General features: G+C 62.8%; 54 protein-coding genes, 1 pseudogene and 1 riboswitch (1 of these 56 only partly in view). Of the genes and pseudogenes, 23 read left to right on the top strand and 32 right to left on the bottom strand.

The genetic code is table 11. From position 1 onward, the window contains the following. Nucleotides 1-383: the 5' portion of a cysteine dioxygenase gene (locus APH35_RS10700; protein WP_012272154.1), read on the bottom strand. 226 nt of this gene lie to the left of the window's left edge; only the first 383 of its 609 coding nucleotides appear in the window; the start codon lies at nt 381-383; its stop codon lies beyond the left edge, outside the window. Nucleotides 384-578: 195 nt separating this feature from the next. On the opposite strand from APH35_RS10700, the gene APH35_RS10695 reads away from it, so the two are divergent. Next, on the top strand, nt 579-1514 hold the full coding sequence (locus APH35_RS10695; RefSeq protein WP_012272155.1) for an ABC transporter substrate-binding protein: 936 nt from the start codon (nt 579-581) through the stop codon (nt 1512-1514). 27 nt (nt 1515-1541) lie between these two features. Beyond that, nucleotides 1542-2849, top strand: coding sequence for an LLM class flavin-dependent oxidoreductase (locus tag APH35_RS10690; RefSeq protein WP_060494569.1), 1308 nt, complete (start codon nt 1542-1544; stop codon nt 2847-2849). On the opposite strand, the gene APH35_RS10685 is transcribed toward APH35_RS10690, so the two are convergent. Together APH35_RS10685 and gspG are read right to left on the bottom strand one after the other, a co-directional pair. Then, entirely contained in the window at nt 2843-4033 is a 1191-nt protein-coding gene (locus tag APH35_RS10685; protein WP_012272157.1) for a type II secretion system F family protein, read from the bottom strand. The two genes, APH35_RS10690 and APH35_RS10685, sit on opposite strands and share 7 nt — an antisense overlap. Before the next feature lie 11 nt (nt 4034-4044). Then, on the bottom strand, nt 4045-4470 hold the full coding sequence (gene gspG / locus APH35_RS10680; protein WP_012272158.1) for a type II secretion system major pseudopilin GspG: 426 nt from the start codon (nt 4468-4470) through the stop codon (nt 4045-4047). Nucleotides 4471-4655: 185 nt separating this feature from the next. Here gspG and APH35_RS10675 point away from each other — a divergent pair, with 185 nt between their 5' ends. The 4 genes from APH35_RS10675 to APH35_RS10660 all read left to right on the top strand — a co-directional run bounded on the left by APH35_RS10675 (nt 4656) and on the right by APH35_RS10660 (nt 10015). Then, nucleotides 4656-5249 carry a lytic transglycosylase domain-containing protein gene (locus APH35_RS10675; RefSeq protein WP_060494568.1) on the top strand — a complete coding sequence of 198 codons (594 nt, stop codon included), beginning with the start codon at nt 4656-4658 and terminating at the stop codon, nt 5247-5249. 118 nt (nt 5250-5367) lie between these two features. After that, a complete protein-coding gene (locus APH35_RS10670; RefSeq protein WP_012272160.1) occupies nt 5368-6828 on the top strand; it encodes a sensor histidine kinase in 1461 nt (486 codons plus the stop codon). A 297-nt stretch (nt 6829-7125) separates the two neighbouring features. Beyond that, the gene (locus APH35_RS10665; RefSeq protein WP_060514771.1) at nt 7126-8619 is read left to right on the top strand and encodes a sensor histidine kinase; all 1494 of its coding nucleotides are present in this window, start codon (nt 7126-7128) and stop codon (nt 8617-8619) included. Then, nucleotides 8588-10015, top strand: a complete 1428-nt coding sequence (locus tag APH35_RS10660; RefSeq protein ID WP_012272162.1) for a sigma-54-dependent transcriptional regulator — start codon at nt 8588-8590, stop codon at nt 10013-10015. The genes APH35_RS10665 and APH35_RS10660 overlap by 32 nt, the downstream gene beginning before the upstream one ends. Nucleotides 10016-10099: 84 nt before the next feature. On the opposite strand, the gene APH35_RS10655 is transcribed toward APH35_RS10660, so the two are convergent. The 3 genes from APH35_RS10655 to APH35_RS10645 all read right to left on the bottom strand — a co-directional run bounded on the left by APH35_RS10655 (nt 10100) and on the right by APH35_RS10645 (nt 12490). Next, nucleotides 10100-10402, bottom strand: coding sequence for a hypothetical protein (locus tag APH35_RS10655; protein WP_012272163.1), 303 nt, complete (start codon nt 10400-10402; stop codon nt 10100-10102). 84 nt (nt 10403-10486) lie between these two features. Then, on the bottom strand, nt 10487-11839 hold the full coding sequence (locus APH35_RS10650; protein ID WP_003253832.1) for a GntP family permease: 1353 nt from the start codon (nt 11837-11839) through the stop codon (nt 10487-10489). A 111-nt stretch (nt 11840-11950) separates the two neighbouring features. Next, on the bottom strand, nt 11951-12490 hold the full coding sequence (locus tag APH35_RS10645; RefSeq protein WP_012272164.1) for a gluconokinase: 540 nt from the start codon (nt 12488-12490) through the stop codon (nt 11951-11953). 207 nt (nt 12491-12697) lie between these two features. On the opposite strand from APH35_RS10645, the gene APH35_RS10640 reads away from it, so the two are divergent. The 3 genes and pseudogenes from APH35_RS10640 (at nt 12698) to APH35_RS29705 (ending at nt 15195) form a co-directional block, all read left to right on the top strand. Continuing rightward, nucleotides 12698-13717: a LacI family DNA-binding transcriptional regulator gene (locus APH35_RS10640; RefSeq protein ID WP_012272165.1), complete on the top strand. Its 1020-nt coding sequence runs from the start codon at nt 12698-12700 to the stop codon at nt 13715-13717. Between the two features lie 122 nt (nt 13718-13839). After that, nucleotides 13840-14658: pseudogene (locus APH35_RS29710) on the top strand (PAS domain-containing protein); the annotation flags it as partial. 42 nt (nt 14659-14700) lie between these two features. Beyond that, nucleotides 14701-15195 (top strand): methyl-accepting chemotaxis protein, encoded by a 495-nt coding sequence (locus APH35_RS29705; protein WP_370739383.1) that lies wholly within the window; start codon nt 14701-14703, stop codon nt 15193-15195. On the opposite strand, the gene APH35_RS10630 is transcribed toward APH35_RS29705, so the two are convergent. From APH35_RS10630 to APH35_RS10565, 14 genes are all read right to left on the bottom strand, one after another. Continuing rightward, nucleotides 15170-18442, bottom strand: a complete 3273-nt coding sequence (locus APH35_RS10630; protein ID WP_060514769.1) for a transporter substrate-binding domain-containing protein — start codon at nt 18440-18442, stop codon at nt 15170-15172. The genes APH35_RS29705 and APH35_RS10630 overlap by 26 nt on opposite strands. A 13-nt stretch (nt 18443-18455) precedes the next feature. Continuing rightward, nucleotides 18456-19070, bottom strand: coding sequence for a response regulator transcription factor (locus APH35_RS10625; protein ID WP_012272168.1), 615 nt, complete (start codon nt 19068-19070; stop codon nt 18456-18458). Between the two features lie 222 nt (nt 19071-19292). After that, nucleotides 19293-19535, bottom strand: a complete 243-nt coding sequence (locus APH35_RS10620) for a DUF1272 domain-containing protein (protein ID WP_012272169.1) — start codon at nt 19533-19535, stop codon at nt 19293-19295. 66 nt (nt 19536-19601) lie between these two features. Beyond that, nucleotides 19602-20354 carry a precorrin-4 C(11)-methyltransferase gene (gene cobM, locus APH35_RS10615; RefSeq protein WP_012272170.1) on the bottom strand — a complete coding sequence of 251 codons (753 nt, stop codon included), beginning with the start codon at nt 20352-20354 and terminating at the stop codon, nt 19602-19604. A gap of 33 nt (nt 20355-20387) precedes the next feature. Then, on the bottom strand, nt 20388-20774 hold the full coding sequence (locus APH35_RS10610; RefSeq protein WP_060494094.1) for a cobalamin biosynthesis protein: 387 nt from the start codon (nt 20772-20774) through the stop codon (nt 20388-20390). Then, nucleotides 20774-21460, bottom strand: coding sequence for a CbtA family protein (locus tag APH35_RS10605; RefSeq protein ID WP_060514768.1), 687 nt, complete (start codon nt 21458-21460; stop codon nt 20774-20776). The genes APH35_RS10610 and APH35_RS10605 overlap by 1 nt, the downstream gene beginning before the upstream one ends. Nucleotides 21461-21469: 9 nt before the next feature. Then, nucleotides 21470-21658, bottom strand: a complete 189-nt coding sequence (locus APH35_RS10600) for a CbtB domain-containing protein (RefSeq protein WP_012272173.1) — start codon at nt 21656-21658, stop codon at nt 21470-21472. Between the two features lie 94 nt (nt 21659-21752). Next, nucleotides 21753-21976: riboswitch (cobalamin riboswitch) on the bottom strand. Between the two features lie 113 nt (nt 21977-22089). Further along, the gene (locus APH35_RS10595; RefSeq protein WP_060514767.1) at nt 22090-23190 is read right to left on the bottom strand and encodes an LLM class flavin-dependent oxidoreductase; all 1101 of its coding nucleotides are present in this window, start codon (nt 23188-23190) and stop codon (nt 22090-22092) included. 27 nt (nt 23191-23217) lie between these two features. Further along, nucleotides 23218-24552, bottom strand: a complete 1335-nt coding sequence (locus APH35_RS10590; protein WP_060494092.1) for an LLM class flavin-dependent oxidoreductase — start codon at nt 24550-24552, stop codon at nt 23218-23220. A gap of 90 nt (nt 24553-24642) precedes the next feature. Further along, entirely contained in the window at nt 24643-25437 is a 795-nt protein-coding gene (locus APH35_RS10585) for a class II aldolase/adducin family protein (protein ID WP_012272176.1), read from the bottom strand. 23 nt (nt 25438-25460) lie between these two features. Continuing rightward, the gene (locus APH35_RS10580; RefSeq protein WP_060494091.1) at nt 25461-26405 is read right to left on the bottom strand and encodes a D-isomer specific 2-hydroxyacid dehydrogenase family protein; all 945 of its coding nucleotides are present in this window, start codon (nt 26403-26405) and stop codon (nt 25461-25463) included. Further along, nucleotides 26402-27538 carry an acyl-CoA dehydrogenase family protein gene (locus APH35_RS10575; protein WP_012272178.1) on the bottom strand — a complete coding sequence of 379 codons (1137 nt, stop codon included), beginning with the start codon at nt 27536-27538 and terminating at the stop codon, nt 26402-26404. The genes APH35_RS10580 and APH35_RS10575 overlap by 4 nt, the downstream gene beginning before the upstream one ends. 210 nt (nt 27539-27748) lie before the next feature. Continuing rightward, nucleotides 27749-28639 (bottom strand): LysR family transcriptional regulator, encoded by an 891-nt coding sequence (locus tag APH35_RS10570; RefSeq protein ID WP_012272179.1) that lies wholly within the window; start codon nt 28637-28639, stop codon nt 27749-27751. A 95-nt stretch (nt 28640-28734) separates the two neighbouring features. Next, nucleotides 28735-29214, bottom strand: coding sequence for a GNAT family N-acetyltransferase (locus APH35_RS10565; protein ID WP_012272180.1), 480 nt, complete (start codon nt 29212-29214; stop codon nt 28735-28737). Nucleotides 29215-29338: 124 nt separating this feature from the next. On the opposite strand from APH35_RS10565, the gene APH35_RS10560 reads away from it, so the two are divergent. The 6 genes from APH35_RS10560 to APH35_RS10535 all read left to right on the top strand — a co-directional run bounded on the left by APH35_RS10560 (nt 29339) and on the right by APH35_RS10535 (nt 34369). Further along, nucleotides 29339-29968 carry a LysE family translocator gene (locus APH35_RS10560; protein ID WP_176729475.1) on the top strand — a complete coding sequence of 210 codons (630 nt, stop codon included), beginning with the start codon at nt 29339-29341 and terminating at the stop codon, nt 29966-29968. Between the two features lie 21 nt (nt 29969-29989). Continuing rightward, nucleotides 29990-30874, top strand: a complete 885-nt coding sequence (locus APH35_RS10555; RefSeq protein ID WP_060514766.1) for an alpha/beta fold hydrolase — start codon at nt 29990-29992, stop codon at nt 30872-30874. Nucleotides 30875-30936: 62 nt separating this feature from the next. After that, the gene (locus APH35_RS10550; RefSeq protein ID WP_060514765.1) at nt 30937-31911 is read left to right on the top strand and encodes a nucleotidyltransferase domain-containing protein; all 975 of its coding nucleotides are present in this window, start codon (nt 30937-30939) and stop codon (nt 31909-31911) included. 105 nt (nt 31912-32016) lie between these two features. Continuing rightward, nucleotides 32017-32904, top strand: a complete 888-nt coding sequence (locus APH35_RS10545) for a pirin family protein (protein WP_012272184.1) — start codon at nt 32017-32019, stop codon at nt 32902-32904. 88 nt (nt 32905-32992) lie between these two features. Beyond that, complete coding sequence (locus APH35_RS10540) at nt 32993-33922, top strand: DNA-3-methyladenine glycosylase family protein (RefSeq protein ID WP_049773295.1); 930 nt, start codon at nt 32993-32995, stop codon at nt 33920-33922. A 186-nt stretch (nt 33923-34108) separates the two neighbouring features. Then, nucleotides 34109-34369 carry a DUF1652 domain-containing protein gene (locus APH35_RS10535; RefSeq protein ID WP_060494088.1) on the top strand — a complete coding sequence of 87 codons (261 nt, stop codon included), beginning with the start codon at nt 34109-34111 and terminating at the stop codon, nt 34367-34369. A gap of 20 nt (nt 34370-34389) precedes the next feature. Here APH35_RS10535 and APH35_RS10530 read toward each other — a convergent pair whose 3' ends face one another. The 9 genes from APH35_RS10530 to APH35_RS10490 form a co-directional block, all read right to left on the bottom strand. Further along, complete coding sequence (locus tag APH35_RS10530) at nt 34390-35004, bottom strand: Yip1 family protein (protein WP_060514764.1); 615 nt, start codon at nt 35002-35004, stop codon at nt 34390-34392. 86 nt (nt 35005-35090) lie between these two features. Continuing rightward, nucleotides 35091-35378, bottom strand: a complete 288-nt coding sequence (locus tag APH35_RS10525) for a hypothetical protein (protein WP_012272188.1) — start codon at nt 35376-35378, stop codon at nt 35091-35093. A 167-nt stretch (nt 35379-35545) separates the two neighbouring features. Then, on the bottom strand, nt 35546-36193 hold the full coding sequence (gene alkB / locus APH35_RS10520; RefSeq protein ID WP_041166487.1) for a DNA oxidative demethylase AlkB: 648 nt from the start codon (nt 36191-36193) through the stop codon (nt 35546-35548). Between the two features lie 188 nt (nt 36194-36381). Continuing rightward, nucleotides 36382-37827, bottom strand: coding sequence for a curlin (locus tag APH35_RS10515; protein ID WP_012272190.1), 1446 nt, complete (start codon nt 37825-37827; stop codon nt 36382-36384). A 16-nt stretch (nt 37828-37843) separates the two neighbouring features. Next, complete coding sequence (locus tag APH35_RS10510; RefSeq protein WP_060514763.1) at nt 37844-38317, bottom strand: curlin; 474 nt, start codon at nt 38315-38317, stop codon at nt 37844-37846. Nucleotides 38318-38333: 16 nt separating this feature from the next. Then, the gene (locus APH35_RS10505) at nt 38334-40565 is read right to left on the bottom strand and encodes an Ig-like domain-containing protein (protein ID WP_012272192.1); all 2232 of its coding nucleotides are present in this window, start codon (nt 40563-40565) and stop codon (nt 38334-38336) included. A 32-nt stretch (nt 40566-40597) separates the two neighbouring features. Then, nucleotides 40598-41926, bottom strand: coding sequence for a hypothetical protein (locus APH35_RS10500; RefSeq protein WP_060494086.1), 1329 nt, complete (start codon nt 41924-41926; stop codon nt 40598-40600). Nucleotides 41927-42236: 310 nt separating this feature from the next. Further along, the gene (locus APH35_RS10495) at nt 42237-43055 is read right to left on the bottom strand and encodes a phosphatase PAP2 family protein (protein WP_060494085.1); all 819 of its coding nucleotides are present in this window, start codon (nt 43053-43055) and stop codon (nt 42237-42239) included. A 2-nt stretch (nt 43056-43057) separates the two neighbouring features. Beyond that, nucleotides 43058-43747 carry a histidine phosphatase family protein gene (locus APH35_RS10490; RefSeq protein ID WP_060514762.1) on the bottom strand — a complete coding sequence of 230 codons (690 nt, stop codon included), beginning with the start codon at nt 43745-43747 and terminating at the stop codon, nt 43058-43060. 273 nt (nt 43748-44020) lie between these two features. Here APH35_RS10490 and APH35_RS10485 point away from each other — a divergent pair, with 273 nt between their 5' ends. The 8 genes from APH35_RS10485 to APH35_RS10450 all read left to right on the top strand — a co-directional run bounded on the left by APH35_RS10485 (nt 44021) and on the right by APH35_RS10450 (nt 53169). Beyond that, complete coding sequence (locus tag APH35_RS10485) at nt 44021-44767, top strand: gluconate 2-dehydrogenase subunit 3 family protein (RefSeq protein WP_060514761.1); 747 nt, start codon at nt 44021-44023, stop codon at nt 44765-44767. Between the two features lie 3 nt (nt 44768-44770). Beyond that, complete coding sequence (locus tag APH35_RS10480) at nt 44771-46555, top strand: GMC family oxidoreductase (protein ID WP_012272202.1); 1785 nt, start codon at nt 44771-44773, stop codon at nt 46553-46555. Nucleotides 46556-46567: 12 nt separating this feature from the next. Next, entirely contained in the window at nt 46568-47815 is a 1248-nt protein-coding gene (locus APH35_RS10475) for a cytochrome c (RefSeq protein WP_060514760.1), read from the top strand. 220 nt (nt 47816-48035) lie between these two features. Further along, nucleotides 48036-49055, top strand: a complete 1020-nt coding sequence (ptxS, locus tag APH35_RS10470; RefSeq protein WP_060514759.1) for a transcriptional regulator PtxS — start codon at nt 48036-48038, stop codon at nt 49053-49055. Between the two features lie 66 nt (nt 49056-49121). Then, nucleotides 49122-49901, top strand: coding sequence for a sugar phosphate isomerase/epimerase family protein (locus APH35_RS10465; RefSeq protein ID WP_060514758.1), 780 nt, complete (start codon nt 49122-49124; stop codon nt 49899-49901). Continuing rightward, nucleotides 49894-50844 carry a sugar kinase gene (locus tag APH35_RS10460; protein ID WP_060514757.1) on the top strand — a complete coding sequence of 317 codons (951 nt, stop codon included), beginning with the start codon at nt 49894-49896 and terminating at the stop codon, nt 50842-50844. The genes APH35_RS10465 and APH35_RS10460 overlap by 8 nt, the downstream gene beginning before the upstream one ends. 59 nt (nt 50845-50903) lie before the next feature. Further along, on the top strand, nt 50904-52196 hold the full coding sequence (locus APH35_RS10455; protein ID WP_060514756.1) for an MFS transporter: 1293 nt from the start codon (nt 50904-50906) through the stop codon (nt 52194-52196). A 10-nt stretch (nt 52197-52206) separates the two neighbouring features. Continuing rightward, on the top strand, nt 52207-53169 hold the full coding sequence (locus tag APH35_RS10450; RefSeq protein ID WP_012272208.1) for a 2-hydroxyacid dehydrogenase: 963 nt from the start codon (nt 52207-52209) through the stop codon (nt 53167-53169). A gap of 58 nt (nt 53170-53227) precedes the next feature. Here APH35_RS10450 and APH35_RS10445 read toward each other — a convergent pair whose 3' ends face one another. The 3 genes from APH35_RS10445 to bamA all read right to left on the bottom strand — a co-directional run. Continuing rightward, nucleotides 53228-54193, bottom strand: coding sequence for an endonuclease (locus APH35_RS10445; RefSeq protein WP_012272209.1), 966 nt, complete (start codon nt 54191-54193; stop codon nt 53228-53230). A 14-nt stretch (nt 54194-54207) separates the two neighbouring features. Beyond that, the gene (locus tag APH35_RS10440) at nt 54208-54591 is read right to left on the bottom strand and encodes a hypothetical protein (protein WP_060514755.1); all 384 of its coding nucleotides are present in this window, start codon (nt 54589-54591) and stop codon (nt 54208-54210) included. A gap of 147 nt (nt 54592-54738) precedes the next feature. Next, nucleotides 54739-55926: outer membrane protein assembly factor BamA (gene bamA, locus APH35_RS10435; protein WP_082425766.1), on the bottom strand; the 1188-nt coding region annotated here is incomplete at its 5' end.

Here is a 55926-nt window from a genome sequence, read left to right as displayed (position 1 = left end):
GGATCGATACGCACAGGCTCGCCCGCCGGCAGCAAGGCGCCCTGTTCGCTACGGGTGAAGCCTTGCGAGTATTCGGCGCCACGCAGCATGCCGATCAGGCCCCATACCCGGTGGTCGTGAATCGGCGTCTGCTGGCCGGGCCCCCAGACGAAACTGACGATGGAAAAGCGCTGGCGCGAATCGCAGTGCAGCAGATATTGCTGATAGCGGGCTGGATCTGGCTGCGCCAATGCCTCTGGTAGCCAGTCGTCATGCGCGACCAGGCTGCGCAGCAGGCCCTGACCTTGGTCGAGGAGTGTGGCTTCGTCGGTTTCCCGGTCCAGCAGTTGCGAAAGGGCGTCGATGAAGTGTCGCAAGCGCTCGAAGCGTAGGGGTTGGCTCATGGTTCAGGCTCGGCTGGCGGTTTTGCTTAACCCTAGCAAATGCGCTAAATATTCTCAAAAGTAAAAATATGCATAAGCTAATATGCATAAAATGCATTTACAGATTGCCCCGATCTGTTTTCAAATGAACGTACAACCTACGAGACCGCACGCGCGGATCGGCCTTATGTACCCCGACGGTACCTGGAGACGAACGTGCGATACCTCAAGCAATTGGCCGCCGGTGTGCTGGCCAGCTCCCTAAGCCTGGCCGCCGCTGCACAAACCCTGGTGGTCGGCGACCAGAGCTTCAATGCCCGTGCCGTGATGGAAGCAGCCGGTGTGCTCGAAGACCTGCCGTATACCCTCGAATGGAAGCAATTTACCGCCGGTTCGCCGGTGGCCGAGGCGCTGAATGTGGGCAGCCTGGACATCGGCTTGCTGGGCGATGCGCCGCCGTTGTTCCTCGGGGCATTGGGCGCGCCGATCAAGGTGATCGCGGTCAGCCGGCAGAACCTCGATGGCGTGGCCATCCTGGCACGCAAGGACTCGAACATTCACAGCCTCGAAGACTTGCGCGGCAAGCGCGCAGCGATCTGGAAGGGCTCGTGGAGCCAGCAGTTGCTGTTCAGCGCGCTGGACAAGGCTGCCGTGCCGCGTGATGCCCTGGAGCTGCGCTACCTCAGTGCCCTGGACGCCTCGCATGCCCTGGATGGTGGCTCGGTGGACGTAATCGCCACCTGGGAGCCTTATGTCACCCAACAGGAGCGCCAAGGGGCGCGGGTGCTGGCCACGGCCGAAGGGCTGATCCCGGCACAGAGCTTCGTGGTGGCCAACGCCAAGGCGGTAGAGGCCAAGCGGGCGCAGATCAGCGATTTTCTCCAGCGCCTGAAAAAGGCCCGTGACTGGACCTTGAGCGACCCGGCGCATACCGAAGCCTATGCCGATGCCTGGGCCAAGCGCACCCGCGCCGACCGCGATATTGCCCGTGCCTGGTTTGCCCGTGCGCGCACCGATGTGGCACCGCTGAACCCGCAGGTGATCGTGGATGCGCAGAAAACCGTGGACTTCTTTGCCGGGCTGGGGCTGATCAAGGGTTACCCGGCGGCGAGCCTGTTCGATACCTCGTTCGCGCCAGCGTTCGAGCATTGATTTCACCTGCGCTTGCGAGGAATGACCATGACCACCCGCAAAATCAAACTCGGCGCCCTGACCATGGGCTGTGGCGGCCCCGGCCGGCACAACCTGTGGCTGGACCCGGAGCTACCGGCCGATGCCAGCGTCAATATCGACTGGTACATCGATATCGCCCGCCAGGCCGAGGCGGCGTTGTTCGACCTGATGTTCATCGTCGACAGCCAGTACATCACCCCCGGCTCACCGTCCCACTACCTCAACCGCCTGGAGCCGCTGACCCTGCTCTCGGCACTGGCGGTGACCACCCGCAATATCGGCCTGGTCGGCACCCTGACCACTTCCTACAACGAACCCTTCAACGTCGCCCGCCGCCTGGCCTCGCTGGACCTGATCAGCAAAGGCCGCGCCGGCTGGAACGTGGTGACCAGCGGTGACGCCGGCACTGCTGGCAACTATGGCCGAGACGAGCATTACGACTACGACACCCGTTACGCCCGGGCTCAGGAGCATGTAGCGGTGGTGCAGGGCCTGTGGCGGTCCTATGAGGACGGCGCGTTCCCGCGCAACCGCGCAACCGGGCAGTTTCTCGACCCTGGCCGTATGCACGCGCTGAACCACAAGGGCGAGCACTTCTCGGTCGTTGGGCCTTTGAATATCCAGCGTTCACCCCAAGGCCAGCCGGTGATCTTCCAGGCCGGGGACTCGCAGCAAGGCCGCGAGCTGGGGGCCGCCACGGCGGATGTCATCTTCACCCATGCCGCCAGCATCGAGCAGGGGCAGGCGTTTTACCGCGATGTGAAAGGCCGTGCGGCGCGGTTAGGCCGCGACCCGGAGCAATTGCTGGTTTTGCCCGGCGCCGAGGTCTACGTGGGCGACACCGACGAACACGCCCGCGAGATCGAGCGTCATTACCACCAGCAGGATCACAGCTTCGAACTGGCCCTCAAGGAGTTCGGGCGCAATTTTGGTTGGCATGACTTCAGCCAGTACGACCTTGACGCACCCTTCCCACAAGAAAGCCTGGAACAGGCGCGCAGCAGCTTTTTCACCAACGCCAAGCGCATCGCCGACCAGGCACGGGAGCAGGGCTTTAGCCTGCGACAGGCGGTGGAGTACGGGCGTAAGCTGCGCCCAGGCGCTTTCGTCGGCTCGGCTGAAACAGTCGCGGCAAAGATGGCCGAATGGTTCGAGGCGCGGGCGCTGGATGGCTTCAACATCTACATTGGCCACCCAGGGCAGTTCCGCCGGCTTACCCAGGAAGTAGTGCCGTTGCTGCAAGAACGCGGGGTATACCGCACTGCTTATGAAGGCACCACACTGCGCGAAAGCCTAGGCCTGGCGCTTCAGTGAATGCTCGAGGCCAGCTCGAAGATCGGCATGTACATGAGGATCACGATCAGGCCGATCAGCAAGCCGATGAAGGTCATCAGCAGGGGTTCGAACAGTTTGACGAACCATTCCACCCAGCGGCCGATTTCCTGGTCATGGAAGTCGGCGCAGCGTTCCAGCATCTCGCCCAGGTTGCCCGACTGCTCGCCGGCCCGCAGCAGGCGCAGCGATACCGGTGTAACCAGGTGCCCGGCCTCCAGTGCATCGGACAGGGGCAGCCCTTCGCCCACCCGCTGGCTGGCTTGCGCCAGGCCCTGCGCTGCTGCGCTGCCGAGCAGGCCGCGGGCCATGCCCATGGCGGTGAGGATGGGAATGCCGCCTTGCAGCAGAATGCCCAGCGAGCGATAGAAGCGCGCCAGCTCGTACATCATCAGACGCTGGTGCAGTGCTGGCAGGCGCCGTAACTGGCAGGAGGCCCAATGCCGTACACGCGGATGACGCCGCAACAGCCAAAGCGCCGTGACCCCGCCGACGGTGCCCAGCGCCAGGGGCAATTGCTGGGCATGCAGGAACAGGCCGATCTGCATCAGCACCCGTGATAGCCAGGGCAGCTCGGTGCCCATGCCTTCGAATACCTGGCTGAAGCGCGGCACCACGTAGCCGAGCAGGAACAGCACCACGCCGCCTCCCACCAGCAACAGCAACAACGGGTAGACCGAGGCACCGACCAGTTTCTGCCGCACAAGGTCCAGGCGTTGGCGGTAGCTGATGTAGCGGGCGAGGGCGTCACCCAGCGCGCCGGTGCGCTCGCTGGACTGCACCAGCGCTACATACAGCGGCGGGAATACACGGGGTTGCTGGCCCAGGGCCTGGGACAGCGAGCGGCCTTCGTACAACTGGCGTACCAGTTCGGCCAGCACCTTGCGCGTTGCAGGCGAAGGGGCCTTCTCTGCCAGGCTTTCCAGTGCGTCGATCAGCGGCAGGCCGGCATTGAGCAGGGTCGACAATTCCTGGCTGAACAGCACCAGGTCAAACGCCGCTTCGCGGCGCCAGGCCATACCACGCAAGGAGCCGCCGCTGCCGCGCAGGCTGAGCACGCGCAGGCCCTGGTCTTCGGCCTGGCGGCGAGCCTGCTCGGCGTCTTCGGCGTCGATCTGCAACTGCACCACGCCCTGCCTGCCCAGGGCCTTGAGGCTGTAGCGCATGGTTGTTCTCCTCACTGCCAACTGGTGATTTCGGCATTTTCCCCATCGCCACCCGGCTGGCCGTCCTTGCCCATCGACAGCAGGTCGTACTCACCGCCGTTCTCGCCGGGTTGCCGGTAGATGTAGGGGCGGCCCCACGGGTCTTGCGGCACAGCCTTCTGCAGGTAGGGGCCGGTCCAGCGCGTCTCGCCACTGGGGGCAACCACCAGTGCCTGCAAGCCTTGCTCACTGTTGGGGTAGTGGCCGACCTCCAGGCGGTATAGGTCCAGGGCTTTGCTCAGCCCCTCGATCTGCGCTCGCGCCACTTTGGCTTCGGAGCGGCCCAGTTGGCTGAAGTATTTGGGCGCGACAATGCCGGCCAGCAGGCCGAGCACCACCAGTACCACCAGGAGTTCAAGCAGGGTGAAGCCACGTTGCGGGTTGGTTCTGCGCTGCATGGTGAAGCCCTCCACTGCATGGGGACACGTGTTGGCAGGCACCATGCAACAGCCGTGCACGTCTGCCTCGGGGCCTTGCGCCATGCGGCACAGGAAGCGGCACAGTGCTTGCGTCGTGGTCATCGTCCACGGGTTTTCCGGGGCATTTTCCCCACATTGGGGGCCACGACGAAGAGGCGACCGACATGCGTGGACTCATCCTCGGTTTGATCTGGCTGGCGGCAGGTACTGCCCAGGCCGATATGTACATCTCAATCGATGCCAAGGGTGGCTATGTACTGACCAACGTCCATCGACCAGGGCGCCACTATGAGAAGGTAATCGCCGAGCCGTTGGCCCAGGGCGGGCCGGCCAATGCGCAGATGATCACGGGTCGCCCTTACGCCGAGGTGGTGGCGACGGCGGCGCGCATTCACAATGTGCCGCCGGCGCTGCTGCATGCACTGATCAAGGCCGAGTCCGGGTACAACCCCAAGGCCCGATCGCGGGCGGGGGCGGTGGGGTTGATGCAATTGATGCCGGATACCGCCCGAGAAATGGGTGTGGAAGACCGCCTGGACCCGGAAGACAACGTGCAGGGCGGGGCACGCTACATCAAGCAGATGCTCACGCTGTTCGACAACGACATCACTTTGGCCGTGGCGGCCTACAACGCCGGACCGGATGCCGTATTGCGAAGGGGGGCCGTGCCGCCGTTCGCCGAGACACGGCGTTATGTGCCCACAGTACTGCGGGAATATCGCAAGTTGCAGGGGTTGGCAGCTGATTCGCCTTTGTAGTTAGCCTGCACAGTACGCACCTCCCAACTACCCTTCGGCAGATGCTATTAATTTAATACTATAGTTTCCCCAAGTCTGGGCTATAACCTTCTGAAGGTGCCCAGCAGTGGAGTCCACCATGGACCTCGCCCCTCGTTCCGACGCTCTTGACGTGCCCGCCGGTAGCGAACTGGCTGCCCCGCACAAGCCGTTCAATTTGCTGCGCTGGTACGCCTGGGTCAGCCTGGCCATCATCCTGTCGGTGGCCGCTGGGCTGGGGCTGATTTCAAGCCGTTTCATCATCGACGAGAGCGTCGAGCGCGATGCATTGCTAACCGCGCAGTTCATCACCTCCATCGCCGATGCCGAAGTGCGCCATGTGTCTATCCCCAATGTGCGCACCATGGGCGAACTGCTCGACCCGCGCACCGACCGCAGCAACTTGCCCGATGTCGACCCGGATGCCCGGCGCAAAGCGCGCGGTGAATTCCTTGACCATATCGCCCACCTGCCCGATATGCTGCTGGCCAATATCTACGCCCCGGACCGTACGGTGATCTGGTCCAGCAACCCGGCCCTTATCGGCAAGCTGATCGACGCCGACGACGACCTGGAGCGGGCATTCGAGTACAAGATGCGGGTCTCGGCCAGCTATCACAACTTCGAGCAGGCCCGCGCCGAGCAAAAGTTCATTACCCCCCCCGAGCAGCTGTTCATCGAAAACTACATACCGCTGTTCGATGCCGATGGCGAACAGGTCACGGCAATGGTCGAGATATACAAAGAGCCCCATGACCTGATCGTGCGCATCGAGCATGGCTTGATCCTGATCTGGTTGGCGATCACCGTCGGCGCCGCGCTGGTCTATGTTGGCCTGTACGGCATCATGCACCGCGCCGCAAAGTTGCTGGCGGTGCAGCAGAAACGGCTGATCAGCAGCGAAACCTACGTGGCACTGGGCGAAGTGTCTTCGGCGGTGGCCCACAGCCTGCGCAACCCGTTGGCCAGTATCCGCTCAAGTGCCGAACTGGCCCAGGCGTTCGATGAAGGCCCGGCGCAACGCCAGGTCAACGACATCATCAACCAGGTCGATCGTATGTCGCAGTGGATTCGCCAGATGCTGCAGTCACTGCGCCCGTTGAACGACGAGGCGGTGGCGGTGGATTTGCCCCAGGCATTGCAGGAAAGCCTGCAAACCTACGCCGTGCCGCTGGCACGCGATGGGGTCAGCCTGGACGTGCAACCGTTACCGGCAGTGCAGGTGTTGGGGCACCCGGCGCTACTGCGTCAGGTATTCAGCAGCCTGATTGCCAATGCCCTGGAGTCGATGGAGCAGGGCGGGCGGCTGCGTATCGAGGTGGTGCGCCAGAACCGGCGCTGCCTGACCCTGCGCTTGTCCGACAATGGCAAGGGCATGAACGAAGCGCAGCAGCGTATGGCCTTCCGGCCGTTTTTCACCACCAAGCAGGGTGGGCTGGGGGTGGGGCTGGTACTGGTGAAACGCATCATGGAACGTTTCGGCGGAACGGTTCGACTCAGCAGCAGCGAAGGTCATGGCACCCGGGTTTCGTTAAGTTTTCGCTTGGCTAATACGCTCTGAATTACATTAAGAAATTCTGGTAATTCATTGATTTATAAAAGAATACGCTTTTTGGGTGGAAATTACCCAAATGTGGGGAGAGCTTTCTCCATTTTGGTTCATAAAGCTAACGTAAATTATTGAAAGATAAGTAAAAGATTATTTCTTATTTCGCTGGCCAAGTTTTTGCTACGTGATCTGTGGAGCGCAACACGCGACAAATGGCAGCTGCGGCTGCCCAGGTGGATTGCAAATCGGTGACTACGGTCATTGGCCTTGATGCAATTCTGAACGGACGCCCTGCGCGGGAACCACGCGATGCAGATGCTGGAAAACGAAGCGCCCGACAAGGCCAATGCGACCGCCAGCGGTCTGGCAGTTCCTTTGCGTGAATTCAACCTGCTGCGCTGGTTTTCGGTCATCAGCCTGCTCATCATTGCCTCGGTGGCGGGTGGGCTGGGCTACGTTTCGACGCGCTTCGTGGTGCGCGACAGCGTGCAACGCGATGCCATGCTGACCGCGCAGTTCATTCAGGCCATGGCACAAGCCGAGGTGCGCCTTTCGCAACTACCGCCGGGTACTACCATGGGCGAGTTGCTGGACCCGCGCCTGGACTTGCAGCACCTGCAATTCACCCCGGCGCTGGCCGAAGCGACCCGGGTCGAGTTCCTTGACCATGTCGAGCACCTACCGGACACCTTGCTGGCCAATGTCTATGCCCGCGACCGCACCATTGTCTGGTCCACCAATGTCGAGCTGATCGGCAAGCGGATAGAAGCCGATGGCGACCTCGACCGTGCATTCCGCTCACGCAAGGCCGTGTCGGCCAGCTACCACAAGGCCGAGGATGATCGCGAAGAGCAGAAGTTTCAGCGTGAACCGCGCTACCTGTTTATCGAAAACTACATCCCGCTGTTCGACAGCCAGGGCGAGCAGGTGCTGGCCATGGTGGAAATCTACAAGGAGCCGCAGGACCTGATTCGGCGCATCCAGCGCGGCTATGTGCTGATCTGGGCCTCGACCCTGGTGGGCGGGGCGCTGATCTATTTCGGGCTGTTCTGGATCGTGCGCCGAGCGGCGCAGATGCTGCACCTGCAGCAAGACCGGCTGGTGGCCAGCGAAACCTACGTGGCGTTGGGCGAGATGTCCTCGGCGGTGGCCCACAGCTTGCGCAACCCGCTGGCCAATATCCGTTCCAGCGCCGAACTGGCCCAGGAAATCGCCAACCCCGCAGCGCAGAAGAACATCACCGACATCATCAGCCAGGTGGACCGCATGTCGCGCTGGGTGCGTGACCTGCTGGTGTCGTTGCGCCCGGTCAGCGACGAGGCCGAGGCTGTGGACCTCGTAGCGGCCATCGAGGATACCCATCTGGCATTCGTCCAGCAGATCGAGCGCAATGGTGTGCGGTTCCATTTCGAAGGGCCTGACGCGCAGTGGGTGGCCAGCCAGCCGCTACAGCTCACGCAGATTCTCAACAGCCTGTTCTCCAATGCCCTGGAGGCCATGCCAGCGGGTGGCATGCTGACTGCGCAGGTCAATGTGCAGGAGGGCCAGCGTGCCGAGTTCGTGCTCACCGACACTGGCAAGGGCATGAGCCAACAACAGGAACGGATGGTGTTCAAGCCGTTCTTCACCACCAAGCAGGGTGGCCTCGGTGTAGGCCTGGCCCTGGTCAAGCGCATCATGGAACGTTTTGGCGGCTCGGTCAGCCTGAGCAGCCGCGAAGAGGAAGGAACCCGCGTCAGCCTTACATTCAATATCGCAGCGGGAGGGGACCATGGAGCACAGCATCCTGGTAGTCGAGGATGATGAAATCCTCGCCGACAACATTCGCACCTACCTCAGCCTCAAGGGCTACGAGGTTACCGTTTGCCACAGCGCGGAGCTGGCGCTGGAGCAGATCAAGCGGGCCCAGCCCGATGCGGTGCTGACCGACAACTCGCTGCCGGGCATGAGCGGGCATGACCTGCTGCGTACCCTGGTGGCACAGGTGGCGGACTTGAAAGTGATCATGATGACCGGCTACGGCAATGTCGAAGATGCCGTGCAGGCGATGAAGGAGGGCGCGTTCCATTACCTGACCAAGCCTGTGGTACTGGCCGAGCTCAAGCTGACCCTGGACAAGGCCCTGGCCGCCGAGCGCATGGAGCGCACGCTGTCGTTCTACCAGGAACGCGAGGCGCAGAAGTCCGGGCTGCAGGCGCTGATTGGCGAGTCGCCGGTGATGCTCACGCTCAAGCACACCCTGCGCCAGGTGCTCGATGCCGAACGGCGCATGGCCAGCGACGACCTGCCACCAGTGCTGGTCGAAGGCGAGACCGGCACCGGCAAGGAGCTGGTGGCCCGTGCCCTGCATTTTGACGGCTCGCGCAGCAAAGGGCCGTTCATCGAGTTCAATTGCGCCTCGATCCCTGCCAACCTGCTGGAGGCTGAACTGTTCGGCCACGAGAAGGGCGCGTTCACCGATGCCAAGGAGCGCCGGGTGGGCCTGGTAGAGGCTGCCGATGGCGGCACCTTGTTCCTTGACGAGATCGGCGAGATGGACCTGGTGCTGCAGGCCAAGCTGCTCAAGTTGCTGGAAGATCGAAGCATCCGACGGATTGGTGCAGTGAAGGAGCGCAAGGTCGACCTGCGGGTGATCAGCGCTACCAACTGCAACCTGGAGCAGATGGTGCAGCAGGGCAAGTTTCGCCGCGACCTGTTCTTCCGTCTGCGTATCATCGCCCTGAAGGTGCCGCGCCTGTATGCCCGTGGGCAGGACATTCTGTTACTGGCAAGGCATTTTCTGGCCCACCATGGCCGGCGGTATGGCAAGCCGAACCTGCGTTTTTCTGCCGAAGCAGAAAGCTTGATGCTTGGTTACAGCTGGCCGGGTAATGTGCGCGAATTGCGCAACATGCTGGAGCAGACCGTGTTGCTGGCGCCGAACGAGGTGGTGCAGGCGCATCAGCTGAACCTGTGCATGACGTTGATTGACGAGCCATTGGTGCAGCAGCCAGCGCCGGTGATGTTCGAAATGCCGCGACACGAGCCGGAGCCCGGTACCAGCCTGCCGGACATGGAACGTGACTTGGTGTGCAAGACCCTGGACCGCACTGACTGGAATGTGACCAAGTCAGCACGAATGCTTGGGCTGTCGCGGGACATGCTGCGTTACCGGATCGAGAAACTGGGATTGACCCGGCCTGACAAGCGTCAGTGGTAATCATGGCCATGCGAGGCACTGGTGAGAGCGGCCTTGTGCGGCGAAAGGGCCGCGCAAGGCCCAGATTTCAACCGGCCCGCGTCATCAGGGGTTACCTGTGCTCGTGCCGCTATTGCCCTGATGACCGGTCCCCTCCGAACCACTCCCATCCATACCCGGGAGGTCGCGGTTGTCGTTCTGCTTCGCCGGCGGGCTTTGCGGGTCGTTACCCTGAATGCGCGGGTCGGTATCCCGTGGCATGGGTTTCTCGATCGGGTTGAGGGTGCTGTCCACGCCCGGCCGTGGCGCCGGGTTGTGCGGGTCGTCGGGGTAAGTCGGGCCAGTGCCGGCGGCCAGGGCCAATGGCGAGGCGAGCAGGGCAATCAGCAGGATGCTTGAACGGGGCATGGCAGGCTCCTTTGCTTCGGGTGGGTCTCATGTTTTCCTTCGGCCCTACCCAAAGCATCCTAGTGCCATGGCCCCGATCAACGGTTACACCACCAGCGACAGCAACATGATGAAGATGATGCCGACGATGGACAGGATCGTCTCCATCATGCTCCAGGTCTTGAAGGTTTCTGCCACGGTCATGTTGAAGTATTGCTTCACCAGCCAGAAGCCGGCGTCGTTCACATGCGACAAAATCAGCGAGCCAGCACCGGTAGCCAGTACCAACAGCTCACGGTTCACCCCAGGTACCAGGTCGATCACCGGTGCGACGATACCTGCACCGGTGATGGTGGCGACGGTAGCGGAGCCTGTGGCGATGCGGATCACCGCGGCTACCAGCCAAGCCAGCATGATCGGTGAAATTTCTGCCTGCACGGCCATTTGCCCGATTACATTGCCCACGCCGGTGTCCACCAGCATCTGCTTGAACCCACCGCCAGCGCCTACGATCAGTACGATGGCGGCGGTCGGTGCCAGGCTCTGGTCGAGCATTTTCATGATCTGCTGGCGGTTGAAACCGCGGGCTGAGCCGAAGGTATAGAAGGCCAGCAGCAGGGCGGCGAGCAGGGCGGTGATCGGGTGGCCGATCAGGTCCATCCACTGGCGCACGATGTGCTCGGCGGGTAGCACCACGTCGGCAAAGGTTTTCAGCAACATCAGCGCCACCGGCAGCAGTACGGTGATCAGGGTGATGCTGAAGCTTGGCAGGTTGCCCTGGTCGGACTCCTTGGCGATCTGGTCCATCAGCTCCTGCGACGGGTTACCCGGTATGTAGCGGGAAATGAAGTTACCGAAGAGCGGACCGGCGATGATCGCGGTGGGCAACGCAACGATCAGGCCATAGAAGATGGTTTTGCCGATATCGGCGTGGAAAATGCCGATCGCCAGCAATGGGCCTGGGTGCGGCGGCACCAGGCCGTGCACAACCGACAGGCCGGCCAGTAGCGGAATGCCGATTTTCACCAGCGACACCCCGGAGCGCCTGGCGACGATGAACACCAGTGGGATCAGCAGCACGAAGCCGATTTCGAAGAACAGCGGGATGCCCACCAGGAACGCGGCGAACATCATCGCCCAATGCACGTTCTTCTTGCCGAAGGCGCGGATGAGGGTTTGCGCGATCTGGTCGGCGCCCCCGGAGTCGGCCATCAGCTTGCCGAGCATGGTGCCCAGGGCGAGCACGATACCGACAAAGCCGAGCACGCCGCCAAAGCCGTCCTGGAACGATTTCATGACCTTGGCCACGGGCATGCCGGAGGTCAAGCCAAGGAAGCCAGCCGCGAGGGTGAGGGCGACGAAGGGGTGGACCTTGAAGTGGGTGATCAGCAGGATCAGCCCGACGATGGTAACCAGCGCGTCGAGCAGCAGGAAGGTATCAGTAGCCAGTCCGAACATGGTGTGAAGGCCTCGGTCTTATCGTTGTTTTGGGCGTAGCTTTTTGGATCTTTTCCCGCATTCACGGGGCAGGGTAGCGCTGTCTTGGGTGAGACGGAAAAACCGCCAGGGTCAGGCGGTCTGCGCCAGGCCCGGCTCACCGCAGCGCTTTAGCCAGCGGTCCACCGCTTCGGCCAATGCTTCGATGGGTTGGGTGGCGTCCAGTGCCAGCGTCAGTGGCTCGCCGCGTGGCGACTCCAGGGCAGCGAACTGGCTGTCGATGAGGCTGGCCGGCATGAAGTGCCCGGGGCGGGCCAGCACGCGTTTTTCGGCCTCGGCAGGCGTCAGTTCGAGGAACACGAACACCAGCCCAGGCATGGCATCGCGCAGGGTGTCGCGGTAGCGGCGCTTGAGTGCCGAGCACGTCAGGATCGGGCGCTCACCCGCCTGGGTGGTGGTTTGCAGCTCTTCGCCAAGGCGCACCAGCCATCCGGCACGATCGCTGTCGTCCAGCGGGATGCCAGCGCTCATCTTGCGGATGTTTTCGGCAGGGTGGAAAGCGTCGCCTTCTATCAGGCGGCCGCCGCTTCTGGCAGCGATGGCGGCGCCGATGCAGCTCTTGCCGCAACCGGCCACGCCCATCACCACAATGGCGGACAGGGGAGAATTCATCAGTACCTCCTGCGGGGTGAGATAGCGCTGTCTCGCTGTTGACGAGCAGCCACCTCCCCGGTGTTATTGGTTTTGTCCTTACGCAGTATGGACGCCTGGCGGCACACGCGTGGTGGCTGCTACCAAAGATTACATTGCCTGCGTCCTGAGACAGCGCTACCTTAGTGGCCGTTCCCTATCCTTGCAAGTAGTAAAATTACAACATCCATGTCCCGCATCGGCTCCCGCACTACAGGTCGTCCCACCCTGGCTGAAGTTGCCAGGCTTTCCGGGGTTTCCCCGATTACCGCTTCGCGCGCGTTGCGCGGGGTCAGCACGGTTGCGCCAGAACTGGTGGAAAAGGTCGTCGCCGCAGCAGCGAACCTCGGCTATGTGGCCAACCCGGCGGCCCGGGCGCTGGCCTCGGCGCGCAGCCAGTCGGTGGTGGTGTTGATCCCGTCACTGTCCAACCAGCTGTTCATCGACACCCTGGAGGCCATCCACGAGGTCATGCGCCCGCGTGGGCTCGAGGTGCTGATCGGCAACTATCACTACGACCTTGCCGAAGAAGAGAACCTGATCCGCAATTACTTGGCGTACCAGCCCTGCGGCATGCTGCTGACCGGTTTCGAGCGTAGCGATGCCGCACGGCAGATGCTGGCTGCCAGCGGCGTGCCGTGCGTGCACATGATGGAGCTTAACGGTGAGCCAGGCGCATTGTCGGTCGGTTTCTCGCAGCAACAGGCCGGGCGCGCTGCGGCCCGGCACTTGATCGAGCGTGGGTGCAAGCGCCTGGGATTCATTGCTGCGCAGCTCGACCCTCGGGTGATGCAGCGTGCCGAGGGCTTCCGCCAAGCGTTGGCCGAAGCCGGCCTGCAGGCCGCCGAGCTGGAAGTGTTGGCGCCGGAGCCTTCATCGATTGCCTTGGGCAGCGCGCTGTTCAGTCAGCTGATGCAACAGGCGCCGGATGTCGACGGTATCTTCTTCTGTAATGACGACTTGGCCCAGGGCGCGGTGCTACAGGCCTTGCGCCAAGGGGTGGAGGTGCCACGCCAGGTGGCGATGGTGGGGTTCAACGACCTGCCAGCTTCGGCGCACATGGTGCCGCGGCTGACCTCGATTCGCACACCACGGGCTGCCGTTGGTCGGGGCGCGGCGCAGGCGCTGTTGGCGTTGCTCGATGGCAAGCGGGTGACGCATGCACAGCAGGACCTGGGCTTCGAGCTGATGGTGCGGGAAAGCTCCTGATTCAAGAGCTGGCAAGGCGGCTCCGACGGGAACCCGCCAGCCTCTGAATCAACTGCCAAGTCATGAGAATGTAGTAATCACAAAGTGATAGCACTGTGCTTGCACGGCGCTAACGGCGATCTATGCTCAGGACACCGCGCAAAAAGGAGCCCGGCGTCATGTTCGATTTCCATCGCAAATCTGATTTGGTAGAAATCCAGCGCAGCCAACAGGCATTGGCCAATGCACAAGCCAAACTGGCGGCAATCAGCCGGTCGATGGCGATGATCGAGTTCGCCCCCGATGGCACCATCCTTGATGCCAACGAGCGTTTCTGTCAGGCCATGGGCTACAGCGTCGATGAACTGAGGGGCAAGCACCACCGGCTGTTCTGTGAGCCGGACTACGCCAAAAGCGCCGAGTACCAGCAACTGTGGCGCGAACTCGGGCAGGGCAAAGCCATCAGCGGTACTTTTGAGCGCATCGACAAGTCCGGCCGCGAGGTCTGGCTGGAAGCCAGCTACATGCCGGTACTGGATGAGCAGCGCCAAGTCACCAGCGTGATCAAGGTGGCATCCGACATCAGCCAGCGGGTGGTGCTGGAGCACGAAAGCGAAAGCCTGCTCAAGGCCATCAGCCGTTCCATGGCAGTGATCGAGTTCACCCCGCAAGGCCGGGTGATCAAGGCCAACCAGAACTTCCTCGACACCATGGGCTACCGCCTCGATGAAGTGGTTGGCCGCCACCATGGGCTGTTCTGCCTGGCGCATGAACGTGAGTCGGCCGAGTACCGTGGGTTCTGGGCTTCGCTGAACCGTGGCGAGTACCACTCGCACCGCTTCGAGCGCGTCAACAAGCAAGGCCAGACCGTGTACCTCGAAGCGTCCTACAACCCGATCTTCGACAGCAAGGGCCGCCTGTACAAAGTGGTCAAGTTCGCCAGCGACATCACCCACCAGGTCTGCACCCAGCAAAGCGCTGCAGACGCTGCCCATGCCAGTTCGGTGCAGACCGACGCCTGCGCGCGCAAGGGTACCGAAGTGGTGCAGCAGACGGTGCAGGTGATCGAGCAGATTTCCCAGGAACTGAACGACGCCGCGCGCAGCATCGATGCGGTGAGCAAGCAGTCGGATGTGATCGGGCAGATCGTGCTGACCATTCGCGGCATTGCCGATCAGACCAACCTGTTGGCCCTTAATGCAGCGATCGAGGCAGCCCGTGCCGGCGAGCACGGGCGCGGCTTTGCCGTGGTGGCGGACGAGGTGCGAAGCCTGGCCGCGCGAACCAGCAAGGCCACCCTGGAAATTGTCGATGTGGTTCGGCAGAACCACGACCTGTCGCTATTGGCCGTGGCCAGCATGCAGTCGAGCCTGAACCGCACCGGTCACGGCGTGGCATTGGCCAATGAGGCCGGTACGGTAATCATGGAAATTCAGCAAGGCTCGCGGCACGTCGTGGATGCCATCAGCCAGATCAGCTCGACGCTGCAATTGCATTGAGCGCATCGCGCATCTCGTCAAGCAATGCCTGCAGGCTGGTTTGCAGTTGCGCGCGCTGTTCGACAGTCGGTAAGCCCTGTGCGTGGGCGCGTTCGATGGCTTCGCAGTCGTTGACTACGGTGCGCACCCTGATCATCTTGGCGCCGCCCTTGATGCGATGGGCCAGGGTGTGTGCAGCCTCATCAGGTGCGTCGTCAGCCAGTGCGCTCAAGGCGGCCAGGTCTTCTCCCACGCTGATCGACAGTTGTTCGAGCAAATGCCGCGTCAACTGTTCGTCGCCCTGGGTCAGGTGGCGCAATTCGGCCAGGTCGAACCCGGTGTGGCGTGGTGTCGGCGACTGCTGTTGAGGGTGGACTTGTGGGAGATGGTTCTTGAGTGCACGCAGGCCAATCGGTTTGAACAGGCATTCGTCCATGCCGCTGGCCAGGCAGCGGGCACGCTCCTCGGCCTGGGCGTTGGCGGTCACGCCAATAATCCGGCTTGCAGGCAGGTCGCGCTCACCCTCCAGGGCGCGAATGCGCCGGGTGAGTTCGTGGCCGTCCATGACCGGCATGCTGCAATCGGTAATCACCAGGTCGAAGCGCGCGGCCTGCCAGTGTGCCAGGGCGATTTCGCCATTCTCCGCCAAGGTCACGCGATGGCCCAAGGTATTCAGTTGTCGCTCCAGCAACAACAAGTTGGCAGGGTAGTCGTCGACCACCAGAATATTCAGCGGGCCACTGCTGCTCTCTTGTGCCGGCAGGTCTCGTTCGGCCTGTGTCGGTGCAGTGCAGGTGGGCAGTTGCAGGTTGACTTGGACCCGGGTACCGACGCCCTCGACGCTCTGCAGGGTCAAGGCGCCGCCCATCAATTCGACCAGGGTACGGCTGATGACCAACCCCAGGCCTGCACCCTGGCGGGTTCTTGGGCCCTCGGCCTGAACGAAGGCATTGAACAGCCGGGCCTGGTCGGCGGGGCTGATGCCGATGCCTGTGTCGCGCACATTCAGTGTGATGGCCAGCATGCCGTGGTCGGCAACGTTGGGCAACAGCAGGCTCGCCTGCACTTCACCACGGTTGGTGAACTTGATGGCGTTGCTGATAAGGTTGGACAGAATCTGCTTGAGCCGCAGCGGATCAGCCAGCACCCAGACCGGTTCTGCGGGCATTTCGCCGTGCAGATGCAGGCTTTTGGCCCGTGCATTGCCTTCGAACACCCGCAGCGTGGAGCGCACCAGCTCCACGAGGTCGGTGGGCACTGGCTGCAGGCTGATATGCCCGGATTCGATACGGGAAATGTCGAGGATATCGCCAATCAGCTCGAGCAGGCCAATGGCCGAATCGTGTGCGGTTTGCAAGGTCTGGGTGTCACACCGGCCGCCGCGGCTGTCCACCAACGCCATTTCCAGCAGACCGATCACGGCATTCATCGGGGTACGGATTTCATGGCTCATGGTGGCCAGGAAGGTGCTTTTGGTCTGGCTGGCCTGTTCGGCGTCATCCTTGGCCTGGCGCAGCTGTTCAAGCAGCCCGCGGCTCAGTGCCAGCTGTGCCTGCAGCGCGTGCTGAGCATCGGTACGCTGGTTGATCAGCTTGCGCAGGTAGCTGTTCCAGAACACCACCCCGGCCAGCAGCAGGGCCGACAGTACCAGCACCTGCAAGGCCAGGGTGCGGTAGTCGCGCCATGGGCTGTCACTGACCAGGGTGCTGGTGCGCCAGCGGTTGATCAGTTGGTCAAGCTCTTCGGGCGGAATGCTCAGCAGTGCCTTGTCGAGGATGGCTTGAAGCTGGGGCTGGTCGGCGGCGACGGCGAATGCGGCAATGGCCGGTTGGTCGTCGAGCACGCTGGCGATGCGCAAGCGGCCCTTGAACACGTGGCTGATGTAGTAGGCCGCATTGATTTGGTTGCTCAGTGCCGCGTCGGCGTTGCCATTGACCACCGCCTCCATCAGGCCGAGCGGGTTGTCCACTTCGATCAGGCTGGCCTGCGGGTAGCGTTGCTGCAACATGGCCCGCTGCGGTGAGCCGCGCACCAGGGCAATGCGCTGGCCGTTCGAGGCCATGGCCTGTACAGGCGATGCCTGGTCGCTGCGGGTGACCAGCACCCGTGGGCTGACCAGGTAGGGGCGGGTAAAGCGCAGTTGCTTCACGCGCTCCGCGCCATAGCCGAGGGCACCGATCATCAGTGCATCGCCTCGCTTCAGGCGTTCAACCATGGCGAAGGCCGACGTGCTTTCGATGGGGTTGAAGTGCAGCCCTGTGCGCAACCCGATCTGCTTGAGCAGGTCGAGAGTAATGCCGCTGGGGTGATGCTGGGCGTCGTTGAAAGTCAGTGGCGCCAGCGAAGTATTGATCAACACGTTAACGGTGGGGTGCTCGGCGATCCAGGCTTGTTCTTCGGCACTGAGGGCGCTCAGGTGACGCTGCAGTAGCAGGCTGGTGTTGCCGCTGCTCCAGCGGCGCAGAATGTTCAGGCGCTCGCTTTCGCTGATGCGCGCCAGCGCCTTGTCGACCAGTTGCAGCAAGCGCGAGTGGTCGTTGGCCACGGCGAAGGCGAAGACCTCGGGGGGTACATGGGAAAAATGGTCGACTTTCAACGCGCCCTGAAAGCTTTTTCCGATAGTGAAATCGGTGCTGAGGGCATCGCCCAGGTAGGCGTCTGCCTCACCCAGCTCGACCGCCGCAAGCCCGGCCAGCGTGGAACGGTACAGGCTCAACTGTGCCTTGGGGTAGAGGCTGCGTACGCTGCTGGCTGGCAAGTAGTGATCGACCATGGCCAGGCGCATGCCGGCGAGGTCGGGCGTACTTTTCAAGCTGCGCCCTTCTCGGGTGACGATCACCGGCAGGTCGTCAGCGTAGGGGGTACTGAGGCTGAGCTGAGCATCTGCCGCCTCGAAGCCGTTGGAGCTGCCGAGCAGGTCGATGCGGCCATCACGCAAGGCGGTGATTGCCTCGTGGCGGCTGTCGAAGCGACGTACTTCGATGGCTATGCCAAGCTGTTCGCCGATGATGCCGGCGTAGTCGGCGCTCAGGCCCTCATAGTCTTGTTGGCTGACATTGATTTCAAACGGCGGGTAGTCGGGACGCGAAGTGCCCAGTACCAGGCGTTGACGTTGTTGTAGCCAGTGGCGGTCGTCGGCGGACAGCGTTAGCGGGGCGGCGGCGCTGACCGAGCGGGCCAGCAGTTGGCGGGGTTCGCTGCTGGCCAGCAGCGCACTAGCGTTGGCCAGGCCGATGGCCAAAAGGGCGCTCGCCAGCAGCTGCTTCATGGTAGTCGGGTGCTCAAAGGACGCTGTTACGCTTGGCCAGGTCGACCATTTCAACCAGTGATTCAGTCTTGAGCTTTTCCATGATTCGGCCCCGATACGTGCTGATGGTCTTGGCGCTGAGGTTCATGCAGGTGCCGATATTCTTGTTGTTTTCACCGCGCGCCAGGCGCCGCAATACTTCCATTTCGCGGTTGGAGAGGCTGGCCAGGCGTACTGGCTCGCTTTCCAGCGAATTGCTGTTGACCGACATCTGTGGAAAGGTTGAATAGCCCTTGACCAGGGCCTTGAGGGCAAACAGCAGCGCTTCGTGGTCCTCTTCCTTGGTGACGAAGGCGCCGATCCCGGCATCCAGGCAGCGGCGCACATACAGGTCGGTGGCCTGGCCAGTCAGCACCATGATCTTCGGCGCCGGCTCCAGACACTGCAGGCGCTTGATGACTTCCATGCCGTCCAGGCCAGGCAGGCCGATATCGAGAATGACCACGTCCGGGCGCAGCCTGCGAGCCTCCTGCGCCACTTCACTGCCATCGCCAACTTCGCCGACTACATGGAAGCGCTCGCGTTCGAGCAGTAGGCGCAGCGACAGCCGGACGATGGGGTGGTCGTCGACGATCAGCACGGTTGTCATGTGGAAAACTCCTGTAGGGATGTGGTCCGCTTCCTGGATCACTCAGGAATACGTCTGCAAGTGGGGTTGTCGGAAGCGCTGCACGATACGACCATTCCCGAAGTTTGGTAATGCCGAGTATAGAAGTGTTGAGATTTCCCGTGCCTGCTGTTGAAAAACCCTACAAAAAACAAGAAAGACATCACTGCTGACAAGGCAGTGATGTCGGTTATTTGCGGTGGTTCAGGCGCAGGCAGCGTGCGATTTGTTTACGCGCAGGGTGGAAGCGGGGTTGTTGGTCAATGCCTGGCCGACCCGCGTCGGGCGGGCCACCAGCTGACCGGTGCAATTTGGGCAACGGCCTTGGAAGCGGGTTTCGGCACAGCTACGGCAGAATGTGCATTCGAAAGAGCAGATCATAACGTCGGGGTTGTCACCCCTCAGGTCGGTATCGCAGCACTCGCAGTTGGGGCGTAATTCCAGCATGGGCATGGCTCCTGTTCGCAGGCGGGAACCGGCAGTCTGCTATGCCCGAGGCAAGGCTGGCAATGTTCAGTCGCCAGGGCGATACAGGTGGGCGTGCCCGGCACGGTACAAGGCCGATTCGGCGAATGGCGTATCCCCCAGAACGTGGCCTACCAGGATCAGCGCCGTGCGCCGAAAGCCCTTGCTTGCCACGCGTTCGACGATATCGCCGAGGTTGCCGCGTACCCAGTCCTGGTCTGGCCAGGTGGCGCGATGCACCACCGCTACCGGGCAGTGTGCGCCGTAGTGCGGCAGCAGCTCATCGACAATGCGCGAAAGGTGTTTGACCCCCAGGTGAATCGCCAGCGTGCTGCCGTGGCGCGCCAGGTCGCCCAGTTGCTCGCCAGGCGGCATGGGCGAGCTGTCGCCATAGCGGGTGAGGATCACGGTCTGCGCCACTTGAGGCAAAGTCAGTTCGCAGCCGAGCAGGGCAGCGCTGGCCGCCGTGGCAGTCACTCCCGGGATGATCTGGTAATCGATGCCCAGTGCTTGCAGGTGGCGGATCTGCTCGCCGATGGCGCCGTACAAGCTGGGGTCGCCGCTATGTACGCGGGCTACATCCAGCCCCCGTTCGTGTGCGCTTTGCATGGCCGCGATAATCTGCTCCAGATGCAGTTCGGCGCTGTTGATCACGGCCTCGGCCTGATGGCCTTCGAGCACGGCAGCGGGCACCAGTGAGCCGGCATAAATGATCACCGGGCATTGGCGAATCAGCCGTTGGCCCTTGACCGTGATCAGTTCTGGGTCGCCAGGGCCGGCGCCGATGAAGTAGACGGTCATGGAAAGTCCTTGCAAGAAATAGGGTATGAAACGTCAGCCGGCCAGGGCGAGGGTCGCCGGGCCTAGTACCTTGCGTGGCAGCAGCAACCTAGCCGTGCCCAGTTGTTGGCTGGCCAGGGCCAGTGCCGCACTCTCGGCCACGCCCCAACAGCCGCTGTGGGCATAGGCTGTGGCTGAGCGGTGGCTGAGCAACGGCTCATAGGCTTGGAGTTGCGCGCTATGGTACAGCACCAAGGGCAAGGCCAGGCGTGCGGCCAGTTGCTGCAGGCCGGCTTCGTCGGCCTTGAGGTTGATGCTGGCAATGCCGCGCAGGTCGGAAAGCGCCAGGCCCTGGCTAGCCAGGGCTTGGTGCAGCAGGGTTTGCAGGGTATCCGCCGGGCAACCCCGGCGGCAGCCGAAGCCAGCGTAGAAAGCCGGCATCAGGCCTCGCTGGAGCGGCGGAACAGCCACGCACTGAGCAGGCCCAAGGCCACCCAGAAGGCAGCGTTGGTCAGCCAGGAGGCCATCTTGAACTGCGTCTCCAGTGCTTCGGGGGCCAGGCTTTCATGGACTTCAGGCTGTGGCGCACCGATCACATGGGGGATAACCAGCAGCACGGCGCCCAGCGCCTTCAGCAGCCAGTGGCGGGCGAACACCAGCAAGGCCAGGCCAAGGGCGGTGGCGCTGGCCGTGCCAATCCACCAGGCCTGGCGTTGCCCCAGGTCGGCGGCAGCAGTGCCGGGCAGCTCCGGTGGCAACCCCAACGTTGGGGCCAGGCAGAACACGGCGAAACCGGCCAGGCCCCACAAGGCGCCAGTGCTGACGCGCTTCGGCTCGCGCAGGCCATACAGTGCGGCGAGGATCAGGGCAAAGCCCACCGCCACCACCAGGTTGCCACCGGTGGTGGACAGCACGCGCTGCCAGCCGTCTTCTGGTGACCAGGCTTCGGCGCTGTGTTCATGAGCGCCCTCATTGCTGCCATGTTCGTGTTGTGCGGCCGGGGCCGAGGACTCGTAGGTTTCCGCTTCGAGAATCAGCGGGGCGACCCAAAAGCTTTGCAGCAAGGTCAGCAACAGGGCCGCAAGCAACCCGCTGAAACCCGCAGTACGGGCAATGCGCGTGATCATCAGGCGTACTCAGTGGCAGGGGAAGGCGGCGCTGTGGCGGGTGTCGTGGGCGGCGTTGTGCACGGCCTCGATGTGCGAGAAGCCGGCGAAGTACACCAGGCACAGGCCCAACAGGCTGGCGCCGACGGCGATGACTACGCGCTGGCTGAGGGTGACGGGTGTGGCAAGGCTGTGCTGCTTGGCGCTGGTGACGGGCATGACGCGTTCCTCTGCTTTTTAGTGAGCAACGGGCGAGCGCGGCAGCCCCGGGCGGGGTCGCCCAGGGGAATGCAACAGCGCCCGCCCACCGCGGGGTGTTCATGAACGCCAGGCCGGTCTCCGGGCTTGCGAGGAAGAGCAGGGCTCCTGGAACACGTCACCTTCCCATGCCGTACTACGAGGCACAGTGGTACAGACGCTTCACTCGCTTACCGTTGCGGGGGCAGCACCGGCATTGTCCGGCCCTGCTGGAGGGCCTGCGACGCACCGGTTTCCCGTTTCACCCCCTATGGGGGCACCTGAACGTGAGGCATAAGGAGAGCATGGGGCGGGCTTGGCGTCAATCTGTGGGTGCATCTGCCTTCCACCCATTTCAGGCTTGCGCGGGTTCCTGCCGGACGGCGCTATCCCTGCAGCCGTACCGTAGAAATCTACGCAGTTCGAATATCGCGGCCAGACTCACGCTGGGCCACCAGCGCGCGAATGCGCGGGATCAGGTCCTGCCCGTACTCGACCGCATCACGCAATTGGTCAAAACCGCGGAACAGGAAAGTGCTCACCCCAAGCTCGTAGTAAGCCAATGCGGCCTCTGCCACCTGCTCTGCAGTCCCCACCAGCGACGTAGAGTTACCGGCACCGCCACCCAGCGCGGCAATCTCGGTCCACAGCCGGGTGTCATGCACTTTGCGCTGGCTGGCCAGCTGCACCAGACGCTCAGAGCCGGCATTGCTCTTGCCGAAGTTCTTCTCGCGGCGGTTGCCCTGGTGGATGCCGATCCGCGCCTGGGCGTCGGCCAGAATGCGCTCGGCACGGCCCCAGGCCTCGGCCTCGGTAGCGCCCAGAATTGGCCGCAACGACAGGCTGAAGCGAATATGCTTTTCGCGTCCGTAGCGGGCGGCGGCCTTGCGCACTTTGGCGATGCGTTCGCGTACCTGTTCCAGCGGTTCGCCCCACATCATGTACACATCGGCGTGTTTGGCGGCCACTTCGACGGCCGCATCAGAGGCGCCAGAGAAATAGATCGGCAAATGCTGCACTGGCTTGACCAGGGTCAGGTTGTCTTCGACGCGGTAATGTGTGCCCTGGTGGTCGAACGGTTCATGGCGAGTCCAGGTATCACGCAGTACCTGCAGGTATTCGTCGGTGCGCGCATAACGGGCATCCTTGTCCAGGAAGTCGCCATCGCGCTGCAGGTCGCCGCTGTCGCCGCCGGTAATGACGTTGATCGAGGCACGGCCACGGCTCAGCTGGTCAAGGGTGGCGAACTGGCGGGCGGCGAAGGTCGGGGCCTGGAAGCCAGGGCGGTGGGCTACCAGCAGGCCGATGCGCTCGGTGAGGGCGGCCACATAGCTGGCCAGAATCAACGAATCCGGCGCGCTGGTATTGACTGCCAGCAGCGCTTTGTCAAAGCCACCATACTCTTGGGCCTGGGAGAAGGCTTTGATGAACTCCAGGTCGACCAGCGGGCCGCGTGCTGCCAGTGACTCGCTGCTTTCCTGCGGGCCGATGAGGCCGATGAATTCGAGGCTCATGGAACAGAACTCCTTGTCGTGATGGGCTCAGGCAACCGCTGTCTGGGTGCGGCGCAGTGTGTTGCGGTTTTCCGGCACGTCGAGGCCGAAATGGTCTCGCAGGGTTGTACCGGCATACGTCTGGCGTACCAGGCCTCGCGCCTGCAGCAGCGGCACCACCTGCTCGGTGAAATACTGCAGGCCGTCGGGTAGCAGCGAGTTGATGATGAAACCGTCGGCCGCGCCGTTTTCGAACCAGTGCTGCAGGGCATCGCCAACCTGTTCCGGGGTACCGACGAAGTCCCGGCGTGGACGCGAGAAACGCAGCGCCAGCTCGCGCAAGGTCAGGCCTTCATCACGGGCCAGCTGCTTGAGTTGGTCCGAGGTGCCCTTGTGGCTGTCATTGCCCAGCGTGCCGAGGTCGGGGAAGGGCGCGTCCAAGTCATGGTGGCTGAAGTCGTAGTCGTTGAACGGCCGGCCAAGCGCAACCAGGGCATCTTCGATGCTTACCAGGTTCACGGCTTGCTGATAACGCTGTTCGACCTCCTCGGCGTCGCGGCCGACGATCGGGCGTATGCCGGGCAGGATGAACAATGCATCCGGATCACGGCCATGGCGCGCGGCACGCTGCTTGAGGTCCTGATAGTAAGCGTGGGCATCGTCGAACGATTCCGGGTTGACGAAGATGGCGTCGGCGTTTTGCGCGGCGAAGTTGCGACCCTCTTCCGACACGCCTGCCTGGAAGATCAGTGGCTGGCCCTGGGGCGAGCGCTGGATGTTCAGCGGGCCCTTGACCTTGAAGAACTCACCCTGGTGGCCGAGGGTGTGCAGTTTGGCCGGGTCGAAGAACTGTCCGCTTTGCTTGTCGCGGGTAAAGGCGTCGTCTTCCCAGGAGTCCCACAGCCCTTTGACCACCTCTACGTGCTCGCGCGCAATTCGGTAACGCACGGCATGCGGCGGGTGTTCAGCCTTGCCGAAGTTGTCAGCAGTACCGGAAAGCCAGGAAGTCACCACGTTCCAGCCCGCGCGCCCACCGCTGATCAGGTCCAGCGAGGCGAACTGACGTGCTACCTGGAAGGGCTCGGTGTAGCTGACCGTGACCGTGGCCACCAGGCCGATGTGTTCGGTTACCGCAGCCAGCGCCGAGAGGATGGTCAGCGGCTCGAAACGGTTGAGGTAGTGAGGGCTGGAGCGGGCGTGGATGTGCAGGCTGTCGGCAATGAAGGCGAAGTCGAACGTTGCCGCCTCCGCCAGTTTTGCCTGATGTTTGTAGAAACCGAAATTGACACTGGCATCGGCCAATGCATCGGGGTGGCGCCATTCGCCCCAGCCGTGGCCGACGCCATGGATCATGGCGCCCAGGCGGATCTGTCGTTTGCTCATCGGAATACCTGCGGGTTGTGCTGCAAATGGAGTCGATACGGCCTTGAAACTCAGCCGCGGCGGAGGTCGGTACAGGCCACAAGAACGCGGTCAGTTCTGGTAATCCAGTCCCTCCCGATCCAGCTGGCGTATCAGCGCATCCCAATGCCGCTGGATCCCTTCCCCCAGCCCATCGGAAAACCGCTTCGACTGCTCATGCACCTTGGCAATTGCTGCCGGCGCCGCGTACAGCAGTTGGTCGTTGCCCCCTGCCTGCGCCGCCACCTGGATGTTGCAGGCCCGCTCCAGCCCGTGCAGCTCGCGGAAGGCATGCTCGACGCTGATTCCCCCGGTCAGCAGGCCATGGTTGCGCAGGATCAGGATATTGCTGTCGCCCAGGTTGGCCACCAGCCGCTGCTGCTCGTCCAGGTCCAGGGCGACGCCTTCGTAGTCGTGGTACACCACGCGGCTGTAGTAGGCCAGGGCATGCTGCGAGATTGGCAGCAGGCCATCGCGTTGTGCCGACACTGCTGCGCCATCACGCGTGTGGGTGTGCAGCACGGCCTTGAGGTCGGGCCGCGCACGGTGAATGGCGCTGTGAATCACATAGCCGGCCTGGTTGATGCCCAGGCCCAGGGGATCATCGATGATCGTGCCATCTACATCGACCTTCACCAGGTTGGAGGCGGTGATCTCGTCGAACAGCAGGCCGAAGGCGTTGATCAGAAAGTGTTCGTCGGGCCCGGGCACGCGTGCCGAGAAGTGTGTGTAGATATGGTCGGTCCAGCGGAACAGGGCAGCCAGGCGATAGGCCGCAGCCAGCTTTACTCGCACCTCCCATTCTTCGGCGCTGACCCGTTGGCGCACGGTGTTTTCCTGGGGGGCGATGACAGACAATGCAGTCATGGTGTTCTCCAAAAAGTGTCGGTTCAGTAGCCGCGCTGGGTATCGACCAGGTTGTGCAGCGGTGCCTGTTCGCGGTAGCGGGCGAAGTTGTCGAGAAATGCGTCGAGCAAGGCCGGGTAGCCGTCCTCGGAAATCGCCGAGGTATGCGGCGACAGGAATACTCGCGGGTGCTGGTAGAGTGGGTGCCCCGTCGGTAGCGGCTCCGGTTCGGTGACATCCAGGCTGGCGCGGCCGATCAGGCCACTGTCCAGGGCATCGAGCAGGGCTTGCTGGTTCAGCAGCCCGCCACGGGCGATGTTGATCAGGTGCAGGCCGGGCTTGGCCTGGGCCAGTACCTGGTGGTCGATCAGACCACGGGTGGCAGGGGTGAGCGGGGCGGCGATGACCAGGTGATCGCTGCCGGCAAACAGCTGCTGCAGGTTGTCGACGCGCTGTACGCCCGGCACCTCGGCAATGGGTTGGCCTGGGCGATTCAGCGCCAGTACCTGCATGCCCAGGGCATTTGCCTTGCGCGCCAGGCTCTGGCCGATGCTGCCGAAGCCGAATATGCCCAGGGTACGGCCACGTACCGGGGCCAGCGGGGTCAGGCGCCAGTCGGCGTCTTTGACCCACAGGCTCGGTAGCTGCTTGGCGGCAGCGAGCACCAGAGCCAAGGCAAACTCGGCCACCTGCTCGGCATTGGCGCCGCGGCCACTGGTGACCGGCGGGCCCTGGAACACCCAGTCGGGGTAGAAGTCGATGCCCGAGGACACCACCTGCACCCAGCGCAATTGCCACGGCCAGCCGGCGGGCGGGGAATCCACTCGGTTACCGCGTACATTGACCGGGCGCAGGATGAAGACGTCGGCAGGGATGTCCAGCTGCAGCTGGGTGGGTGCGATATCGACCACCTCGTGGTCAGGCAAGTGATCGCGCAGGTACTGGTTAGCCTGGGCGTCCAGCTGGCTGGCGATGATCGAGTGGCTCATGCTGCCACCTCCGCCAAGGCTGCACGGCCGACCTGGCCAAGTACTACGTCATCCTGGGGGGTGTGGATGCGGCTGCACAGCACATCGCGATAGTGCCGCTCCAACGGGTTGCGCCGTGACAGGCCAGGGTTACCGGCAGCCTCGATGGCCAGCTCCACAGCCTGGATGGCATTGCGGCTGACCAGGTGCTTGAGTTGCCCGGCATGGCGCGGCTCGGTCTGCCCGCTGACGGCGGCGTTCAGCAGGCTCTGGTTGGCGAACAGCAGCGTGTCGATGCGTCCGACCACGTCCTGGAAACGCGCCAGGCTGGCCAGCGGTGCCCCCAGGTTGGACGGCGCCCGCTGGTTCAGGAACTGCACCAGCCAGTCACGTGCGGCCTGGGCCACACCGTCGTACAGTGCAGGCAGCAACACTGCCATCCACAGCAGGCCGGTGCTGTCGAGTTCGGGGCGTGGTGCGCTAGCCGGGCTGACGCTGACGGCATGCTCCAACGGGATCAGCACCTCGTCGAACTGCACTTCATGGCTGCAGGTGGCACGCATGCCCAGGTGGTCCCAGTCTTCGACGATACGGATGCCAGGGGTGTCCTTGTGTACCAGGAAGCCGCCTACGAGGGGGTCCTGGTCGTCGCTGCGGGCCCACACCAGGTACCAGCTCAGGCCATGGCTGCCGGTGGAGTAGATTTTGCGCCCGGACAACCGCCAGCCCTCGGCGGTGCGCCGAGCGGTGGTCGCCGGCAAGCCACCGCGTGCCGGTGTGCCCAGTTCCGGCTCGACGCGAAAGGCGTTGATCAGCGCGCCGTTGGCCACCGCGTCGCGTGCCACTTGCAGGCGCAGGTGCTCGGGCCAGCGATCTTCGTCCTGTAGGCGCAAGTGCTGCAGGTACTGCATCACCAGGATCAATGCGGTGGACGGGCAGCCTTTGCCGACGGCGGTGATCACTAGGCGTGCGCTGGCCAGGTCGGCCCCGCCACCGCCCAGGGCGCGCGGCACGGTGAAACTCAGCAGGCCGTGGCGGTGCAGCAGGGTGAAGTTGTCGACGGGGAACTGGCCGCTGCGGTCGTAGCGCTCGGCATTGCTGGCCAGGGCCTGGGTGAGTTCGGCTAGTGCGCTGGCGGAAGGGGGGTGACTCATGGGTATTCATCCCTGGAACACGGTGGGTTTCTAAGACCGTATTCGTATGGGTGAAGGCTGTAAAAGTCTTTTTTGTTCTATGCTAATTATCAGTTGTCTGAATTAAAGTTGTTAGTTGTTATGCAAGACTGGTATTTAATGGGGCTGCATTGCAGCCCATCGGGAACATGAGGCGTCTCCTAGACAGTGAACTGCGCCACGTTTTTACGCTCACCCACACAACTGTTGCCCGGCCACCCGGCCAAACAGCTCCACCGGCTCCTGCAGGTTGCCCAGGTAGCGTGGGTGGAACAGCCACAAATCCACCTGGGGCTTGAAGTCCGTTACATTGACCACATCCAGCGCGTCCCGATGGCGGCTGTTCTGCAACAACGGCTCAGGCACGAGGCCAAGCCCCTGCCCATTGGCCACCAGCCCCAATTGCAACTCGGTACCAAAGGTCTCCAGGTTGATCGACAAGCTCAGCCCCTGTTCACTCAGGGCGCGCTGCAGCCCCGCGCGGAAGCCGCAGCCATCGGGGTTGAGCACCCAGCCACGGGTGTAGCAGTCCTTGAGCTTGAGGCTGCGCTTGCCGGTGCTGCCTTTGGCTGCAACTACCCGCAGTGGCATGCGTGCGATCGACTGGCTGGCGATGCCCTCGGGGAAGATCTTGCCCGGCGGGAACAGCGCAGCGGCAGCGTCGAGTTCGCCATTTTCCATGCGCGCGATCAGGCTGCTGCCCCAGCCGCTGGTGACCTGGGTGCGCAGGTCCGGGTAGGTTTCGCGGATTTGCGCCAGGGCATCGAGCAGCACCACATCACCCAGGGTTTGCGGCACGCCCAGCCGCAGGGTCCCGGAAGGCGCTCCGTCGTTGGCCACCAGCTCGCGCAGCGAGTCGATCTCGCGCAAAATGGCTTTGCACTGTTCGTACACGCGCAGGCCCATGGGGGTCGGTTTGAGAGGCTTGGTGTTGCGGTCGAGCAGGGTGGCGCCCAGGTCTTCCTCGAAGTTCTGTACGCGGCGGGTGATGGCCGGTTGAGTCAGCTGCAGGGCCTCGGCGGCGAGGTTGGTCGACTGGCAGCGGATGACCGCCACGAAGGCGTCCATGTCATCGATTTTCATATTCGGCGCTCACATATTGGGGCGGTGGGACATACCTTGGAAGAATAATCCTCATTGGCAGGATTGTCACAGCACCGTCCGTGTAACCCGCGTGATCAACCTTGGGCGAATGCCGCCAGCTTCTCCCCATCCAAGCGGTAGCGCACCCACTCATCCTGCGCCTCGGCCCCCAGCTTCTGATAGAAACCGATCGCAGGCTCGTTCCAGTCCAGCACGCTCCATTCCAGGCGCCCGCACTGGTTCGCCACCGCCTCGCGGGCAATGTGCTGAAGCAGTTGCCGCCCGGCGCCATCGCCACGTTGCTCGGGTGTCACATACAAGTCTTCCAGGTAAATGCCATTGCGCCCGAGCCAGGTCGAGTAGCTGTAGAAATACACGGCAAAACCAATCGCCCGGCCATCACGCTCGCAAATCAGGCTGTGCACTGTGCTGCCCTCATCGAACAGGCTGTGCTCGATATCCGCCAAGGTGGCGACCACCTCGTGGCGTGCGCGCTCGTAATCGGCAAGTTCAGTGATGAAGGCCAGGATCTGCTCGGCATCGGTGCGAACGGCAGGGCGAATGATGAGGCTCATGGTGACGGCTTCCTTGATCCGGGTTAGCGGTACAGTGGTGTGTATCTAAATAATTTAATGTAACTGTATCGGTCGCAGGGTAGGGCGACTCCGGTAGTGTGACAGTACCTAAGAAGAAAGTGGAATGCCCGCCATGCTTGCCTCTGCCGACCTGCTGACTGCCTTCGTGCTATTTGCTTTCGTGTCTTCCATCACCCCTGGGCCCAACAACACGATGTTGCTGGCGTCGGGGGTGAACTTCGGCGTGCGCCGCTCGATCCCCCATGCCCTGGGCATCAGCGTCGGGTTCATGGTCATGGTGCTGGCCGTAGGCCTGGGCCTGGGCGAGGTGTTCAAGGCCTGGCCGCCGTTGTACACGGTGCTGCGCTATACAGGCGCGGCCTACTTGCTGTACCTGGCCTGGAAGATTGCCACCTCCGGGCCGGTCGGGACGGCCTCTTCCAGTGCCCGCAAACCGCTGGGCTTCTGGGGCGCGGCGGCGTTCCAGTGGGTCAATCCCAAGGCCTGGGTGATGGCGGTAGGGGCGATTACCACCTACACGCCGGCGCAAGGCTATGTGACCAACGTGATCGTCATCGCCGCCTTGTTTGCATTGGTCAACCTGCCCAGCGTCGGTGTGTGGGTGATGTTCGGCAGCGCGTTGCGCAACTTGTTGCAGAACCCGCGCTGGCTGATGCTGTTCAATGTCCTGATGGCCGTGTTGCTGGTGATTTCACTGTACCCACTGCTGTTTGTAGAATCAGCGTTTTCCTAGCCTCGCGAGTACAGCCAACTGATGGAGTTGATCCCCTGGTCCCACGAATGTGCCGAAGGCTTCACCCTGCGTGGCTGGCGTACCCCGGCCAGCGGCAAGCCGTTGCTGCATTTCCTGCACGGCAATGGCTTCTGTTGCCTGGCCTACCAGCCGTTGTTGATGCGCTTGAGTGAGCATTTCGACCTGTGGCTTTGCGATGTCCAAGGGCATGGTGACAGTGACCACGGAGGGGTGTTTCGTGGTTGGAACCGTACCGCTGCGCTAGCCGTTGAAGCGTTTGAGGAAGGGCGTGGCGAGCACGGCGACGTACCTCGATTTGCTGTAGGGCACAGCTTCGGTGGCGTACTTACCGGGCTGATCCTGGCCAGCGAGCCGCAACTGTTTGCACGTGCCGTGCTGCTCGACCCGGTGCTGTTCAGCCGACGCATGATTGGCGTGATGGGGGCGGCAGCCCTGGTTGGTCTGCATCAGCGCCATGCGCTTGCGCGCAAGGCTGCCAGCCGCCGCAGCCACTGGCCCGATCGCGAAGCCGCGCTGGCTTCGCTGCAGGGGCGTGGCATTTTCAAAGGCTGGACCGATGCGGCGTTGCAGGCCTATGTCGAGCATGCCATCGGCGATTGTGGCGAGGCAGTGGTGCTCAAGTGCCGGCCCAGCCGTGAAGTGGAAATTTTCAGTTCGTTCCCCAAGCGCATGTGGGCAAGCCTGGCGGCGATCAATACCCCCACGCGGGTGATGTATGGCGAACGTACCTACCCCTTCGTACCGCACTCGGTACAGCGGCTGCTGGCAATCAACCCGCAGGTGACCGGCCACCAGGTACCCGGTGGGCACTGCTTCATGCAAGAGGACCCCGAGCTTTGTTCCAGCGAAGTGAAAAGGTTCCTACTGGAGGGATTTGCAGGATAACTTTTCCACGCAGTAGCGGAGAAATGTCATCAGTAAGGTGATGCTTTTTTGAGCCTGCAACGATGATTACCACGACCTTTTCACAACACGCTTGTTTGCAAAAGCACTTCGATCATTCTTGGCAGGCAAACAATTCGCTGCGCCAGGCCATGCAGTACGCCCTCGCTCCGCTGGCCAGGCAAGCCCCCGTTTCTGTTGTTGCCGTGGGGTCTTACGGGCGGTGCGAGGTCTCGCGTATTTCGGACATCGATTTTTTCATCGTGCATGACGGCAGCATGTCTGAGGCCCGGCTGCTCGACGTACTGCATCAAGTCCAAAACCTGGTTCGACCGCTCAGCTGGCCGGGTGAGAGTGATGGGGCCAAGTTTGGTCAGGGCGCGCTTTCACTCTATTCGGAGTTGAGCAATCACATTGGATGGAAGCAGGAAAGCAATACGGCGCTCACCCGACGAATGCTACTCCTGCTGGAAGGCCGCCCACTGTTTGGCGATGAGAGTTTCACTCGGTGGCGAACCGAGTTGCTGTGCCGGTATGTGGCAAGCGACCAAGGAACAGGGTTGCCCAGGTTCATGCTTAATGATGTGGTTGGGTATTACCGCAGCATGATGGCGAACTTCGAGGAAAAGCGGGCTGAAGGCAAGGCTTGGGGCGTGCGCAACATCAAGCTGAAGTTCTCTCGCAAGCTGCTTTACCTGGGAGGGATCGTGGTGATTGCCGAGGCCCATGGTCTACCGGCCAGTGAAAAGATTAAACGCCTCGACCATTGGCTTTCATTCACACCGCTACAACGCGTTGCGATGCTGGGACAGTCAAACCCCCATACTGGGCAGTTGCTAGAGCAGTATGCCTTGTTCCTGGACTTGATATCTTCACTGGAAAATCGTCGTCGCTTGGACTCACTGAGCCCAGAATACGCACGGAAAGATCCTCTCTATCGGGAAATTTCCATCGTAGGCAAGGCATTTTCCGAGGGGCTTGAGCAATGGCTCGCAGCCCAGTATCCAGGCCACCCAATCCTGCACGCAATGCTTTTCTGAACAGGCTCAGTGTTCTATTGGTGGAACGATGTATGCCATATGAGCCAGCTACCGCCGGATTGGCATCATTGATAAGGTTATCCCAGCCAAGAGAGGAGCCTTCTCATGAAAAAGATTCTGGGTATCCACCGCAGCCCCCACGCCCATTGGGTGGGTGATGGTTTTCCGGTGCGCAGCCTGTTCACCTACGACAACCTGGCCAGCCGGATCAGCCCGTTCCTGCTGCTGGACTACGCCGGCCCGCATGATTTCACCCCCACCACTGCACGGCGTGGGGTGGGCCAGCACCCGCACCGTGGTTTCGAGACCGTGACCATCGTCTACCAGGGTGAACTGGAGCACCGTGATTCCACCGGTGCTGGCGGCTTGATCGGCCCAGGTGACGTACAGTGGATGACGGCTGCCAATGGCATCATCCATGAAGAGTTCCATTCTCCGGCCTTCGCCCACAGTGGCGGCACGCTGGAAATGGTCCAGCTGTGGGTCAACCTGCCGGCGCGGGACAAACGCGCGGCGGCTGGGTACCAGACCCTGCTGGCCAGCGACATCCCGGTGGTCACGCTGGACGGTGACGCTGGCAGCTTGCGGGTGGTGGCGGGCGACTACCGTGGGCACCTGGGGCCAGCTCGGACCTTTACCGCGATGGATGTGTGGGACCTGCGGTTGAATGCTGGCGCGGCCTTGCAACTGCCGGTCGCTGCCGGCCGCAACGCGGCGCTGGTGGTGCTGCGTGGTAACGTGCGAATCAACGGCGAGCGCGAGGCAGGCCCGGCCAGCCTGGTGTTGCTTGACCGGGAGGCTGAGGATGTCAGTGTCGAGGCGTTGGAAGGTGCCAGCGTGCTACTGCTCAGCGGTGAGCCGATCGATGAGCCGATCGTCGGCTATGGCCCGTTCGTGATGAACAGCCAGGCGGAGATCGCCGAATCTTTCGATGACTTCCATGCCGGGCGGTTTGGGCAGATGCAGGATGAGCGGGAAGGGGCTCGGCACTGAGCCTTGCCTGAAAAAGCCGGGGTTGCAAAGCAGCCCCGGCATGCTTGTACATGGCTTGGCCCTCAAGGTTTTCTGGCATGATCCACCCATGCCCACCCTCACTCGACAGCACGCCGTGCGCCGATCATTGCCCACCCCCGGCCACCACACCCTGTGGCTGCGCTACCGTGCCCCCTATCATTGGCCCTCGACCCTGGGCTTCCTAGCCGCCCGCTGTATCCCCGGCATCGAAACCTGCCACGACGGCACCTACAGCCGCACCCTGATCGTTGCTGGCCACCACGCCGTCCTGCACGCGACGCCAATGACCAACCAACACCTGCGCGTTCGCCTTGAAGGCGCGCCTTCAAACGCGCTGCCCGGCCTGATCGCCAGGCTGAGGCGGGTTTTCGACCTTGACGCCGACCCTGCACGCATCAGCGCCGAGCTGTCTTGCGACCCTTTGATGGCAAGCCTGCTCAAGGCGCGCCCGGGGCTGCGTGTGCCGCAAGGCTGGGACGCCTGCGAGCAAGCCATGCGTACCGTACTTGGCCAGCAAATCAGCGTGGCCGGCGCCATGACCCTGGCGGGCCGGCTGGTGCAACGCCACGGCGCCCCGCTGCGTCTGTCGGCACCGGGCTTGAGCCACGTGTTCCCGGCTCTACCGACATTGGCAAATGCACAGTTCGAAAACATGGGCATGCCGAGCGCGCGCGCCACCACCCTCGCCACCCTGGCCAACGCCTTGCTGGCCGACCCCGGCTTGCTGCGTCGCGGGCAAGTGCTGGATGAGCTATTGCGCAACCTGTGCCGGCTAAAGGGTATCGGGCCGTGGAGCGCCCACTACCTGGCGCTGCGTCAGGCCGGCGCCGCTGATGCCTTGCCGCTGGGTGACGTAGCCTTGATCAAGGCGTTGCGGTTGCTTGAGGGCGACGAGGCGCAACTGGCCGAAAGGGCACTGGACTGGCGCCCGTGGCGGGCTTATGCGGCGCAGCACTTGTGGGCCTCGCTGGGGCCGGCAGGGACCACTCGTCGTTAAGTCGGTCATTGCATTCGAACGCACGGCCTATGCGCAGAATCTTCCACTAAGGTGCTAGAGGATTCCCCGCATCATCATTGCCCCGGCGCATGGACGCCTGCCCGGGCATGCGCAATATCAATTGGCGCCCCGCCCGACAAAGGCGTAATTCCACACAACAGGCCATCGCACAGAGAGGGTCGTACCATGTCGTTGATAGGAGTTTCGATGCTAGAGATGCGGCAGATGATCGAGCAGGCGTGCCTGCCGGATCGCTGTGAAGTCAGCTGCCTGGATGGCGCCCACCTGACCATCCGCCTGGGTCAGGGCCAGAGTCTCGATCAAAGTGTGACCCTTAGCGGGGTCTCGCTGCACAACCTGAACAGTTGCCGTGACCTGGTCAACCTGGTGGGGCAGCTTCATGCGCTACGTGACAACCACCCGGCGCCTCTCAGGTCGATGGCCTGAGGGCGCCCGCCGTGCCCCGGTCAGCCCAAGCTGGCCGGGCGTACGTACTCTGGCATCAGGCCGTTGAACCAGAACAGGATCATCGCCACCAGCATGCTCACCAGCAGCAACAACCCTACACCCCAGACACAGGTTGCAAACAGCATCGCCTGTTCCTTCTTCAGCCGCAGGAATGTCTGCAACCCGCCATAGAGCAACACGCTGGCATAGGCAGAGCCAGCCAGCAGCGCGGCGAAAGCCAGCCAGCGAATAGGCACCAGGCCGACCACCCCGGCAAAGAACCACGGCGTGGCGCAGTAGGCGGCAAAACCAATGCACTGGTTCAGGCTGGGCTGTGCATCGAACCCGCGCGACATCCAGCGGATCATCACCCCCATCAGCATCACCCCCACGACGGTGGTGGCATACAGCAGCCCCGCCAGTTGCGCGGCGCTGCCCATGCTCAGGCGCACTCGCTCCTCAGCCGCCAGGCTCCAGCCGAAGGTGGTGGTGCCGACAAACAGGCACACCGCAGGGACCAGTGCCAGGGCCAACAGGCGCGGCAGGTATTGCTGTGGGTGGTCTTCCTCGGCACGGCGGATATCCAGCCAGGCGTCGGCGGGGTGGGTGAATAGCTTGAGCAACGGACTGTTCATGGCGTTCTCCAGCAGGCATGGGCCTTTTAGCTATGGAGACACGCTGCGGCCAGGCGGTTCAGCCGGGTTGGCCGCCGTTGATCGGCTTACTGCAATTCCAGCAGCAAGTTCAGGCCGCCGTCACCGCATTTGCCCTGGTCGCGGACCACACCACGGTAACTTCGCCCATCCCAGACGAAGGCCACGCTATGCGCACGGTCCACCTTGTCAGGCAGCGGTGGGCAAATGTGCAGGCGCAGCCCAGGGCGGCCTTGCAGGTTGAGGGCGGCGAGCTGGCATTGGCATTCCACGCTCTGCGCCACCGGGCCGAACAGGGTGTCGCGTACGTAGTCGAGCTGCAGCGAGGCATTGGGTGCACGGCCAGGCATCTTCATGGGTGCGTGGCTCCGTTGCACAGGCTTGAAGGATTGAGCGGGTAGGGCATGGCGAGCTCCAGACTGAAGAGAGAGCGGCTTAACGTTTGAAGCTTGCCTGGCCAAGATGTTCAATGTGTTTCATGTACGTTCATCTTGTTCGACGTCGATGAGGGAGGGCAGACCCTTCAGGCACCCGCCTTGCGCAAAGTCAGGTTGATACGCCGCTCACCCAGACGCGGGTGCGTGCCGGGCTTGATCGGTAGCACACCATGGAAGCGCAAGCGGTCTATGCCCCCCCAAACCAACACATCGCCGTGGCTCAGCGGGATGCGCTGGGTTTTGTCGGCGCGCTGCAGACCGCCGAACAGGAACACCGCCGGCAAGCCCAGTGACACCGACACGATCGGTTGGCCGAAATCCTGCTCATCGCGGTCTTGGTGCAGGCTCAGGCGGGTGCCCGGCAAGTAGTGGTTGACCAGGCAGGCATCTGGCACGAAACCCTCGAACCCAGCCAAGGCTGCAGCTCGGGCAGCCAGGGCGAGCAAAACCGGGGGCAGGGCGGGCCAGGGCTTGCCGCTGAGTGGGTCGCTGGGGCTGTAGCGGTAGCCGCCTTCGTCACTCACCCAGCCCAGCGAGCCGCAATTGGTCAGGCCTACCGCCATGCGCAGGCCCCCCGGGGTGTGCATGTGCCGGAACGGCGCGGCACGCAGCACTGGGCGCAGGGCGTCGAGCAGCGCCTCGGTTTCGGCCAGGGCGAAGCCAGGCAGCAGCACGGTGTGGCTGGCCAGGCGTTGCGGCTGGGGGCCGAACAGGTCGAGGTCGGACTGGATCATGAGGGGCTGCATATGTGTGATGTGTAGCCAGTGTATCCCGATGGATGCAATTGCTGTAGGACCGGCCTTGTGCTGCGAAGAGGCCAGCATAGCTCCCCAGGCGGAGCGAAAGTATGCCAAGGGTTGGGGTATCAAAAAAGGAACCGCGGCACCAGGGAGAGGAGCACCGCGGTTCAAGGGGGAGAGGTTTACTTCTGGGTCACAGTGGCCAGGTTCGCGCTGCCCAGCTGGGTGATGGTGGCGGTTTGGGCGATACCGCTCTGGTCGACGAACGCCTTGTTGCCCTGGCCTCCCTGGGTCACGTAGGCGACGTTGATGCTGTCAGTCTGTTTGATGGTGGCTTCGTTGCCGCTACCGTACAGCTGGTTGGTGTAGCTTTGGTTGGCGTAGCCGGACTGGTCGAGGGTGATGGAGTTGCCGGTGCCCTGGCTGTTGCCGTAGGCATAGTTGTCGGTACCGCGTTGGTCGGCGATCAGGATGTTGTCGGTGCCGTTCTGCTCGAAGTACAGCTCGTTGTTGACGTCATCCTGCTTGGTCTGCATCTGGTTGCCTTTACCCGTCTGGGTCAGCGTGGCCATTTGGTCAGCGCCCTTCTGGGTCAGGTTGACGCCGTTGCCATTGCCCGTCTGGTTGATGGTGGCGTTCTGGTTGGTGCCGAACTGGCCGCCCATCTTGGCGCCTTTCCAGTTGCTGGCGGTGATGCTGTTGCCATTGCCTTTGGTGTTGATGGTCAGGTTGAGGTTTTCACCATTTTGGTAGGTGAAGTGCAGGTTGTTGTTGCCGGTCTGGGTGATGGTGGCGGTCGCGTTGTTGGTCTCGAACTGATCCGACCAGCTGGCGTTGGCATTGCCTTGCTGCGACAGGCTGACCTTGTTGCCGGTACCGAAGCTCTGGTCGATATAGCCTTCGTTCGCCTGGCCGGTCTGGGTCACGGAGGCCTGGCTACCGATCTGGTTGTCCTGCCACACCTCCACCGAGTTGCCGCCACCGTACTGGCCAATGCCGATGGTGCCACCGGTGCCTTCACGCTGGTCGCCATAGGCCCAGTTGTCGTGGCCATCCTGGTAGACCTGAATGTCGCCATCGACATGGTTCAGGTGCTCGGCGGCGGCGTAGTTGTCCTGGCCGGTCTGGTTGACGGTGCTGCGGTTGTTGAGGCCACCGAAGGTTTGCTCGATGAAGGCCTCGTTGCGCTGGCCAGATTGCCAGGTGGTAGCTTTGCTGCCTTCCTGGCTGTCCTGCCATACCGTGGATTTGTTGCCGACGCCTTGCTGGGTTTGCAGCGACTCGTTGTTCAGCCCAACCGACTGGCTGGCGAAGGCGTCGTTGTAGCTGCCTGAAGCCTGCTGTTTGATCTGGCTGCCATTTTCAAACAACTGCTCGGCGTAGCCGGCATTGTACTGGCCAGTGGCGCTCTGCTGGATATCGCTGGTGCTTTCGGTCTGCACCGCCAGGTGGTTGTGGCCCTTGCCGGTCTGGTTCTGGGTGGCCGAGGCAAAGGAAGCCTGGGTCTGGGTGACTTCGGCGATGTTTTCCTTGCCGTCCTGAGTCTGGGACGAGGTGCTGTCAGCAGCCATGGCCTGACCTGCGAGGGCCAGGACGATAGCGGCACTTAACGGAGCGAGCTTGTACATGGTGGTGCCTCCAGGTCTATCGGTATTGGGTGATCTGAACATGCTGGCCATTGCCGGCCTGGGTCACGGAGCTGTTGAGGCCCGAGCCGGACTGCACGATGCTGGCGCTGTTGTCGTTGCCGATCTGCTCGATGGCAGCGCTGTTGCTGCTGCCGCTTTGGCGGATCGACGCGCTGTTGCCATTTCCCTGTTGGCTGATACTGGCCATCAGGTCACTACCTTCTTGCAGGATGTACGCTTCTTGCGCACCACCGGCCTGGACGATGCGGCCCAACAGGGCCTGACCGTTCTGGTCGAGGGCGGCGCGGTTGCCCGACCCTTGCTGTTCGATCACCGCAGCCTGACCGGCACCGACCGGTAGCAGGCGGATGATCACCGGGTCACCTAGGTCGTTGCCGGGCGCAAGGTCGGCATTGTCCATCAGGTCATCGGCCCAGCTGGCCTGGCCCGCCAGGGCCAGGCTGAACAGCAGTGGATACAGGCGTTTCATGGCGTTTCCCCCGCCTTTACTGCACAACCACGTTGACGGTGCGGGTGGTACCCGGGCTGGTGGTGATGGTTGCCGTCGGCGCGGCGGTCGGGATGATCGTGGTGCTGTTGCTCACTGCCAGACGCCAGCGGCCGTTCACCGGCACCGTGGCGGTACCCAGCGTCTGTACGCCGGTGGTGGTGGTGACCCGGACGGTGACAACGTTGCCCGTGGTCACCGACGAGGTACCGCTGATATCCCAGTTGTACCGGTTGTTGGAGCGCGCCGTGACGGTGGCTGCCGTGACCGCGAAGGTTTCGGCGGCAGGCCGTGGCGATACGTTGACGGTGACCGTGCCTGGGGTAGACAGCGCCCCCAGCGAGTCACGGGCCTGGTAGGTGAAGGTGGTGGTGAAGGCCGTGGTCACCGTGGCCGGTGGGGTGTAGGTGACCGTGGTGCCGTCGGTGCTGACTGTGCCTCGGCCGGCAGCCGGTTGGGTGACGCCAGCAACGGCCAGCGGTACGTTGCCTTCTGGATCGGTGTCGTTGGCCAGCACGTTGATGGTCAATGGCACGCCCAGGGTGGCAACGGTTTCCGGGTTGGCAGTCGGTGCCTGGTTAGGCGCGACGTTGATGGTGACCGTGGCCGGTTCCGACTTCAGCCCCTTGGCGTCCACCGCCCGGTAACTGAAGGTGGCCACCAGCGGTTGCGTGGCCCCGGCTGGCGGGGTGTAGGTAACCGAGGTGGTACCGTTGAGCACCACGCCGCCAAGGCCGGTTCCAGGCTGGGTCAGGTCGCTGATGGTCAGCGGAACGTTGCCGTCCGGGTCGCTGTCGTTTTGCAGCAGGTTCAGGGTAATCGGCACACCGACACTGGTGCTGCCAACGTCGGCCTGGGCCAGCGGTGGCTGGTTGGCCGCCTCGACCGGTGCGTTGCCGACCACGATCACCGGTTCCACGTCGCTACCCCCATGGGCAGACTTGACCGTAACGGTGGCTGGCGGTTGCGCCACATCGTTGACCGTGAGGCTTTGCAGCGTGCCCGATTTGGACAGGCGGCCATAGCCTTGGGCGAGCATGTCGGGGATGGTGACCTCGTCACTCGACCTGGCCTCGATCAGCAGGCGCTTGTTGGCCCAGTCATAGCGCGCGGTGCTGACCTTGACCACGTCGGTGAGCTTGCTTGACAGCGCGGTCGGCTGGGTGCCGGCGGCACTGTTGCTGGCGGTGACCACCACTACCGCCGGCGGCACGGCCTGGCTGAGCTGCTGGCTGAAGAACAGGCCATTGTTGTCCGCCGTCAGGTTGAACTGGCAGGGCGAAGGCGGCGTGCCGATAAGCGCCAGGCCATTGCGCATGCACAGGCTGGCCTCTTTCGGGGCCTTGGCGAACACTTCCACGCGGGTGCCGCTGCCGTTGCGCGAGTAGGTGGCGCGCTCCAGGGTGACCGGGGTTTGCGCGCGTTGGTCCAGCACCTTGCCCGAGACAGTGAACAACGCAGTCTCGATGCGACCGGGCGGGCCGTCGATGCGGATGAAGTTGGTATTGAACGGGCTGCCCACCACGGCTTCTGGGCGGTTCGGGTCACCAATGAAGGTTTCGGTGGCGCCGGTGTCCGGGTTGACTTCGGTGTAAGGCCCGCCAACCCCTCGCAGCCATGGCCCGAGTGCGCCGTTGAGCGCCCCGGTGAAGTTCCCCGGCGCACCGATACCGATGTCGCGGGTAATGTTGATCGCTCGCCGACCGGGCGAGGTGACGTTGACGGTTTCGACACCGTAAGGGTGCGTAATGGTGTACACACCTGCGCGGGGTACCGATACACGAATACGGATGCGGGCGAAGCTCTGCTGGTCGCCGTCCACCGGGTTTTCGGCGGCAAAGGCCGCTTCCAGGCCTGCGACATAGGCATCCAGTTCATAGCCGCTGTTACCCACGGCAGGGATGGTGGCCTCGGCCAGGAACCAGAACATCTCAGGCGGCCAGTTGTCCGGGAACACCAGCGGCAGCGCATCGTCGTAGATGCCGGGTTCCGGCAGCAGGGTGCACATGTAGGACGGTGCGGCCGGGGTGCCGGGTACGCGGGTACTGGTGGCACGTGACTGGCACAGCTCCAGGGACTGGTTCAGGCCGTCCTTGTACCACATCGGGTAGCCACCGGTGGCGAAGGTGTAGGGCCCTGGGTCCACTTCAGACAACGCGGCAAAGGCAGCGCTGGTAACGGTGAGGGAAAAACCGGCGGCGAACAGCGCACGGCGCGACCAAGTGTTCATGCTGCCTCCTTGAAGGCTGAGCCTTTGTCTGTTCATGGCACCAGCACCACGTCTTCGGTATCGCTACCCCCATTGGCGCTGGTGACCTGCACCTTGGCCGGCGGGATGGGTGAGACGGTCATGCTCAACGTCTTCACCGCGCCGTTGCCGCCAAGGTTGCCGATCAACGTACCGTTGCCGGTATGGGCGGTGAGCACGGGTGGGGTGGTTTCGTCGCTGGTGCTGGCCACCAAGGTCAGCTCGCCGGTGGACAGCCGGTACTGGGCTTGGGTGATGGTGACCAGGTCGGTCAGCGGCACGTTGTGGGTGGTCAGGCTGCTGGTCGGAATCGCCACGCTGTTGTCGGCGGTGAGTGTGAGGATGGTGCCGGCCGCCGGGTTCAGCGCCGATTGGGCGTACCAGGCGCCGGTGCCGTTGGCCTCGGTGAGGCTCAGGTTGGGGGTCTGGCTGGTCAGGGTTACGCTGGCAGGCGGCGGCGGGGCCATCACGAAGATGTCCTGCTGGGCACGCAGGTCGCCATTCTCGGTATGCCGCGAGTACGTGCTGCGCTGTGGCATCAGCGGGGTAGGCAGGGCGACAGTCGAGAGCTTGCCGGAGATTGCGAAAAGTTCGGTACGCAGGTCGATGCCGCCAGGGCCTTCGATGCGGACGAAGTTGGTGTTGAACGGGCTGCCGGTTACCCGTTCTTCTAGGTTCGGGTCGCCGATGAAGCGTTCGTTACCTTCGGTGTAGGGGCCGTTGACACTGCGCAGGAACGGCCCGACATCGCCCTTCAGCGCACCGGTGAAGTCGCCTGCGCCGGCAATGCCGATGTCGCGGGTCATGTTGATCGCACGGCGCCCTGCGGCGGGGACATCGAACACTTCAACGCCGTAGGGGTGGGTGACCACGTAGGTGCCGGCGGTAGGGACATCAACCCGGATACGCACCCGGGCGAAGCTGACTTGGTCACCCTCTACCGGCTCTTCGGCGGCGAATGCCGCTTCGATTGCCGTGCCGTAGCTGAGGTTGATGCCGCGGGCGGCGTCGGCGATGGCGGCGTCGGCAGTGAACCAGAATGCCTCGTCAGGGAAGTTGGTGGGGAAGACGATGGGTTGGGTATCGTCGAACACACCGGGCGTAGGCAGCAACGTGCACATGTACGACGGTGCGCCGGGTGCGCCGGCGACCCGAGAGCTGACGGCTTTGGTCAGACACAGGTCGAGGGTACGACCGTGGCTGTCCTGGTACCAGGCAGGGAAGCCGCCGTTGGCGGGGACGTAGGCGCCTGGATCGACAGCATTCAGTGCAGCCTGCGCCGGAAGCTGGAGCATGCCGGCGAAAATCGCCACTGCCAGCGGGTGGGGTATCGGTCGGTGCATGAGTCAATTCCTCCTGCAAACGGGCCCATGGACTTGGGGCGTCTGGGAGGAGATCGGCAAGAGCTGTGCCAACAGTTGAATATTGCGTTGCAGGCCTTGTGGCGCAGGGGGTGGAGGTTTTCAGCAGGAGGGTTCACAGGCGGCCGGCGGTGGGCAGCGTTCCCCCAAGGTTGGGGATTGGGGGCAAGTAATTCCAACCCAGTTTTCGCACCCCCGCCATGCCAAGGCGAGCACCGGACCTGTGTGAGCAGCACAAGGCTGCTCCAGGGCTAGCTTGGGTGATGGTGCAAACCAGCCGCTGCCACAGGTACTACGCGAAGTCTGCAGTCTGGGTACTAACGGCTTCAGGACTGTGTTCAGGCGCCTGCAACGCGATGCGTCCATAGAAAAACAATGCCGTTGCCCAGGTTGTCAGCCAGACAAAGATCCCAGCCCAGAAGGTATGGGACATATAGTGCCAACCCTGCAGCACCCGGGTAGTGCCGTACACGAACCCGATCAACAAAATAGCCACCAGCAACTTGCGTGCATGCGCCCAGCGGTGACGAAGTGCAACGAAATACAGCGCCAACAAGGTAAACCCGCTGGAAGCATGGCCACCCGGCCAGCAACGGCCATCGCCGGCCTTGCTCCACAAGGAAAAGTTTTCGAACCATTCGACCCGGGCGTGTGAGCCGCCATACAGCGTGGTTTCCACGGGGCAATACACGCTGGTGTGGCTTTTCAGGTAATGAATCACGGTTGTGCTCAGCGCAAACGCCACCACAATAAACAGCAAGTCGCGGCGGTGTTGGGTGGTAAAACGCAGCACCGGGGCGATTCGGGCCTTTTCCAACACCCGGGTCAGGCCCCCTTGAGGGCGGTTGGCCAGGCGCGGCCAGATGAACGACAGCAGGCTGCCGATGACGGCCAGCTCACCCGTCCAGTCCGGCAGGATGCGCGGCCATTTGTGCGTGGCTTTCTCGAACCACTGGTTGTGCAGCAGCGGGAACTGCCCAGTGGCCGGGTCGAGCAGCAGGTTGCTGATCCAGCGATCGAGCTCCGTGAGGTCGAATGCCATGAACACGATGGCGGCCAGCAACAGCGGCAGCAGCAGGTTGTTGCGGTAGAAGGTGGCGCGGGAGGGCATGTTCAGAGTTCCTTGGCTTCAACGAGTTTGCGCCATTCACTGGCTGCTATCTGGCCCAGCATTTTCGCCTTGCCATCGCTGCCCTGGGTAATGAACAGGGCGCTGGCATAGCTGTTGGACATCGCGCTTGAGGGCACTTCTAGCGCCTGTTCCAGCCGCTCCATGCAGCCGCTGTGGCTGACCAGCACGAGGTTGTGGCCGTTTCGCTTGAGCGCCAGGGCGTTTTCGGCAAAGTCGCCGTCACACTGATTAAGCCAGTCTTGCGTGGCAATGGTTTTACCGAACATGGCGTGTGCGGTCTGCCGGGTGCGCACCTCCGGGCTGGCCCAGACATCGGCTGCGCTCAGGCCGAGGTGTTGCAGGCCGAGGCCTACATTGGCCGCCACCTGGCTGCCCACGACCGTGATACCGCTGGGGTCACCCAGGCAGGCACCGCTGGAGCGGTCGCAGCGTTCAGCATGGCGCAGCACCACAATCACCGAGCCTTTCGCCCAGGCGGCCTCGAGCCCGCTGCGTTGCAGGTGATGCGGGTTGCCCAGGTTTGGGATGGCCATGTGGGCATGCGCCCAGGCTGCTGCCGCGCCCAGCACGAACAGCATGCACAGGACTGCCAATTGCGCCGCACCCCAAGGCAGTCGGTATACCTGCGCAAGCCGTGAGGCGGGGGATTTGTCGATAACGCCTTGCAGCATATTGCCACTCCAGTCAGCTCGCTCCATACGAGAGCGTCGGCACTGTAGGCGGTGGAATGTCGGCAGAGAGTGAGGCAGGTGTGAAAAAAGCCTTATCGGACAGCCGTACGGGGGTGGCTTGAGCTGTAATAAGTCAAGTATGAAACCGGTTTCAAAACATTTCTGAACGCGCTAGATTATTCGGCTGTCTTCTTGATGGCCTATCAAGATCACCCCCTAAAGAAATCAGATGGCGCTTTCCAAGGCCGCCGCACAGCCGAATGAGGACTTCCAATGCCTGAGCATGCCCCAGACAACCCGCGCAGGGATTTTCTGCGCAAGACCTTGACCCTGATCCCTGTCGTTACCGTGGCCAGCACAGGGCTGGGCGTGGGCGCCAGCCAGCTGCTTGCGGCCCCGCAAGCGCATCAGCAACCCAACGTGCCGGCCACGCCACCCGCGGGCGACTATCAGCCGACGTTCTTCAGTGGCGAAGAGTGGGCTTTTGTCCAAGCTGCCGTGTCGCGCATCATCCCGGCCGATGAACTTGGCCCCGGCGCACTCGAAGCCGGCGCCGCCGAATTCATCGACCGGCAGATGAACACTCCCTATGCGACGGGTGCACAGTGGTACATGCAAGGCCCGTTCAACGCCGACGCGGCGCCCGAGCTGGGCTATCAGCTACAGCTCAGCCCACAACAGATCTACCGCCTGGGCATCGCTGCCGTGGACGGCTGGTGCAAAACCAACGGCGGGCAGCCTTTTGCTGCGCAAGATAGCGCTACCCGAGACCGTATTCTCAGCAAGGTCGAGGCAGGCGAGCTGGTGTTCGATACCGTTCCGGCCAAGGTGTTCTTCAGCTTGCTGGTGCAAAACACCCGTGAAGGGTTCTTCTGCGACCCGATCCATGGTGGCAACAAAGGCATGGTCGGCTGGACCCAGATCGGTTTCCCCGGCGCCCGCGCCGACTTCATGGACTGGGTCGAGCGCAACGAGCCTTACCCGTTTCCGGCTGTATCGATTCGCGGCGAGAGGGCTTGAAGCATGGCGACTGTGTTGAACAAAGTGGATGCCGTGATCGTCGGCTTCGGCTGGGCCGGCGCGATCATGGCCAAGGAGCTGACTGAAGCGGGTCTGCACGTGGTAGCCCTGGAGCGCGGGCCGATGCAGGACACCTACCCGGAAGGCAGCTACCCACAAGTGATCGATGAGCTGACCTACAGCGTGCGCAAGAAGCTGTTCGTCGATGTATCGAAAGAAACCGTCACTGTCCGCCATAGCGTGAACGACGTGGCGCTGCCCAACCGCCAGCTCGGTGCCTTCCTGCCAGGTAAGGGCGTTGGCGGTGCAGGCCTGCACTGGTCGGGCGTGCACTTTCGGGTCGACCCGGTCGAGTTGCGCCTGCGCAGCCACTACGAAGAGCGCTACGGGCGCACGTTCATCCCCGAGGGCATGACCATCCAGGACTTCGGCGTCAGTTACGAAGAACTGGAGCCGTATTTCGACTTTGCCGAAAAGGTTTTCGGCACTTCAGGCCAGGCGTGGACCGTCAAAGGCAAGGTGGTCGGTGAAGGGAAGGGCGGCAACCCCTATGCACCGGACCGTTCCAACCCGTTCCCACTGCCTGCGCAGAAGAACGTTGTATCGGCCAGGTTGTTCGAAAAGGCCGCCACGGGCCTGGGCTACAAACCCTACAACTTGCCCTCGGCAAACACCTCCGGCCCCTACACCAACCCCTACGGTGCGCAAATGGGGCCGTGCAACTTCTGTGGTTTTTGCAGCGGCTACGTGTGCTACATGTACTCCAAGGCCTCGCCCAACGTGAACATTCTGCCGGCGCTGCGCCAGGTGCCCAACTTCGAGTTGCGGCCCAATGCCCACGTGCTGCGGGTGAACCTGGACGATAGCAAGCGCAAGGCTACCGGTGTGACCTATATCGATGCCCAGGGGCGCGAGGTAGAGCAGCCAGCGGAGCTGGTGATCCTGGCGGCGTTCCAGTTCAACAACGTTCGCCTGATGCTGCTTTCCGGCATTGGCAAGCCTTACGACCCGGTGAAGAACGAAGGTGTGGTTGGGCGTAACTTCGCCTACCAGAACATGGGGACGGTCAAGGCGTTCTTCGACAAGAGCACCTACACCAACAACTTTATCGGCGCGGGTGGCAATGGCATTGCCATTGACGACTTCAATGCCGACAACTTCGACCATGGCCCGCACGGCTTTGTCGGCGGCTCGCCGATGTGGGTGAACCAGGCCGGCAGCCGGCCGATTGCCGGCATCTCCAACCCGCCGGGCACGCCGGCCTGGGGCAGTGCCTGGAAGAAAGCCACAGCGGACTACTACACCCACCAGGTGTCGATGGACGCCCACGGCGCTCACCAGTCCTACCGTGGCAACTACCTGGACCTCGACCCCACGTACCGCGACGCCTACGGCCAGCCGCTGTTGCGCATGACCTTCGACTGGCAGGAGAACGACATCAAGATGAACCAGTTCATGGTCGGCAAGCTGAGCAAGATCGCCCAGGCGATGAACCCCAAGGCCATTGCCGTGCTGGGCAAGCAGGTGAAGGATCACTTCAACACCGCCAGTTACCAGACCACCCACCTGAATGGCGGCGCGATCATGGGCACCGACCCGAAAACCAGTGCACTGAACCGCTACCTGCAAAGCTGGGACGTGCACAACGTGTTCGTCCCGGGCGCTTCGGCGTTCCCGCAGGGGTTGGGGTACAACCCGACCGGGCTGGTGGCCGCGCTGACCTATTGGTCGGCCCGCGCCATCCGCGAGCAGTACCTGAAAAACCCCGGCCCGCTGGTTCAGGCCTGAGGAGCGATGAGCATGAAGACAATGTTGATCGCAACCCTGCTGCTGGGTGCCGGTACGGCTGCGCAGGCGGCCACCCATGACGATGCGCAGGTGCGCCAAGGTGCATACCTGGCCCGCGCCGGTGACTGTGTGGCCTGCCACACCGCCAAGGGCGGCAAGCCTTTTGCCGGTGGCTTGCCGATGGAAACGCCAATCGGCACGGTGTATTCCACCAACATCACCCCGGCAGCCAGCGGCATTGGCCAGTACAGCTTCGAGGACTTCGACCAGGCGGTGCGCAAGGGTATCGGCAAGGACGGCAGCACCCTGTACCCGGCCATGCCGTATCCGTCATATGCACGGGTCAGCGAGCAGGACATGCAGGCGCTGTACGCCTACTTCATGAAGGGCGTGGAGCCGGTCGAGCAGCCGAACAAGGCCACCGACATTCCCTGGCCACTGAGCATGCGTTGGCCGCTGGCAATCTGGCGTGGCCTGTTCGCACCAGAGGCCAAGCCTTGGCAGGCCTCGGCGGCAGCCGACCCGGTGGTCAACCGTGGTGCGTACCTGGTCGAAGGGCTTGGGCATTGTGGCGCCTGCCATACGCCACGAGCGCTGACCATGCAGGAAAAAGCGCTGAGCCCTGCGGATGGCGAGCAGTTTCTGGCCGGCAGCGCTCCGCTGGACGGCTGGATTGCCAAGAACCTGCGTGGCGATCACCAGGACGGGCTGGGTAGCTGGAGCGAGGCGCAGCTGGTGCAGTTCCTCAAGACTGGGCGCAGCGATCGCAGCGCCGTGTTCGGCGGCATGAGCGACGTGGTCGAGCACAGCATGCAGCACATGACGGATGCCGACCTGACCGCGATCGCCCGCTACCTGAAGACCTTGCCGCCGAGCAACCCCGACGACCAGCCGCACGTCTACGACAAGCAGGTGGCGCAGGCGCTGTGGAGCGGTGATGACAGCAAGCCTGGGGCTGCGGTGTACATCGACAATTGCGCGGCCTGCCACCGCACCGATGGCCAGGGCTACACCCGAGTGTTCCCAGCGCTGGCCGGTAACCCTGTGGTGCAAACCACGGATGCCACATCGTTGATCCATGTGGTGTTGGCGGGGGGCACGGTACCGGCAACGCATACCGCGCCATCGAACTTCACCATGCCAGCGTTCGGTTGGCGCCTGAGTGACCAGGAGATTGCCGAGGTGGTGAATTTCATTCGCAGCAGCTGGGGTAACCAGGGCGGCGCCGTTACGGCCAGTGATGTGAAGTCGCTTCGCTGACCTCTTACGTGCATCCTGATGCATTGGGGGGGCGGGGTTAACCCGCTCCCTTATTCTGCGTCTTAAAATTACTGTTATATCAGTATCTTAAGTAACTTATATAATCTCGAATATCATATCGGCTTCAACATTACTGACTAACGGTATGTTGACGAATTGCCACAGATTTGCTGTATTGAAACCGGTTTCATCGCAATCACAATAATCACAAGGACAACCCATGACCGACGCGCCTGCCCATGCCCGCGAACGGGTCACCATCAGCGAAGTAGCGCGTATCGCTGGCGTTTCCAAAGCCACCGTCTCCCGTTACATCGGTGGCGATCGTCAATTGCTGGCCGACGCTACCGCCAAGCGCCTGGAAGAGGTCATCGAGCGCCTCGGCTACCGCCCCAACCAGATGGCCCGCGGCCTCAAGCGCGGCCAGACGCGACTGATCGGCATGCTGGTAGCCGATATTCTCAACCCCTATTCAGTGGCCGTGATGCATGGTGTGGAAACCGCCTGCCGTCAGCACGGTTACAGCCTGGTGGTGTGCAACACCAACCGTGACGACGAGCAGGAACGTCACCACTTGGAGGCCCTGCAGAGCTACAACGTCGAAGGGTTGATCGTGAACACCCTGGGTCATCACCCCGGTGAACTGCTCAACCTGCAGCGTGACATCCCCATGGTGTTGGTCGACCGCCAGTTGCCCGAACTGAACGTGGACCTGGTCGGCCTGGACAATGCCGACGCGGTCGAGCAGGCCCTCGAACACCTGCAGGCCCAAGGCTACCGCGATATCCTGGCAGTCAGTGAACCCCTCGATGGCACCAGCTCACGCCTGGAGCGGGTGCAGGCGTTCGGCGCGTCGGTCAGCCGCCGGCCCGGCATGCGTCAGCAAGTACTGGAAACCAGCACGGGGCTGCAGGGCCAGCTGGCTTCGTTTCTCGCCCGCCATAGCCATGGCCCACAAGCCATCTTCACCTTCAACGGCGTAGCGACCTTGGCGGTAACCCGGGCCTTGCAAGAGGCCGGGTGCAACTTGTTTGCCGACGTCGGGTTGATCGCCCTCGACGACCTGGACTGGTACCCCTTGGTTGGCAAAGGCATCACTGCACTGGCCCAGCCTACCGAACGCATCGGTGAGGCGGCTTTCGAAAGCCTGCTCGGCCGCCTTCGCGGCGACAGCGGGGCAGCGCGGCGCATCGACTTCAAGGCCGACCTGATCATCCGCGGCTCAACCCAACCCCAGTAAGCAACGGCAGGCCTGTGTCCGCCGCTGCCGATCAAAAATGAAACCGGTTTCATAAGGATAAGAACAATGCACCCGAACCCCGTTTCCATCAGCCTTTCCAGCTACGGTGCCGACTTTGTACGGCAACGTGGCCAAGAGCAGTTCCTGGACTTGCTGGCAGCCGCTGGCGTTAGCCGAGTGGAATTGCGCGAAGAACTGTTCGCCAGTGCACCTGACGCATCCGCCCTGGGTGCGGTCATTGCCGCATTGCACCTGGAGTGCCTGTATTCGACACCCCTTGAACTGTGGACCACGCAAGGCATGCCCGATCCACTCCTGGTCTACAAGCTGGAAATCGCCCGAGCGCTTGGCGCGGTGGCGCTGAAGGTTTCCCTGGGCCATTTCAATGAGCGCTGCGATATGGCAGCCCTGGCGGCAGTGCTGCCGGCACATGGGCCGCTGCTGCTGGTTGAAAACGATCAGACCACCCAAGGAGGCAGGATCGAACCCCTGGTGGAGTTTTTCCAGAATGCCGAGCAGTTACGGCTGCGCCTGGGGATGACGTTCGATATCGGTAACTGGCAGTGGCAGGGTGAGGCTGCGGGGCAAGCCGCACGGCAACTTGGCCGTTGGGTGCAGTACGTGCACTGCAAGGCTGTGCAGCGCCGGGCCGATGGCCGCCTGGTTGCCATACCGCCCCAGGCGGCGGACCTACACGAATGGGCAACGCTGCTGGCCGAGTTCGCGCCTGGCGTGGTACGCGCCGTCGAGTACCCCTTGGTTGGCGAAGACCTGCTGGCGCTGACCCGCGCCCAGGTGCGTAGCCTGTCTGCGCTGGGCGCGGAGCAGGAGGTGGCCCATGCATGAGCATGACGTGCTGTGTTTCGGCGAGACCATGGCCATGTTCGTTGCCGAGCAAACCGGCGACCTGGCCAGTGTCGAGCAGTTTGGCAAACGCATCGCCGGTGCGGACAGCAACGTGGCCATCGGCCTGGCGCGGCTGGGTTTCAACGTGCGCTGGCTGAGCCGGGTAGGTGACGATTCGCTGGGCCGTTTCGTGCTCGACAGCTTGCGCCGCGAAGGCCTGGACTGTTCCGGCGTGGAGGTGGACGCCAGCTACCCCACCGGTTTTCAGCTCAAGGCCCGCTGCGATGATGGCAGCGACCCGTCGGTGGAGTACTTCCGCCGTGGCTCGGCAGCCCGTCGGCTGTCGCCAGCGCTAATTCATTCAGACGTGCTGCAAGCACGCCATCTGCACGCCACCGGCATTCCGCCGGCGCTGTCGGACAGTTGCCGGGCGCTGTCCCACGCGCTGCTGGACGCCATGCGCGCAGCGGGGCGCAGTATTTCGTTCGACCCCAACCTGCGCCCCTCGCTGTGGCCTGATCAAAGCAGCATGGTGCGCGAAATCAATGCCCTGGCGACCAAGGCCGACTGGGTTCTACCGGGCCTGGAAGAGGGGCGGTTGCTGACTGGCCAGCAAACACCGGCGGACATCGCCGCATTCTACCTTGACCAAGGGGTTGAGCTGGTCGTCATCAAACTGGGCGAGGCCGGCGCCTACTTTCGCAGCGCCAAGGGCGAAGGGCAGGTAGCGGCGGTGCCGGTCAGCCATGTGGTGGATACCGTTGGTGCCGGCGATGCCTTTGCCGTCGGCGTGCTCAGTGCGCTGCTGGAGGGCCGTGCAGTGGCTGAGGCCGTGGCGCGTGGTAACTGGTGCGGCAGCCGTGCCGTGCAATCGCGGGGCGACATGGAAGGGTTGCCGCTGCGCCACGAGCTGGAGGCCCACAACCTGCGCAGAAGCGCTTGACCCAACCAACCCCGAATCACCTGTTGCAACAAAAACAACAAGCTCAGGAGAAACAAACCATGCAAAGCCCAAGCCTGGCACCTCGCCGTTGGTGGTACATCATCCCAATCGTGTTCTTCACTTATAGCCTGGCGTACCTGGACCGCGCCAATTACGGTTTCGCCGCCGCCTCTGGCATGGCCGACGACCTGCAAATCACTCCCGTGCTGTCTTCGCTGCTGGGTGCGCTGTTCTTTCTCGGTTACTTCTTCTTCCAGGTACCCGGTGCCATCTACGCCGAAAAGCGCAGTGTGAAGAAGCTGATCTTCGTCTGCCTGATCCTTTGGGGCGGCCTTGCCACGCTTACCGGCATGGTCAGCAACGTCTACATGCTGATCGGAATCCGCTTCCTGCTTGGGGTGGTGGAGGCGGCGGTCATGCCGGCAATGCTGGTGTACCTGTGCCATTGGTTCACCCGTGCCGAGCGCTCGCGTGCCAATACCTTTCTGATGCTCGGCAACCCGGTGACCATCTTGTGGATGTCGGTGGTGTCGGGGTACCTGATCAAACATTACGACTGGCGCTGGATGTTCATCATCGAAGGCCTGCCAGCTGTGATCTGGGCGTTCTTCTGGTGGCGCCTGGTGGATGACCGCCCGGCCCAGGTCAACTGGCTGAGCGCACAGGAAAAGGCCGCCCTTGCGCAAGCACTGGCCGCCGAGCAGCAGGGCATCAAGCCAGTGAAAAACTACCGCGAGGCGTTCCGCTCGCCGCAGGTGATCATCCTGGCGCTGCAGTACTTCTGCTGGAGTATTGGCGTGTATGGCTTCGTGCTGTGGCTGCCGTCGATTCTCAAGCAAGCGGCGAACGTCGATATCGTGCAGGCCGGCTGGCTGGCCTCGGTGCCGTACCTGGCAGCGGTGCTGGCGATGGTGGGCGTGTCCTGGGCGTCCGACCGCCTGCAAAAACGCAAGCGTTTCGTCTGGCCGCCACTGCTGATTGCCGCCGTGGCGTTCTATGGCTCGTATGCCTTGGGCACTGAGCACTTCTGGCTGTCGTATACGTTGCTGGTGGTCGCCGGCGCCTGCATGTACGCACCCTATGGCCCGTTCTTCGCGATCGTGCCCGAGATCCTGCCGGCCAACGTCGCAGGCGGTGCCATGGCGCTGATCAACAGCATGGGCGCGCTGGGCTCGTTCGGTGGCTCGTGGCTGGTGGGCTACCTCAATGGTGCAACAGGTGGGCCTGGCGCCTCTTACCTGTTCATGTGTGGTGCGCTGCTGAGCGCAGTGGCGCTTACCGCTGCACTCAATACTTCCCAAATGTCTGGCCGGGCAAAGCGCGATAGCGCGCAACTGGCCGTGAACCCTTAGGACACTTGCAATGAAGAAGCGAATTGTTCTGTATAAACGCCTGCCCGCTGACTTGATGGCACGCCTGCAAGCGCGCGTTGAGGTGACCTGGGTAGATACGGCCCAGCCCGATGGCCTGGCCCGCTTGCGCGATGCGTTGCCGGGCGCGCACGGGTTGCTCGGGGCCAGTGTGCGCCTGGATGCCAGCCTGCTTGACCTGGCGCCTCAGCTGGAAGTGGTGTCCAGCGTTTCGGTGGGCGTGGACAACTACGATGTTGCCGAACTCAGCCGCCGTGGTGTGAAGCTGACCAACACGCCCGACGTGTTGACCGAAACCACCGCCGACACCGGCTTTGCCCTGCTCCTGGCCACCGCCAGGCGGGTGGTGGAGCTGGCGAACTGGGTGCGTGATGGCCATTGGCAGGCCAACCTGGGGCCTGCACATTTTGGCAGTGATGTGCACGGCAAGACGCTGGGCATCGTCGGCATGGGCCGCATCGGCGAGGCCTTGGCCCGGCGCGCATCCGCCGGCTTTGGCATGCGTGTGCTGTACCACAGCCAGCGCCCCAAGCCCGAGGTGGAGGCACGCTATGGCGCAAGCAAATGCAGCCTGGATGCCTTGTTGCAGCAGGCGGATTTCGTTTGCCTGACGGTGCCGCTGAACGCCAGCACCGAAGGCCTGATTGGCACACGGGAACTGGCGTTGATGAAGCCCGAAGCAATCCTGGTGAACATCTCGCGTGGGCGTGTGGTGGATGAACAAGCGCTGATCGAAGCGCTGCGGAACCGGCGCATTCGCGGCGCGGGGCTTGATGTGTTCGTGCAGGAGCCGCTGGCGACAGACTCGCCGCTATTGCAGCTCGATAACGTCGTAGCGACCCCGCATATCGGCTCAGCGACCGAGGAAACCCGCCAGGCCATGGCGCGTTGCGCGGTGGACAACCTGCTCAGCGCGCTGGCCGGTGAGCGGCCGTTGAACCTGGTCAACGGCTAGCGCGAACCCTGGTACTTGCACAAGGCCGCTCACACAAGTGAAGGCCCCGCAAGTCAAGTCATCGGCAGTTACCCGCCTTGCGGTAGCCCGCTGCCTGCGCTTCACCTTCGGTGGCGAACGTAACCTGGTTCTTCGCCGCCACCTGGTTGTAGCCCGGGCAGCCAACCGACAGGTGATAGACATGGCTGTTGCGGTTGCCTAGCACAGCCCCGACCGACTCGGCGCTGGCCAGGCTCGGTTTGGCCTCTGCCTTGGCGGCTTTCACTGGCACCGCTTGCACCACGCCGCTGCCAACCGGCTTGTAGTCGGCCGTCCACTTGCGTTCCCCGCTTACGAACGGGTTGGCATGCCCCATGATCGCGGCAATACGCCGGTCGCGTTCTTTCTCCCAGGCCGACACCGGGTGTTGCTTGTCCCAGGCCATCAGCAGCTGTTGCTGCTGGCGCGACATGCTCAGCTGGTAGCGGTCGAACATGTAGAACGTGGTGCGGGCCACCAGGCCTTTGACTTCATCACGCGGTTCGGCGGCGCGCTGGACGAAATCGACCTTGGTGCTGCATTGGCCGTATTCACCTGCATTGCCAGCCACCATGCCGTAGTTGAAGTTGCTGCGGTCACCGTTGACCTCGCCCACGGCCGGGTACAGGTTGAACAGGTCGGCCTCCATGGCGCGGAATACCGGGTCGTTGTCCACGCAATGTTCGCGGCCACCGTTCTTCCAGCACTGGCGCTGGTTGCCGAAGGTGTAGGCGGGCACGATGTGCTCCCACTCGGTACGCTCGGCGCGGTTCTGCTGCTTGCGTGTCTGGTAACCGCACGAGGCGGCATCGATACGCCCGCCGGACTTGCCCACCCAGGTCCACTTGCAACCGCAGTACAGGTCGCCCATGGCACTGCTGGCTTGGTCCAGGTACACCTTCTGCTTGGCCACCACCTTGGCTTCGGTGAAGGTTGCCGGCGGATTGGCCAGGGCGGGCAGGGTAAAGGAAAACAATAAGGTTACGGCGTAAAGCAGTGATTTCATGGAGAAAACATATTTCAGATTGGGGCGCGCATTGTAATGCTTTCCCCGTTGCAGGCCAGCTCGCGAAGCCATACCAGTGGTCGGCCAGGGTGTTCGCTGGCCATGAGGCTGAAGGTGGCTGAGTCGAGCATGTCGCGCACCTGGGTGCTCATGCGCAACAGGCGCTCGATGAAACCGGCTGTGACGGTGCCGTAGTCTTCCAGGGAAACACCGCTTTGGTTGTGCTGGATTGCCAAGTGGTAGTGGCTCACCCCGGCACCGTCGCCACTGCCGCCCAGGACCACGGTGAAACGTGGGCCGAGCAGGCTGGCCAGGCGCTGTTGGACCAGGTCGAGCAGTGCCAGCGGTATTTCATCGTGCCGCAGTGTGGTGGGGAAGCAAGGGGTGAAGGGAGGCATGAGTGTGTCCTGCTGGGCGGGGTTCGAGTGCAGGTCAGCTTAGGCAATGTGACTGTCAACTTGGGTTAAGCGAGGGTAAAAGCGGGTAATGCTCCAGAGCGCTTCGCGGTCCCTGTAGGACCGCGCAGGACGCTTGCCTTGCCGGCTTCAGAATGTCTGCCCCAGGGAGAACTGGAAAATCTGGGTCTCGGCGTTATCCGGCTTTTTCAACGGCGCCGCCAGGCTGAAGCTCAGCGGCCCCATCGGGCTGTACCAGGTCACGCCAACCCCCAGCGACACGGCCATCTGCGCCAGGTCGACGCTGCCACAGCCTTGGGTGGTGGACAGGTAGCAGGTGTCGGCATACACATTGCCCGCATCGACGAACAATGAGCTGCGCAGCTGGCTCTGGTCCTTCACGAACGGCAACGGGAAAATGTACTCGGCACCGCCGGTGATCAGGATATTGCCCCCCAGCACATCGGTGTCTCGGTCGGAGTAGTAAGCCTGGCCTGAGCTTGCATAAGCACCGGTGGCCGGGGTGTTGCGTGGGCCGAGGGTGCCGCCCTTGAACCCACGCACCGAACCCTGGCCACCTGCGGTGTAGCTTTCATAGAACGGCAAGCCGTCGGTGGAGCCGTAGCCATTGCCATAGCCCAGGCTGGTGTGCAGGCGCAGTGCGGTGTTGTTGGTCACCGGCAAGTAGGCCTGGCCGTTGTAGTCCAGCTTGTAGAATGACAGGTCGCTGCCTGGGGTGGTGGCCATCAGCGTCAGGCTCTGCGAGTGGCCACGGGTGGCCAGTACGCCTTTATTGAGGGTGGATTCCGACCAGCCGATCGAGGCCTTGAGGTTGTTGAAACTCTTGCCCTCGCGGGAAATGAAGTCGTAGATCTCGTCGGCGCTGTAGGTGCCCGGCGAAAGGTCGTCGTGCTGCAGGGTGAGGCCGTAGCTCAGGCGCGAAGTTTCGCTGATCGGGTAGCCAAAGCTGACCCCGGCGCCGTAGCTGTTGATCGCATAATACGAAACGCCATCGTCGTAGTAATCGCTGTAGTCGGTGCTGTTGTAGAACAGGTTGTAGCCCAGGCTGACCCCGTCGGCGGTGAAGTAGGGGTCGGTGAAACCGAAGTTGTACTTGGTCTGGTATTCGCTGCGCGTCAGGCCGATCGCCACCTTGTTACCGGTACCGAGGAAGTTGCTCTGGCTGATCGAACCACCGAGGATCAGGCCGGCGCTCTGGGCGAAACCGACGCTGGCGGTGATCGAGCCGGAGGCCTGCTCTTCGACGCTGTAGTTGACGTCGACCTGGTCGTCGGTGCCAGCTACCTGCGGGGTCTCGACGTTGACTTCCTTGAAGAA

This window comes from Pseudomonas sp. NBRC 111132 (assembly GCF_001320565.1).
GTDB lineage: Bacteria > Pseudomonadota > Gammaproteobacteria > Pseudomonadales > Pseudomonadaceae > Aquipseudomonas > Aquipseudomonas putida_P.
Note: the sequence above shows the minus strand (reverse complement) of the source record. Positions and strands in the feature narration are given on the sequence as shown.

Coding starts and splice junctions, on each gene's coding strand:
- APH35_RS10690 (WP_060494569.1), top strand. CDS start 1,542: ATGACCACCCGCAAAATCAAACTCGGCGCCCTGACCATGGGCTGTGGC.
- APH35_RS10685 (WP_012272157.1), bottom strand. CDS start 4,033: ATGCGCTACAGCCTCAAGGCCCTGGGCAGGCAGGGCGTGGTGCAGTTG.
- gspG (WP_012272158.1), bottom strand. CDS start 4,470: ATGCAGCGCAGAACCAACCCGCAACGTGGCTTCACCCTGCTTGAACTC.
- APH35_RS10675 (WP_060494568.1), top strand. CDS start 4,656: ATGCGTGGACTCATCCTCGGTTTGATCTGGCTGGCGGCAGGTACTGCC.
- APH35_RS10670 (WP_012272160.1), top strand. CDS start 5,368: ATGGACCTCGCCCCTCGTTCCGACGCTCTTGACGTGCCCGCCGGTAGC.
- APH35_RS10665 (WP_060514771.1), top strand. CDS start 7,126: ATGCAGATGCTGGAAAACGAAGCGCCCGACAAGGCCAATGCGACCGCC.
- APH35_RS10660 (WP_012272162.1), top strand. CDS start 8,588: ATGGAGCACAGCATCCTGGTAGTCGAGGATGATGAAATCCTCGCCGAC.
- APH35_RS10655 (WP_012272163.1), bottom strand. CDS start 10,402: ATGCCCCGTTCAAGCATCCTGCTGATTGCCCTGCTCGCCTCGCCATTG.
- APH35_RS10650 (WP_003253832.1), bottom strand. CDS start 11,839: ATGTTCGGACTGGCTACTGATACCTTCCTGCTGCTCGACGCGCTGGTT.
- APH35_RS10645 (WP_012272164.1), bottom strand. CDS start 12,490: ATGAATTCTCCCCTGTCCGCCATTGTGGTGATGGGCGTGGCCGGTTGC.
- APH35_RS10640 (WP_012272165.1), top strand. CDS start 12,698: ATGTCCCGCATCGGCTCCCGCACTACAGGTCGTCCCACCCTGGCTGAA.
- APH35_RS10630 (WP_060514769.1), bottom strand. CDS start 18,442: ATGAAGCAGCTGCTGGCGAGCGCCCTTTTGGCCATCGGCCTGGCCAAC.
- APH35_RS10625 (WP_012272168.1), bottom strand. CDS start 19,070: ATGACAACCGTGCTGATCGTCGACGACCACCCCATCGTCCGGCTGTCG.
- APH35_RS10620 (WP_012272169.1), bottom strand. CDS start 19,535: ATGCTGGAATTACGCCCCAACTGCGAGTGCTGCGATACCGACCTGAGG.
- cobM (WP_012272170.1), bottom strand. CDS start 20,354: ATGACCGTCTACTTCATCGGCGCCGGCCCTGGCGACCCAGAACTGATC.
- APH35_RS10610 (WP_060494094.1), bottom strand. CDS start 20,774: ATGCCGGCTTTCTACGCTGGCTTCGGCTGCCGCCGGGGTTGCCCGGCG.
- APH35_RS10605 (WP_060514768.1), bottom strand. CDS start 21,460: ATGATCACGCGCATTGCCCGTACTGCGGGTTTCAGCGGGTTGCTTGCG.
- APH35_RS10600 (WP_012272173.1), bottom strand. CDS start 21,658: ATGCCCGTCACCAGCGCCAAGCAGCACAGCCTTGCCACACCCGTCACC.
- APH35_RS10595 (WP_060514767.1), bottom strand. CDS start 23,190: ATGAGCCTCGAATTCATCGGCCTCATCGGCCCGCAGGAAAGCAGCGAG.
- APH35_RS10590 (WP_060494092.1), bottom strand. CDS start 24,552: ATGAGCAAACGACAGATCCGCCTGGGCGCCATGATCCATGGCGTCGGC.
- APH35_RS10585 (WP_012272176.1), bottom strand. CDS start 25,437: ATGACTGCATTGTCTGTCATCGCCCCCCAGGAAAACACCGTGCGCCAA.
- APH35_RS10580 (WP_060494091.1), bottom strand. CDS start 26,405: ATGAGCCACTCGATCATCGCCAGCCAGCTGGACGCCCAGGCTAACCAG.
- APH35_RS10575 (WP_012272178.1), bottom strand. CDS start 27,538: ATGAGTCACCCCCCTTCCGCCAGCGCACTAGCCGAACTCACCCAGGCC.
- APH35_RS10570 (WP_012272179.1), bottom strand. CDS start 28,639: ATGAAAATCGATGACATGGACGCCTTCGTGGCGGTCATCCGCTGCCAG.
- APH35_RS10565 (WP_012272180.1), bottom strand. CDS start 29,214: ATGAGCCTCATCATTCGCCCTGCCGTTCGCACCGATGCCGAGCAGATC.
- APH35_RS10560 (WP_176729475.1), top strand. CDS start 29,339: ATGCCCGCCATGCTTGCCTCTGCCGACCTGCTGACTGCCTTCGTGCTA.
- APH35_RS10555 (WP_060514766.1), top strand. CDS start 29,990: ATGGAGTTGATCCCCTGGTCCCACGAATGTGCCGAAGGCTTCACCCTG.
- APH35_RS10550 (WP_060514765.1), top strand. CDS start 30,937: ATGATTACCACGACCTTTTCACAACACGCTTGTTTGCAAAAGCACTTC.
- APH35_RS10545 (WP_012272184.1), top strand. CDS start 32,017: ATGAAAAAGATTCTGGGTATCCACCGCAGCCCCCACGCCCATTGGGTG.
- APH35_RS10540 (WP_049773295.1), top strand. CDS start 32,993: ATGCCCACCCTCACTCGACAGCACGCCGTGCGCCGATCATTGCCCACC.
- APH35_RS10535 (WP_060494088.1), top strand. CDS start 34,109: ATGTCGTTGATAGGAGTTTCGATGCTAGAGATGCGGCAGATGATCGAG.
- APH35_RS10530 (WP_060514764.1), bottom strand. CDS start 35,004: ATGAACAGTCCGTTGCTCAAGCTATTCACCCACCCCGCCGACGCCTGG.
- APH35_RS10525 (WP_012272188.1), bottom strand. CDS start 35,378: ATGAAGATGCCTGGCCGTGCACCCAATGCCTCGCTGCAGCTCGACTAC.
- alkB (WP_041166487.1), bottom strand. CDS start 36,193: ATGATCCAGTCCGACCTCGACCTGTTCGGCCCCCAGCCGCAACGCCTG.
- APH35_RS10515 (WP_012272190.1), bottom strand. CDS start 37,827: ATGTACAAGCTCGCTCCGTTAAGTGCCGCTATCGTCCTGGCCCTCGCA.
- APH35_RS10510 (WP_060514763.1), bottom strand. CDS start 38,317: ATGAAACGCCTGTATCCACTGCTGTTCAGCCTGGCCCTGGCGGGCCAG.
- APH35_RS10505 (WP_012272192.1), bottom strand. CDS start 40,565: ATGAACACTTGGTCGCGCCGTGCGCTGTTCGCCGCCGGTTTTTCCCTC.
- APH35_RS10500 (WP_060494086.1), bottom strand. CDS start 41,926: ATGCACCGACCGATACCCCACCCGCTGGCAGTGGCGATTTTCGCCGGC.
- APH35_RS10495 (WP_060494085.1), bottom strand. CDS start 43,055: ATGCCCTCCCGCGCCACCTTCTACCGCAACAACCTGCTGCTGCCGCTG.
- APH35_RS10490 (WP_060514762.1), bottom strand. CDS start 43,747: ATGCTGCAAGGCGTTATCGACAAATCCCCCGCCTCACGGCTTGCGCAG.
- APH35_RS10485 (WP_060514761.1), top strand. CDS start 44,021: ATGCCTGAGCATGCCCCAGACAACCCGCGCAGGGATTTTCTGCGCAAG.
- APH35_RS10480 (WP_012272202.1), top strand. CDS start 44,771: ATGGCGACTGTGTTGAACAAAGTGGATGCCGTGATCGTCGGCTTCGGC.
- APH35_RS10475 (WP_060514760.1), top strand. CDS start 46,568: ATGAAGACAATGTTGATCGCAACCCTGCTGCTGGGTGCCGGTACGGCT.
- ptxS (WP_060514759.1), top strand. CDS start 48,036: ATGACCGACGCGCCTGCCCATGCCCGCGAACGGGTCACCATCAGCGAA.
- APH35_RS10465 (WP_060514758.1), top strand. CDS start 49,122: ATGCACCCGAACCCCGTTTCCATCAGCCTTTCCAGCTACGGTGCCGAC.
- APH35_RS10460 (WP_060514757.1), top strand. CDS start 49,894: ATGCATGAGCATGACGTGCTGTGTTTCGGCGAGACCATGGCCATGTTC.
- APH35_RS10455 (WP_060514756.1), top strand. CDS start 50,904: ATGCAAAGCCCAAGCCTGGCACCTCGCCGTTGGTGGTACATCATCCCA.
- APH35_RS10450 (WP_012272208.1), top strand. CDS start 52,207: ATGAAGAAGCGAATTGTTCTGTATAAACGCCTGCCCGCTGACTTGATG.
- APH35_RS10445 (WP_012272209.1), bottom strand. CDS start 54,193: ATGAAATCACTGCTTTACGCCGTAACCTTATTGTTTTCCTTTACCCTG.
- APH35_RS10440 (WP_060514755.1), bottom strand. CDS start 54,591: ATGCCTCCCTTCACCCCTTGCTTCCCCACCACACTGCGGCACGATGAA.